General features: G+C 60.9%; 46 protein-coding genes and 1 tRNA gene (1 of these 47 cut by a window edge). 12 read left to right on the top strand and 35 right to left on the bottom strand.

The genetic code is table 11. The annotated features are described in order from the left end of the window. Nucleotides 1-513 precede the first annotated feature (513 nt). From Q362_RS0110155 to Q362_RS0110145, 3 genes are all read right to left on the bottom strand, one after another. A tRNA-His gene (locus Q362_RS0110155) sits at nt 514-590 on the bottom strand. Between the two features lie 53 nt (nt 591-643). Continuing rightward, nucleotides 644-1300 carry a zinc ribbon domain-containing protein gene (locus Q362_RS0110150; protein ID WP_028318602.1) on the bottom strand — a complete coding sequence of 219 codons (657 nt, stop codon included), beginning with the start codon at nt 1298-1300 and terminating at the stop codon, nt 644-646. A 239-nt stretch (nt 1301-1539) separates the two neighbouring features. Then, nucleotides 1540-3225, bottom strand: a complete 1686-nt coding sequence (locus Q362_RS0110145) for a prephenate dehydratase domain-containing protein (RefSeq protein ID WP_028318601.1) — start codon at nt 3223-3225, stop codon at nt 1540-1542. A 222-nt stretch (nt 3226-3447) separates the two neighbouring features. On the opposite strand from Q362_RS0110145, the gene Q362_RS0110140 reads away from it, so the two are divergent. Then, complete coding sequence (locus Q362_RS0110140) at nt 3448-6441, top strand: DEAD/DEAH box helicase (RefSeq protein ID WP_245590200.1); 2994 nt, start codon at nt 3448-3450, stop codon at nt 6439-6441. Here Q362_RS0110140 and Q362_RS0110135 read toward each other — a convergent pair. The 7 genes from Q362_RS0110135 to tolQ form a co-directional block, all read right to left on the bottom strand. Next, nucleotides 6389-6805, bottom strand: coding sequence for an SH3 domain-containing protein (locus Q362_RS0110135; protein ID WP_169737404.1), 417 nt, complete (start codon nt 6803-6805; stop codon nt 6389-6391). The genes Q362_RS0110140 and Q362_RS0110135 overlap by 53 nt on opposite strands. Before the next feature lie 29 nt (nt 6806-6834). After that, the gene (locus Q362_RS20130) at nt 6835-7629 is read right to left on the bottom strand and encodes a TlyA family RNA methyltransferase (protein WP_035216297.1); all 795 of its coding nucleotides are present in this window, start codon (nt 7627-7629) and stop codon (nt 6835-6837) included. Nucleotides 7630-7631: 2 nt separating this feature from the next. Then, nucleotides 7632-8729 carry a tol-pal system protein YbgF gene (gene ybgF / locus Q362_RS0110125; RefSeq protein WP_028318598.1) on the bottom strand — a complete coding sequence of 366 codons (1098 nt, stop codon included), beginning with the start codon at nt 8727-8729 and terminating at the stop codon, nt 7632-7634. A 97-nt stretch (nt 8730-8826) separates the two neighbouring features. Then, on the bottom strand, nt 8827-10080 hold the full coding sequence (gene tolB / locus Q362_RS0110120; protein WP_051554078.1) for a Tol-Pal system beta propeller repeat protein TolB: 1254 nt from the start codon (nt 10078-10080) through the stop codon (nt 8827-8829). A gap of 94 nt (nt 10081-10174) precedes the next feature. Continuing rightward, nucleotides 10175-11338, bottom strand: coding sequence for a cell envelope integrity protein TolA (gene tolA, locus Q362_RS0110115; RefSeq protein WP_084312545.1), 1164 nt, complete (start codon nt 11336-11338; stop codon nt 10175-10177). A gap of 20 nt (nt 11339-11358) precedes the next feature. Next, on the bottom strand, nt 11359-11781 hold the full coding sequence (gene tolR / locus Q362_RS0110110; RefSeq protein ID WP_028318595.1) for a protein TolR: 423 nt from the start codon (nt 11779-11781) through the stop codon (nt 11359-11361). 4 nt (nt 11782-11785) lie between these two features. After that, nucleotides 11786-12478, bottom strand: a complete 693-nt coding sequence (gene tolQ, locus Q362_RS0110105; protein WP_028318594.1) for a protein TolQ — start codon at nt 12476-12478, stop codon at nt 11786-11788. Nucleotides 12479-12852: 374 nt separating this feature from the next. On the opposite strand from tolQ, the gene Q362_RS0110100 reads away from it, so the two are divergent. Then, nucleotides 12853-13764 (top strand): NAD(P)/FAD-dependent oxidoreductase, encoded by a 912-nt coding sequence (locus tag Q362_RS0110100; protein ID WP_028318593.1) that lies wholly within the window; start codon nt 12853-12855, stop codon nt 13762-13764. Nucleotides 13765-13871: 107 nt separating this feature from the next. Here the strand turns inward: Q362_RS0110100 and Q362_RS0110095 are convergent, their stop codons facing one another. The 3 genes from Q362_RS0110095 to Q362_RS0110085 are packed head-to-tail and all read right to left on the bottom strand — an operon-like array spanning nt 13872 to nt 16143. After that, nucleotides 13872-14423, bottom strand: coding sequence for a DarP family protein (locus tag Q362_RS0110095; RefSeq protein ID WP_028318592.1), 552 nt, complete (start codon nt 14421-14423; stop codon nt 13872-13874). Nucleotides 14424-14441: 18 nt separating this feature from the next. Further along, complete coding sequence (coaBC, locus tag Q362_RS0110090) at nt 14442-15659, bottom strand: bifunctional phosphopantothenoylcysteine decarboxylase/phosphopantothenate--cysteine ligase CoaBC (protein WP_028318591.1); 1218 nt, start codon at nt 15657-15659, stop codon at nt 14442-14444. Between the two features lie 7 nt (nt 15660-15666). Continuing rightward, nucleotides 15667-16143 carry a hypothetical protein gene (locus Q362_RS0110085; protein ID WP_028318590.1) on the bottom strand — a complete coding sequence of 159 codons (477 nt, stop codon included), beginning with the start codon at nt 16141-16143 and terminating at the stop codon, nt 15667-15669. A gap of 379 nt (nt 16144-16522) precedes the next feature. On the opposite strand from Q362_RS0110085, the gene Q362_RS0110080 reads away from it, so the two are divergent. Together Q362_RS0110080 and Q362_RS0110075 are read left to right on the top strand one after the other, a co-directional pair. Next, entirely contained in the window at nt 16523-17362 is an 840-nt protein-coding gene (locus Q362_RS0110080) for a TatD family hydrolase (protein ID WP_028318589.1), read from the top strand. Then, nucleotides 17349-18038: a YggS family pyridoxal phosphate-dependent enzyme gene (locus tag Q362_RS0110075; protein WP_028318588.1), complete on the top strand. Its 690-nt coding sequence runs from the start codon at nt 17349-17351 to the stop codon at nt 18036-18038. The genes Q362_RS0110080 and Q362_RS0110075 overlap by 14 nt, the downstream gene beginning before the upstream one ends. Nucleotides 18039-18408: 370 nt before the next feature. Here Q362_RS0110075 and Q362_RS0110070 read toward each other — a convergent pair whose 3' ends face one another. Continuing rightward, entirely contained in the window at nt 18409-18786 is a 378-nt protein-coding gene (locus Q362_RS0110070) for a PxxKW family cysteine-rich protein (RefSeq protein ID WP_245590198.1), read from the bottom strand. A 56-nt stretch (nt 18787-18842) separates the two neighbouring features. On the opposite strand from Q362_RS0110070, the gene Q362_RS0110065 reads away from it, so the two are divergent. The 4 genes from Q362_RS0110065 (at nt 18843) to Q362_RS0110050 (ending at nt 22813) form a co-directional block, all read left to right on the top strand. Further along, nucleotides 18843-20048 (top strand): type II secretion system F family protein, encoded by a 1206-nt coding sequence (locus tag Q362_RS0110065; RefSeq protein WP_028318586.1) that lies wholly within the window; start codon nt 18843-18845, stop codon nt 20046-20048. A gap of 36 nt (nt 20049-20084) precedes the next feature. After that, complete coding sequence (gene eno, locus Q362_RS0110060; RefSeq protein ID WP_028318585.1) at nt 20085-21377, top strand: phosphopyruvate hydratase; 1293 nt, start codon at nt 20085-20087, stop codon at nt 21375-21377. 91 nt (nt 21378-21468) lie between these two features. Further along, the gene (locus Q362_RS0110055; RefSeq protein ID WP_028318584.1) at nt 21469-21756 is read left to right on the top strand and encodes an integration host factor subunit alpha; all 288 of its coding nucleotides are present in this window, start codon (nt 21469-21471) and stop codon (nt 21754-21756) included. Between the two features lie 124 nt (nt 21757-21880). Continuing rightward, nucleotides 21881-22813, top strand: coding sequence for a ParB N-terminal domain-containing protein (locus Q362_RS0110050; RefSeq protein ID WP_028318583.1), 933 nt, complete (start codon nt 21881-21883; stop codon nt 22811-22813). On the opposite strand, the gene ribD is transcribed toward Q362_RS0110050, so the two are convergent. The 21 genes from ribD to Q362_RS0109950 all read right to left on the bottom strand — a co-directional run bounded on the left by ribD (nt 22804) and on the right by Q362_RS0109950 (nt 39306). Then, nucleotides 22804-23919, bottom strand: coding sequence for a bifunctional diaminohydroxyphosphoribosylaminopyrimidine deaminase/5-amino-6-(5-phosphoribosylamino)uracil reductase RibD (gene ribD / locus Q362_RS0110045; protein WP_028318582.1), 1116 nt, complete (start codon nt 23917-23919; stop codon nt 22804-22806). The genes Q362_RS0110050 and ribD overlap by 10 nt on opposite strands. A gap of 13 nt (nt 23920-23932) precedes the next feature. Further along, the gene (gene nrdR, locus Q362_RS0110040) at nt 23933-24397 is read right to left on the bottom strand and encodes a transcriptional regulator NrdR (protein ID WP_028318581.1); all 465 of its coding nucleotides are present in this window, start codon (nt 24395-24397) and stop codon (nt 23933-23935) included. Between the two features lie 111 nt (nt 24398-24508). Then, nucleotides 24509-24934: a ribose 5-phosphate isomerase B gene (gene rpiB, locus Q362_RS0110035; protein ID WP_028318580.1), complete on the bottom strand. Its 426-nt coding sequence runs from the start codon at nt 24932-24934 to the stop codon at nt 24509-24511. Between the two features lie 19 nt (nt 24935-24953). Further along, entirely contained in the window at nt 24954-26192 is a 1239-nt protein-coding gene (gene fabF / locus Q362_RS0110030; protein WP_028318579.1) for a beta-ketoacyl-ACP synthase II, read from the bottom strand. A gap of 14 nt (nt 26193-26206) precedes the next feature. Then, nucleotides 26207-26440, bottom strand: a complete 234-nt coding sequence (gene acpP / locus Q362_RS0110025; RefSeq protein WP_028318578.1) for an acyl carrier protein — start codon at nt 26438-26440, stop codon at nt 26207-26209. Nucleotides 26441-26517: 77 nt separating this feature from the next. Next, on the bottom strand, nt 26518-27267 hold the full coding sequence (gene fabG / locus Q362_RS0110020) for a 3-oxoacyl-ACP reductase FabG (protein ID WP_028318577.1): 750 nt from the start codon (nt 27265-27267) through the stop codon (nt 26518-26520). Next, complete coding sequence (locus Q362_RS0110015; protein ID WP_028318576.1) at nt 27264-28454, bottom strand: electron transfer flavoprotein subunit alpha; 1191 nt, start codon at nt 28452-28454, stop codon at nt 27264-27266. The genes fabG and Q362_RS0110015 overlap by 4 nt, the downstream gene beginning before the upstream one ends. A 39-nt stretch (nt 28455-28493) precedes the next feature. Continuing rightward, a complete protein-coding gene (locus tag Q362_RS0110010) occupies nt 28494-29273 on the bottom strand; it encodes an electron transfer flavoprotein subunit beta/FixA family protein (protein ID WP_028318575.1) in 780 nt (259 codons plus the stop codon). A gap of 14 nt (nt 29274-29287) precedes the next feature. Continuing rightward, the gene (locus tag Q362_RS0110005) at nt 29288-30436 is read right to left on the bottom strand and encodes an acyl-CoA dehydrogenase family protein (protein ID WP_028318574.1); all 1149 of its coding nucleotides are present in this window, start codon (nt 30434-30436) and stop codon (nt 29288-29290) included. Between the two features lie 28 nt (nt 30437-30464). Further along, nucleotides 30465-31442 carry a beta-ketoacyl-ACP synthase III gene (locus Q362_RS0110000; protein WP_028318573.1) on the bottom strand — a complete coding sequence of 326 codons (978 nt, stop codon included), beginning with the start codon at nt 31440-31442 and terminating at the stop codon, nt 30465-30467. 15 nt (nt 31443-31457) lie between these two features. Continuing rightward, a complete protein-coding gene (plsX, locus tag Q362_RS20125) occupies nt 31458-32468 on the bottom strand; it encodes a phosphate acyltransferase PlsX (RefSeq protein WP_035216293.1) in 1011 nt (336 codons plus the stop codon). A gap of 8 nt (nt 32469-32476) precedes the next feature. After that, nucleotides 32477-32665, bottom strand: coding sequence for a 50S ribosomal protein L32 (gene rpmF, locus Q362_RS22815; protein ID WP_084312541.1), 189 nt, complete (start codon nt 32663-32665; stop codon nt 32477-32479). Between the two features lie 75 nt (nt 32666-32740). Further along, nucleotides 32741-33259, bottom strand: a complete 519-nt coding sequence (locus tag Q362_RS24075) for a YceD family protein (protein WP_028318572.1) — start codon at nt 33257-33259, stop codon at nt 32741-32743. Nucleotides 33260-33464: 205 nt separating this feature from the next. Next, nucleotides 33465-34100, bottom strand: a complete 636-nt coding sequence (locus Q362_RS20120) for an MlaC/ttg2D family ABC transporter substrate-binding protein (RefSeq protein WP_169737401.1) — start codon at nt 34098-34100, stop codon at nt 33465-33467. Between the two features lie 51 nt (nt 34101-34151). Further along, nucleotides 34152-34958, bottom strand: coding sequence for an MlaA family lipoprotein (locus Q362_RS20115; RefSeq protein ID WP_051554072.1), 807 nt, complete (start codon nt 34956-34958; stop codon nt 34152-34154). Between the two features lie 15 nt (nt 34959-34973). Further along, nucleotides 34974-35423, bottom strand: coding sequence for an outer membrane lipid asymmetry maintenance protein MlaD (mlaD, locus tag Q362_RS0109975; RefSeq protein ID WP_028318571.1), 450 nt, complete (start codon nt 35421-35423; stop codon nt 34974-34976). Nucleotides 35424-35435: 12 nt separating this feature from the next. After that, the gene (locus tag Q362_RS0109970) at nt 35436-36236 is read right to left on the bottom strand and encodes an ABC transporter ATP-binding protein (RefSeq protein WP_051554067.1); all 801 of its coding nucleotides are present in this window, start codon (nt 36234-36236) and stop codon (nt 35436-35438) included. Then, nucleotides 36233-37063 (bottom strand): MlaE family ABC transporter permease, encoded by an 831-nt coding sequence (locus tag Q362_RS0109965; RefSeq protein ID WP_051554082.1) that lies wholly within the window; start codon nt 37061-37063, stop codon nt 36233-36235. The genes Q362_RS0109970 and Q362_RS0109965 overlap by 4 nt, the downstream gene beginning before the upstream one ends. A 116-nt stretch (nt 37064-37179) precedes the next feature. Next, a complete protein-coding gene (locus Q362_RS24985; protein ID WP_028318568.1) occupies nt 37180-37545 on the bottom strand; it encodes a PilZ domain-containing protein in 366 nt (121 codons plus the stop codon). A gap of 385 nt (nt 37546-37930) precedes the next feature. After that, nucleotides 37931-38380: a GtrA family protein gene (locus Q362_RS24070; protein WP_051554065.1), complete on the bottom strand. Its 450-nt coding sequence runs from the start codon at nt 38378-38380 to the stop codon at nt 37931-37933. Continuing rightward, complete coding sequence (locus tag Q362_RS0109950) at nt 38377-39306, bottom strand: glycosyltransferase family 2 protein (protein ID WP_035216291.1); 930 nt, start codon at nt 39304-39306, stop codon at nt 38377-38379. The genes Q362_RS24070 and Q362_RS0109950 overlap by 4 nt, the downstream gene beginning before the upstream one ends. A 290-nt stretch (nt 39307-39596) precedes the next feature. Here Q362_RS0109950 and Q362_RS0109945 point away from each other — a divergent pair, with 290 nt between their 5' ends. The 4 genes from Q362_RS0109945 to Q362_RS0109930 all read left to right on the top strand — a co-directional run. Continuing rightward, nucleotides 39597-41021 (top strand): hypothetical protein, encoded by a 1425-nt coding sequence (locus Q362_RS0109945; RefSeq protein ID WP_028318566.1) that lies wholly within the window; start codon nt 39597-39599, stop codon nt 41019-41021. A 132-nt stretch (nt 41022-41153) separates the two neighbouring features. Continuing rightward, complete coding sequence (locus tag Q362_RS20105) at nt 41154-42242, top strand: lactate/malate family dehydrogenase (protein ID WP_051554063.1); 1089 nt, start codon at nt 41154-41156, stop codon at nt 42240-42242. Continuing rightward, nucleotides 42232-42558, top strand: a complete 327-nt coding sequence (locus tag Q362_RS0109935) for an ACT domain-containing protein (RefSeq protein WP_028318565.1) — start codon at nt 42232-42234, stop codon at nt 42556-42558. The genes Q362_RS20105 and Q362_RS0109935 overlap by 11 nt, the downstream gene beginning before the upstream one ends. Before the next feature lie 133 nt (nt 42559-42691). Next, nucleotides 42692-42854, top strand: partial view of a TOBE domain-containing protein gene (locus tag Q362_RS0109930; protein ID WP_028318564.1) — the 5' end (the start) only. Its footprint extends 929 nt past the window's final position; 163 of the gene's 1092 nt are visible here — the first part of the coding sequence; its start codon is at nt 42692-42694; its stop codon lies beyond the right edge, outside the window.

The following is a 42854-nucleotide window of genomic DNA, read 5'->3' as shown; positions in this document are numbered from 1 at the left end:
ACAGATCTCTCGTACATTGCACTCAACACATTGGCAGCCGCCATGATTGTCCTGAACAAGGTCATGATTATTTATAGATAATCACTAAAGAAAGTCCACCCCCATCCCGGAGAGTATAAATTTTTTCTTTCGGCTTAGCATTTCGGACCGCAGAGTCCGATAACAATTTCTCTCCTGTTATCGACATATTAACACCTCAATACGTTTAAATAACCCGGAACAGCGCGCTGCTACTGATTTTAAAACGATATTTCAATGCATTACTTCAAAAAAGCGTACAGAGGATCCGCTACGGGACAACTCTATATTTTTCTATTTTAGAACAGAAATTCAGAAATATAAATCAAAAAGACGTGTAGACCAACACCAGGTGCGACCTGCTACCCATGATCCTACACGTTTCTCTTTCGGACACCGATGGATTCCAACAGACTTTCCTGGACAACAAAAAACCCGCTTTCCTTGTCAGAAAGCGGGTTTATATACTTCTTTGGACTTCTTTAGACTATTGAATGGGGTGAGCGATGGGACTTGAACCCACGACCTCCGAGGCCACAACCCGGTGCTGCCACCAACTGAGCTACGCTCACCACGCAAACGTGCGCTTATATACTCGTATGCCCTCTTTTTCGCAAGCAGAAAGTCAGGTTGCCAGCTCCCGCTGGCAGTGCTTGCAGACCGTGGCCCTGGCCTTGATCAGCTCGGCGCAGTACGGGCATTCCTTGAGGAAATGGTTGGCCAGGATCTGGCCGATGGCCAGGTTGACCTCCTGCTCCAGATGAGGGTCCTTGAAGGCATGGTTGCGCAACGGCTCGACGCAGGCGGTATCGTTCAAGGGGACCAGCAGTTCGACGGCCCGCTTGCGGTCGTCGATCCGGACCGAATCATCAAGGAGAACCGTCAGCACCGGTGCGAGCTGCTTCTGCTCCACACATGCATCCAGGGCGGCCAGGGCCTCCTGTTGGCGCTGATAGCGCTCATTCTGGCGCTTGATCGCCTCGATGTCGACGACGCTGCCGGTAAAGGCCTCCCTGGTGACCACCATCATGTTGTAGGTCTCCTTGGAGTTGGGGAGTTCCATGTACCGATACGAGCCGACATGGCCGTAGTGGTTGGCGATATAATCCCACCCCTTGACAAAGAGCGGGCAGGTGTCGTTCAGGCAGATGAAAAGATATTCCGAGCCCCAGCCCAAGCCGTCCCCCACATGCACGGGCGGCGCGTGGCACAGGGTCAGGTCGCCGCTGCAATGCGGGCAGTAATGTTTTTCTTCGATGTATCGCAACAGGGTGGACAGCATGAATTTTCTGGCTCCTCAATGTGATTGAATGGGGCCCTCCGCCTGGGGCAGAGGGCATGGCGGACCGCCGACCGGCGGCGCGATCGAATCGGCTCAGCCGGGGCCGGAGCGCGTGGCGGACTGGAGCAGGACCACGGCGCACCACAGAACAAAAAGCACCAGCAACGCGAACGTTCTTTTCTTGGGATGATTCATGGCCGTAGGGTAACCATTGCCCCTGGGAGGGTCAACCGGCGCGATCAAATCATCCGTCCCAGCACGTCGTCGACCGCCTTGGCCTGCTCCATCCGGGCCTGGAGAAAGGCCTCGCTCAGATGCTCGGCATTGCTGTCGACCAGGGCGCAGAGGTCGGCAATAGAGGCGGCGTCGGCCATGCGGATCACCCGGTCCAGATTTCTGGCGAAATCGATGACGATCTTGCGGCTGTCGCCGGCGGTCGACATGATTTCGGCATAGGTGCGCGAATTCTGGGAATGCACCCGCGACATGGCGAGGATGGGATAGAGCGAGGTCAGGGTGCAATGGCTGGCGATATCCTCGCTGGTGATGTCGTTGTCGTGAAGGGTCATGGCCAGGGCCACCGAGATCAGCGTGGGCAGCTTCTGGCCGATGCCCATCAGCAGGTCGTGCTTGGAGGGAGAATCGTGGTAGATGTCCGCCCCGTGCTTGTAGAGAAACGCCTCGAATTCGCTGCAGAACATGCCGCTGCGCGGGGTGCGCACCACGATGGCGTTCTTGTCCTTCATGGTGGCGGCCTGAGGTCCCCAGAGGTTGTGCACCAGCATGACCTCGACCTCGCCGTTGGTCGCATCCAGGGCGGCCCTGATGGTTTCCTCCGACTCGCCGGCCAGCAGGATCAGGGCCTTGCCCGGCCCGATCAGCGGACCGTACTGGCGCACCGTCGCCGAGGTGACCGAGATCGGCACGCAGACCACCACCACATCGACCCGCTCCACCATCCGCTCCGGCCGCAGGGCAGTGGTGCGTCCGGTGAGCAGGACCTCGTAGCCCTCGCTCTCCAGCCGTTTGGTGAACCATCTGCTCATGGCGCCGGTGCCGATGAAGCCGAACGATTTTATGTATTTGGTCCGCATGTCGACCCTGGGGAAACTGCCCAGGACGCGGATCATGCCCTGCTGCTGGATGACCCGCGACTCGACGTGCGCCAGGGCGCTGGCCAGGATATCGGTCCGGATATGGCCTTCCGCTTCGAGATAGATGCGGAGTTTCTGGGTCTTGATATCGTTTTCCGTGCGCATGTCGGCGATGTTGATGCCGCGCCGGGAAAACTCGCTGAGAATGTCGACCAGGATGCCCACCCGGTCGTCCAGCGGCTCGGTGATCAGCGTGGTGGCGTCGTAGCCGGTCACGGGCGCAAGGTCGTGGCCGAGCACGGCGTAGCGGGTGCGGTTGTGCGGGGCGACCTCGCGCTCGACGATGCGCAGGCCGAGCGCGTTGAGAGCCTCGGCGCTGTCGATCACCGCCGTGCCCCGCACCTGCCCGCTCCGGCGGAGGTCGGCCACGGTCTGTTCGATATCCTGGACGCTCATCTCGGTGATGCCGGGCAGCCGGTTTTCGATGAACTCCTCGCACTGGTTGAACGCCTCGCGCTTGCCCACCAGCAGGCGCAGGTCTTCGCTGGCAGCCTCCTCGTCGAATACGCCCAAAGAAAGGCTGGAGTGCAGGATGACGTTGTCGATCCAGTACCCGGACTTGATCTGGTCGAAGAAACGGAAATACTGTTTCTTTTCCCCTTCGCGGGTATTATACACCGGCAGCACGGCGTACTCGACCTCGCGGCCGGCAAAGGCATCGAGCAGGGCCTTGACGTGCGGATAGAGGCGAATGTCTGCCCCGCTGTCGTACTGCACGGCGGCCTGCCATGATTGGGAATGTTCCGGGCCGAGGGTGGCGATCGTTTTCATTGCACACTGTTCCTGCGCGGGTTGAGGCATGGTTGCCGCACCGGCCGGGCCGGTCGCGGCGGGTGGCATCGGCGCGAAGAGCGGCGGCGACGCATTCAGCCGATGCTGCGCATGTAGGTATTCCAGGAAAGAAAAAGCGCGGAATGCGAGATAACTCCGGAAAAGAACTACAACGAGGTCAATTACATTTTCAACGGCGGATAGGCAAGATTTTTTTCTCCCATGATGCAAACAGATGGTAGCAAGCCCGCCCCGGATCGGGAAAACGGCACGGTAGCGGAATATATCGCCGCCCTGAAGGGTTCGGGCAAGTTCGGGCCGCAGGTCGTGGCCCATCGGACGGTCGCGGCTTCGGCACCGGTCATCGTCCCGCCCGATGGCCTGGCCGACGTACTTCAACGTCTCCTGCTGGATGCCGGCGTGCAGGGGCTCTACACCCATCAGCAGGAGGCCATCGCCCATGTCCTGGCCGGCCGCAACACAGTGGTGGCCACGCCCACTGCCTCGGGCAAGAGCCTGATCTACACCCTGCCGGTGCTGCACACCCTGCTCCGGGAGCCGGACGCCAAGGCGCTCTATCTTTTTCCCCTCAAGGCCCTGGCTCAGGATCAGCTCAAAACCGCCCGGCACCTCTGGCACCTTCTGCCGGAGACCATCCGGGGCGAGCGGCCCGTCGCCGCCATCTACGACGGCGACACCTCCGGTTACCAGCGCCGGAAAATCAGGGAGATGACACCTCCAGTGCTGATCACCAACCCGGACATGCTCCACCTGGCGATGCTCCCCTATCACGACCGCTGGGCCAGCTTCTGGAGCAACCTGCACCATGTGGTCATCGACGAGGTCCACACCTACCGGGGCATCTTCGGCTCGCACGTGGCCTGGGTGCTGCGGCGGCTGCAACGGATCTGCCGCCTGTACGGTGCCGACCCGGTCTTTGTCCTCGCCTCGGCCACCATCGGCAACCCCGGCGAACACGCGCGGCTGCTGCTCGACGCACCGGTCAGCGAAGTCGTCCGTTCCGGCGCAGGCCATGCCGCCCGCCATGTCCTGCTGCTCAATCCGCTCGATTCGGCGGCCACCAGCGCCACCCAGCTCCTCGAGGCCGCGATCAGCCGGGGCCTGCGGACCATCGTCTACTGCCAGTCGCGCAAGATGACCGAGCTGATCACCATGTGGACCGGGCATCGGCTCAAGGAGCGCAAGGGGCTGATCGCCTCCTACCGCTCCGGATTCCTGCCGGAAGAGCGCCGGGCCATCGAGGAAAAGCTGGCCAGCGGCAGCCTGCTCGGGGTCATTTCCACCTCGGCCCTGGAGTTGGGGATCGACATCGGCGACCTCGATATCTGCATCCTGGTCGGCTATCCCGGCTCGATGATGGCCACCTGGCAGCGGGCCGGTCGGGTCGGCCGCGGCGGCCGGGAATCACTGGTGGTGCTCATCGGGCACGAGGATGCTCTGGATCAGCATTTCATGCGCAGCCCCGAGGATTTTTTCTCCCGGCCGGTGGAGCCGGTGACCATGAACCCGGACAACCCGCATATCGCCGGCCCCCAAATGGTCTGCGCCGCCGCCGAACTGCCGCTCACCGCTGCCGATCCGCTGCTGCAATCCGGGCAGGCCGCAGGGTTGATCGACCGGCTCACCCAAAGCGGCCGCCTTCTCCAGTCGGCGGACGGGGCCACCTGGTTTTCGCCGCGGACCTATCCGCAGCGCCAGGTCAACCTCCGGGGCGGCGGAGTCACCCTGACTATATGGGAACAGCCCCACCGGCGGCCGCTGGGCGAAATCGACGCCCACCGGGCCCTGCGGGAATGCCATCCCGGCGCCATCTACCTGCACATGGCCCGGACCTACCACATCGACAGTCTGGACCTGGAAGGCCGGGAAATCCTGGCGACTCCGGTCACCCCGCCCTACTTCACCCGGGTCACGGCCGAGAAAAACACCGAGATCGTGGCGGTACGCGATACCCTGCACTTGGGGGCGACCCGCATCCATTTCGGCACCCTGCGCGTCACCGAGCGGATCACCGGCTACCACAGAATCGCCCAGCGCAGCCTGCGGATCATCGCCCGCATTCCGCTGGAGCTGCCGGCCCAATGCTTCGAGACCGAAGGATTCTGGATCGAGATTCCGGCCCCGCTCCAGGCACAGATGGAAGCGGCCCGCCTCCATTTCATGGGCGGCATCCATGCCATGGAGCACGCCCTCATCGGCATGATGCCGCTTTTTGTGCTGTGCGACCGCAACGACCTCGGCGGCATTTCGCACCCCTGGCACCACCAGGTGGAGGGACCGGCGGTGTTCGTCTACGACGGCTATGCCGGCGGCATGGGGTTGACCGCCAGGGCCTTTGCCCGCATGCCCGAACTGCTGGCGCAAACCCGCCGGGCCGTGGCCGGCTGTCCGTGCGAGTTCGGCTGCCCCTCCTGCGTCCACTCGCCGAAGTGCGGCTCCGGCAACCGTCCCATCGACAAAGGGGCCTGTCTCTTTCTCCTGGAACGGCTGCCGCAGGGACAGCCGACAATGGCGCGGGCGAGCGCGCCCATGCCGCGGCCCGAACCGGTCGACCGTCCGTTTACCCTGCCGGAGAACTACGGCGTTTTTGACGTGGAAACGCAAAAATCGGCGCAGGAAGTAGGCGGCTGGCACCGGGCCGACCTGATGCGGATCAGCGTGGCCGTGCTGTTCGAGGGGGCGACGCAACGCTTCACCGTCTTCACCGAAGACGATATCGAAAAACTGGTCGAGCGGCTGCAAGGGCTCGATCTGGTGGTGGGCTTCAACAACAAACGCTTCGACAACAAGGTGCTTTCGGCTTATACCCGCCACGATCTCGGCCTGCTGCCGTCCTTCGACCTGCTGGAGGCAATCACCGGACAACTGGGCTACAGGCTCAGCCTGGACAGGGTGGCGGCGACCACGCTGGGGATACGGAAAGAGGGCGACGGCCTGGATGCCTTGCGCTGGTTCAGGCAGGGCGAAATGGACAAACTGGCGGCGTATTGCCGGAAGGATGTGGAAATAACCCGCAATCTCTTCCTGTTCGGGCTCCGGCAGCGACACCTGCTGTTCCGCAACAAGGCGGGGCAGGAGGTGCGGTTGCCGGTCGATTTTGCCGGATCAATCCGAACGGTGCTCGATCGTCATCGGGCAACGCTCACGGCCAGACGGAATTTTTGTGGACCCAGCCGGTCAAGCTGGGATGCGTGACCTTGATCCAGTCGCCCTTTTGCTCCACTTTCTGCAAAATGACATCCCGCACCCCGTTGCCGACTACTTTTTCCTTCGTTCCGGGGCCACTGTAGATCTTGCATTCCTTGGTCTTGACGATGACATGGGGGGTCTTGCCGACCAGCGACTCCTGAATATAACCTTTGTCGCCTTCGTAGTCGCTCACCTTGAGCCATTGCCCTTCCTTGCCGAGTACCTCCAGGGGATAGCCGAGCGGCAGTTGAAACAGGATCTCGGCATCGGTGCCGGGAGCCGAACGCAGATTGACTCCGTCCTTCACCACGCTCACATATTCGGTGGCGCAGGCACTGCTTACGGCAAAGACCGTTGCCAGCACTGCCATCGAAACGCTTTTTCCCCACGACCGAACCATCACTCCTCTCCTTTTTCTTTCACGGGTTTTATTTCTTCTTGCGCAGGACCGGCGGGGCCGGTCAACAGCATGAAAAATTCCTGATTGCCTTTCGTTCCCCGGACCGGGGATGCCACCATAGCCGCGCAACGCAGACCGAGCGATTCGCCGAATCGCTGCACCATGGCGAGCGCCTGTCGGTGCAGGTCAGGATCGCTGACGATCCCTCCCGGCCCCACCGCTTCGCGCGGCAGTTGAAACTGCGGTTTGACCAGGACGAAAAGACGGACGAAATCGCCAAACAGCGGCAACAGGGGGGCAAGGAGCGGTTCAAGGGAGATGAACGAGGCGTCGATAACGGCCAGATCAAGGGGATCGGCTACCTGCTCGCAGGTCAGATAGCGGGCATTGGTGCGCTCGAGCACAACCACCCGGCCGTCCTGCCGCAGCCTCCAATCGAGCAGGCCGTAGCCGACGTCGACGCTGTACACCCGGCGCGCCCCGTGCTGCAGCAGGCAGTCGGTAAAACCGCCGGTCGAACAGCCGATATCGGCACATACCCAACCCTGGGGGTCGATGCCGGCGGCACGCAGTCCACCGTCAAGCTTTTCCCCGCCCCGGCTGACGAACCTTGATGTCACCTTGACCGTGAGCGGACTGTCCGGTGCCACAAGCTGGCCGGCCTTGTCGCAGACCCGGGTGTCGACCAGAACGATACCGGCGCCGATCAATCGGCGGGCCGTGGCGATGTCGGTCGCCAGTCCCCGGACAACGAGCAGGTTATCGAGCCGTTGTTTCGTCTTTCCCGATGCCAATCTTACAGCTTGCCGAGCCGCTCCTTGGCCTGGGCGGCTTCGGAACTGCTGCCATAGTCGCTGATCAGTTTTTTGTAGATGATCTTGGCCGTCTCGTGGTCGGTCAGTTTCTCGAAGGACATCCCCTGCTTGAGCAGGGCACTCGGAGCCAGGGCATCTTTGCCGTGGTTGGAAATCACCTTCTGATAATCGAGAATGGCAAGATCGTACTCGCCCTGATTATAGAGACTTTCCCCCATGTAATAAAGCGACTTGGCGGCCTGGCTGCCATTGGGGTTGGCGGCAAGGGATTGCTCGAACGATTTATAAGCCTCTTTGTATTTCTTGTCCTTGAACTGGCCCATGCCGCTGGAGAAGGGGTCCGAGGACGAAGCGGCGGCCGGGGCGGCAGCTTTTTCCGGGGCGGGTTTCTCCGGCGCGGGAGCGGTCGTTGTTTTGGACGAAGCGGCGGCGGCCTGCTTCGCAGGAGGCGGTTCCGGAGTGGCCGAGGTCGTTGCCGCAGAAGCGACCTTGGTCTTCTTGCTGTCCGGACTCACCTTGACGACACCGGTCGCCGGAGCGGCCGGGGACGAAGAAGACGCCGGAGACTGCGAAGCGGCGGTGCTCGCCTGCGCCGCCTTCTGCCTAGCCGCTTCGGCCCTCTGTGCAGCGGCCTGCGCCCGTTTCTCGGCTTCCGTGATCCTCTCCTGCTGGGCCTTGCTGAAATTTTCACTGACCAAGGCCAGTTTTTCCTCAAGTACCGCCACCTTCTGGGTCAGCTCGGCGATCCTGGCATCCTGACCGGATTTCGTGTTGTCGAGCGAAGACTGCAATCTGGCGAGTTCCTGATTGATCTGATCGCGGAACTGCATGTTCTGACTCGTATTTTCTTCAATACTCGATCTGATGCGTGACGTTTCGTCCTCGACCTGATCGAGTTTGCTCACCGAACTGGCCTGCCGGCGCTGCATCTGGTCGACCGCGTTGGTCCTCACATCTTCAAGTCTTTGATTCATCGAGCGAAGCTGCCGTTGCAGGCTCTGCACCTCATCCTGGGTCGCGCACTGCGTCAACAGAAGCAGCGAACAACCGGCCATTGCGATATGTTTCAGGCTTTTCATTGCAGTCAAGCTCCCTTTCTTCGAGGAAACAACCACCATTCTGCTTACCTATGAAGACAGTAGTGTGTCATACTGTTGGGTTCGGGCCAGTCGCCGGTCACGGCAGTCGGCCGGACCATTGAGGATAGGATTGGTTGCCCTTCATGGTGAAGAGCACCCGGATATCCTTGCCGTTCTTGCTGACCACACAGATCTCCGACCGGCTGCCGCTCTTGCGGCTGACAGCGATCAACCGACCGTCCGGCGACCAGGTGGGCGATTCATAGCTCCCGCCGCCACTGCTCAATTGACGAACATTGCCGCCGTTACGGTCCATGACGAACAGTTGATAAACGCCGCCCTGCCCACCGGTAAAGGCGATTTCATCCCCTTTGGGCGACCATACCGGTTCGCTGTTTTCGGAATATTTGAAAGTCAGCCGTTTCGCCTGTCCGCCCACGGGACTCATCACGTACACATTGGGTCTGCCGCTGCGGTCGGAGACAAAGGCCATCGATTGCCCGTCGGGCGAGAAGGAGGGGGAAACGTTGATGCCGGCGCCGGACGTCAGTTGCTTGAGAATCTCGCCCTGGCGGTTCATGAGGTACAAATCGGGGTTGCCGTTCTGACTCAAAGTCACCACCATGCTGCGACCATCGGGTGTGAACGCGGGCGCCAGGTTCAGCCCCTTGCGCCGGGAAAGGGACGTGGTGGTGCTGCTCTGCCGCAGGTCGGTGATGTAGAGATCCTGGTTGCCGCGGTGATAGGTCGAATAGGTGAGGAAATTGCCGTCCGGGGTGAATCGGGGGGAAACGCACAGGGCACGGTGGCTGGTCACCTGCCGGGGATGGCGTCCCAGGATGTCGCTGACATACACCTCCTTCCGGCCGGTGGCATCGGAGATATAGGCCATGCGGGTTCGGGCGACGCCCATTTCGCCCGTGAAATCCTCGATCAGGGCATCGCACAGCCTCAGGGTCATCTCTTCGAGTTGATCGGCGCTCCCCTTGTAGCGGCGGCCAGCCAGCAGCTTGTTGCTGGCCACATCGAGGATCTGCCCCTCGATCATCATACCGGCGGGATCAGGCCCCACCTTGCCCATGACGACGAAATCAGCTCCCAGGCTTTTCCAGTCCGCATCCCTGCCGCCGCCGTAGCGGCTCGAATCGATGACGCTGACAAAACTGTGCAGGGCCAATCCCTTACTCAAAAGCTGCGTCACCGCCGGTCCCTGGCCGTCGCCTGAGAAGGCGGGAACCGCCACCATGATTTTCCGCAACTCCGAGGCGGTGATGTCGAAGTAGGCCCGCTCGGCCTTGCCTTCCCCGGCCAGCAGACAAAAAAAGGAACAGACGACAAGCGTCAGAATCATCGCAACATGTCGTTTAAACGTCATAACCGTTCACCGAAAGAAAAAAGGGGAAGGGAAAAAATCGGGCAAAGTATTTCCAGATATACACGATCTCTCACATATTGCCAAGTTCACCGGGTCTGAATTTAAACCCGACTTCAGTCGTTTCTTGCTGCATCAGCGCCGGAAAACGCGGCATTGGCGCAGCGCTCCTGATCGTCTTTTCCACGAGTTGATCAAAAAGCGGATCCTTTGAGCGCTGGTCGAACTGGATCTGGGTGACCTCGCCGTTCTTGTTGATGGTGATCGACACCAGGGCAAGCAGGCTCGCATCCCATTTGCGCATCTCCGGCAGCACCCAACGTTCCCTGACCCGCTGAGCCACCGCTCCCCAATAGGTTTGCTCGACGATCGACTGGGCCTGCTGCCGCCCCGAGGAGCCACCGGTGACGGCACTCTGCATGGCCTGCGTCCTGCGGCCCGCATCGGCACGCACCGCAGCGGCGGCGGCGGCAGCGGCGTTTGCCTGGGCCGCCAACTCGCGGGCTTCGGCAGCGGCGGCACGCGCCTCGTTTTCGGCCCTGATCTGTTCGAGTCGGGCCTGGGCAAGGGCTTTCTTCCGCTCTTCCTCGCGCCGCAGGGCTTCCTTGCGTTCGGCCTCCCGCTTGCGCTCCTCGATCTTTTTCTGGAGTTCGCGTTCCTCCTGCTTGCGCTGCTCGGCCTCCCGCTTGCGTTCTTCGATCTTTTTCTGCAGTTCGCGCTCCTCCTGCTTGCGCTGCTCCAGTTCGCGCTCCCTGACCTTCTCCTCCTCCAGCCTGGTATCCTGCACCTTCTTGATCTTGCGTTTTTCGGGTGCCAACGAGATCGGGTCTTTCAACTCCACGGGTTCGGGAGCCACGGGTTCGGGTTGAACCGCGACCTTTTCCTTGGGCGTGGGCGCAAGCGGTTCGGGAGGGGCCACCGGTTCCGGTGGTGCCGCCGGTTCCGGCGGTGGTGGCGGGGGAGGAGGCGGAGGCTCCATCTTTTCGGCGGCCGGCTTGGCGGGATTGGAGGCAGCCGCAGGAGCCGATGCCGCCGGAGTTCCTCCGGTATCGGGCATGGCAACCAGGCTGACGGAAACGACCTCCTCAACGATCGCCCGGCTCTCAAACAGCGGGGGCATGAACGCGACCGTCAGCACAACGGCGACATGCACACAAACGGCCAACGAACACGCCAGCCACCAGCGTCGGTCAGCCTCCTGCTGCAGAAGGTAAAATTCCGTCTCTCTATACTGCACGGATGTCCAGCCAGTCGCTCTTACTTGTCTTTTTCGGCCGGGACGGTAATCATTCCCAGTTTATCGAAACCGGCGGCGTGGATGTCGGCCATGGTCGAGGTGACCACGCCATACGGGACGTTCTTGTCGGCACGAAGATAAATGCCCTCTTTTTTCGTTTCGGGTGGCATGGCCCGCAGCTGCTGCTGTAACGAGGCGGGGGTCATTCTTTCCTTTTTGAGGTAGACATCGCCTTCCTTCTTGATGGTCACCACCAGGGGTTCCTCCTGCTGCCGGAGCGCCTTGGTTGTCGCCTCGGGCAGATCGACCTCCAGCCCCTGGGTCATCATGGGCGCCGTGACCATGAAAATGATCAGCAACACCAGCATGACGTCGACCAACGGCGTCACGTTGATGTCGGCGACCAGCCCACGCTTTCCCCTGTTGTTTCCTAACGGTCCCATACGATCACGTCCTGGTGAGGATATCTCGCTCGATCAGGTTGATGAAATCAGTGCTGAAGCTCTCCACGTTGGAGTCGAACTCGGCGACCCTGTTGGCAAAATAATTGTAGAAGATGACGGCGGGGATGGCAACGGCGAGACCGGCGGCCGTGGCGACGAGCGCTTCCGAGATACCGGGGGCGACAACGGCCAGCGAAGCCGATCCCCGCTCGCCGATCCCTTGAAAGGAGGCCATGATCCCCCAGACAGTGCCGAACAGACCGATAAACGGTGTGGCGCTGCCGGTGGTGGCGAGAATCGAAATCGAACTGGACAGGCGGTCGGATTCAAGGAACTGCGCCTTGCGGACGGCCCGTTTGAGATTGTCCATGGTGGCCAGTTGCATCTCCAGGGTGGCCGGCACCTGCCCGCTGCTGCGCGCGGCACTGATTTTTTTCAACTCGTTGTAGCCGGCGACAAAAACGGTGGCCTCGGGGCTGAGGGGGAATTCGCGCGCCGCCTCGTAGGCTTCGTTCAGTGTTTTGCTCTCCCAGAATGCATCGAGAAAATCCAGGGAAGCATTGCGGGCCTTTCTGAGAACGAGAAATTTCATAATGACGATGGACCATGAAATCACCGAAAAAATGAGCAGGATGAACATGATCAGCTTGCCCATCATTCCGGCGTGTTTCATAATTTCAAAAATAGAAAACTCCACGACGTTCCTTGTTGTTGATGTTCATCTCGCGCGGCACCCGTGAGCGGAAAGCGACCTCCGCCTGGGGCCGCAGCACCAGCCGTGCCGCGATGCAAAAAACGCGACCCGCTCTGCAGCCTATACCCCGCCGTAAGCGGCACATTCTGCAAGCGGGCCAAAGGAGAACGTTGCACCACTGTTGGTCTGCCTTCGATGCAGGGGCCGCACCGACCGGAAAAGCTGATTACAATAACCTTAAATCATATACGAAATCAATAAATCTGTCGACCTCGATCTGGAGATGGGGTACACATCTCCAAGTATTCTTTGATCGCCGACAGTCACGACGGCTCGCCCGAGTCCTTTTCCCACTTTTCAATCTTGAGGAACTGCACATGTCCGTTCAGACATACGATGTTGTCATCATTGGCACGGGGCCTGCCGGTGTTCAGGCCGCCATTCACGCCTCCAGAAAGAAGACCCGGGTCCTGATGCTGGGACGCGTTGAAAACTCGGCCCTGCACGGTGCCCATATCGAAAATTACGCCTTTGTTCCCGGCGTCTCTTCCGGAGGCGACCTCCTGCGGCTCGGCGTGGAGCAGGCCCAACGGTTCGGTACCGAGATCTCCGCCGAAGACGTACTGAGCATCGCCCAGGCAGAGGATCTCTTCCATCTCGAACTGGAAGGCGGCGGCGCCATTGCCGCCCGCTCCCTCATTTTCTGCATGGGTGTCGCGAAGAAGAAGCTCAATGTTCCCGGCGAGAAGGAATTGTCCGGCCGGGGCGTTTCCTATTGCGTGGATTGCGACGCCAATTTCTACCGGGGAGCGGTCGTCACCGTCACCGGCGACCGTAGCGCCGCCGTGGACGGCGCCCTGACGCTCCTCGACTACGCCGCCAAGGTCTATCTGGTTGCGGAAGAACTCAATGTCTCCAAGGAATTGCTCAACCGGCTGGAAAAAAGCAAGGTGGAACGCATCCACAGCTCGATCAAGCAGATCATCGGCGAGCGGATGGTTCATTCCCTCCTGTTGGCAAGCGGCCAAACGCTGGAGACCGAAGGGGTCTTCATCGAGTTGGGTTCCAAGGGTGCTCTGGAACTGGCCACCCAGATCGGCGTTCAGCTCGATACGGAATCGTTCAAATACATTGCGGTCAACCGGCACATGGCCACCAATGTCCCCGGCATCTATGCGGCGGGCGATATTGTCGGTCCTCCGTATCAGATGGCCAAGGCGGTGGGCGAAGGATGCATCGCCGGCATGGAGGCCGCCACCTACGCCCGCAAGATACGGAAGGAAGACTGACCGACAGTGATCGGCCCCGGAGGGAAGAAAGCGGGAATCGCCGATGTCAGAAAAAAGCGGCCCGGAGGTCGGCGGCAAATACACCGGCCGCCGCACGGCACTCCGGCCTATTCCTTTCCGGAGCGGTTGCCCTGCCGTTGCCGCATCTCCTGGATCGATCGGAGATAGCGAAAAATTTCTCGACTGTAGCGGGGGTTTCGGGTGCGGGCAAAGAGGGCGGCGAGCCGTGCAAGGGCGAGCGGGTCTATTTCCGGCATCTCGGCCTGGAGGGCGGACAGGGTCTCGCCCGTCCACTGTTCCTCCCAATCGTTGCCGCTTTGCCGGCAGCGTTCCTGTTGTTCCAGGGCCTCGTTGATCAGGGCGTCGCGGTAGAACTCCAGGGCGTGCATCTGTTTCCGCGCCGCCAGCGCGTTGCCGCGATGCCGGCCGATCAGGTCGTACAACCCTTCAAGCGGATACTGTTGCACCATCTTGGTCAGATATTTAATCTGGCGTTGCCGGACGCCCCCCCGCAACGCGGCCGCCTCGAGGAGCAGCTGCCTGAATTCATCCGGAACCTGTGCCTGCCTCAGGGTCTGCGGCGGCAGGCGTACCAGTTCGGCGACGAGTTGCTCGATTTCCTTGACCCTTCTCTTCTGCTCGGACCGGCTTATCTGCATGGGCGCACCGGTATCCGCCTATTCTCCATCGCCGGACCGTCCGTCTCGCAGCCGCACGACCGCATCCCAGATCCTGTCGGCGGTTTCCTCCTTGGAGAGCAGCGGCAGGGTCGTTGTCCCCCGACAATCGATCAAGCTCACCTGGTTGGTTTCCACGTCGAATCCGGTTCTCGCCCCCAGGATGTCGTTGACGATCATCAGGTCCACGTTTTTTCCCCGCAGCTTTCTCTGGCCCTCGCCGGCATGGTCCCGGCTTTCGGCGGCAAAGCCGACCAAAATCTGGCCGGGAGAGCGATTTGCGCCCAATTCCGCCAGGATGTCGGGGTTCCTGACCAGTTCGAGCCGCAGGTCCTGCTGCGTCTTCTTGATTTTATGGGCCGCATAGGCCGAGGGCCTGAAATCGGCCACCGCAGCGGATTTGACCACGATATCCGCTGCCCGCGCCCGCCCGGCAACCGTCTGCCGCATTTCCTCGGCCGTAGTCACCCGAATGACCTCCATCCCGGGCGGATCGGGCAGATGGACCGGGCCGGCAACCAGGACCACCTCGGCGCCCCTGCGCCGGGCCGTGCGCGCCAGGGCGAACCCCATCCTGCCGCTGGAGCGGTTGCTGAGAAAACGAGCCGGGTCCAGCGCCTCCCTCGTCGGGCCGGCGGTGATCAGGATCGTCTTCCCCCTGAGGTCGTCGGGCTGAAATAGCGAGAGCAGCGTTTCCCTGGCCGCATCCCAATCGGCCAGCCGGCCGTCGCCGATCTCACCGCAGGCGAGTTCGCCGCTGCCCGGCTGCACGATATGGTAGCCGAAGGATTCCAGGCGGCGGATGTTGTCCTGCGTGGCGGGATGGTTCAGCATGAACGAATTCATCGCCGGACAGATGACCACGGGAATGCGAGCGGCCAGGACAACCGTCGCCAGCAGATTGTCCGCCATGCCATGGGCGAGTCGGGCAAGGGTCTGGGCCGTGGCCGGCGCCACCAGGATGACGTCCGCCTCCCGCGACAGATTGATGTGCGCCATGACCCGGTCCGGCGCCGCGTCGAACATGTCGCGATGCACGGCCTGGCCGCTTAAGGCGGCAAAGGTGAGCGGCGCCACAAACCGTTCGGCCGCCTCGGTCATGGCAACCGTGACCACGGCCTCCTCCTTGACCAGCTCCCGCACCCATTCCGCCGCCTTGTAGGCGGCAATGGACCCGGTGACGCCGAGGAGGATCCGTTTCCCGTGCAAACCTATCATGCGGCCATCATTGCATGAAGGAATCGTGCGTCGCGTTGGCGCCACCGGTCTTGTCGATGGCCACGTACAGCCTGAGTTCGGTTCTGCCGAGGACGCCTTCGGCGATCACCATCATGCAGGTCTTGTTGGGCTTGACAAAGGCCAGCATGATATCTTTGGAAGCGGTCTCGCCCACCAGCCGCCATTTGTTGTCCTGCATCGAGGCAACCATGTAGTCTTTGAGCGACATGAGTTCCGCCCGCCCCTTGTAGGTGAAAATGCCGCCCCGGAACGATTCGGTCTTGATGACCATCGAATTCTTCCGATCCCACTCAAGTTCGGTCGGGAGCGTTATATCTCTGATATCATCAGCAAAATTGCTCAGTTGGGGCAGCCCGGAGGTATCGGAGCCCACCACGGTCCTATTTGCAGCACAGCCGGTGAGCGCAAGCACCAACGCCATGCCAATAAAAAGCATCCATTGCATACCATTACGTTTCTGCATCTGACATCTCCCTTCGGTTCAAGGAAACAACATCGGCCTCTTGCCGGGATTGCCCCTGGAAACAGGAACATCCAGCGGCCGCCTGTTTTTCTTCCCGCCTTTTCATCTGCCCATCATGCGCGATCCTGGCAGCCGTCCCCTCCGCCAGAGGGGGGAAATGGTCCGTATCCGGCAGACAGCGCCCCCGGCTTCAACGGGGAAAAGGCGAAAAAGAAAACCATGACAACCAGTTGTAAAAAATAAAGGTTTTAATGTCAACAAACATTCATCTATGATACATTGCCACTGTTCGCCGCCGGGACACGCGGCCCTGTTGCCCGAGCGGTCCGGCTCCGTTTTATTCAGACATCGACAAGCAGAACACCCCCTTACATTCCCCATGCAACCAGTCCCACGCACCGCACCGCTTCCCGAACTTTCAGCGCAATCGGAACTCGTCGACACTCATTGCCATCTCGACATGAGCGACTATGGGCCCGACCTGGACGGCGTGCTCCTATCGGCAGCCGAACACGGCGTCAGGCGCATCGTCACCATCGGCATCGACCTGCCCAGTTCCCAGGCGGCCGTGTCCCTTGCCGAGCGCGTTCCCTCCATTTTCGCCACCGTGGGCGTTCATCCCCACGACGCTCACCAGGCCACCCCCGAAACCCTGCGCCGGCTAGCCGACCTGGCCGCGCACCGGCATGTGGTCGGGTACGGGGAAATCGGGCTTGATTACGTCAAGAATTATGCCCCGCGCGAGGTACAGCTGCGGACCTTTTCCGACCAGCTCCATCTTGCCGGGGAACTTGGCCTGCCGGTCGTCATCCACGACCGCGAGGCCCACGAGGACGTGTGCCGCCTGATCAAGGAGGCCGGCCCCTTTCCCAGGGGAGGCGTCATGCATTGCTTCTCGGGTGACCTGCGGCTGGCCGAGGAAATGATCGATTTCGGCTTTTTGATCTCGATCCCCGGGGTGGTCACCTTTGCCAATGCCCATACCCTGCAGGAGGTTGTGCGCACCATCGATCTCCGGCACCTGCTTTTGGAAACCGATGGCCCCTATCTGGCGCCGGTGCCCTACCGCGGCAAACGCAACGAACCGAAACTGGTCCTGCTGACGGCGCAGAAAGTGGCCGATCTCAAAGCGGTTTCCCTCGACGACGTGGCCAGAGCCACCACTGCAAACGCTGTTCGGCTCTTTCAACTCACCCGCGACGACCATGATTCGAGATAATCTTGCCCGCATCCTTGCCACCATCGCCCGGTCGGCCAAGAAGGCCGGCAGACGCCCGGAGGAAGTCAAACTGGTGGCCGTCAGCAAGACGGTCGGCGTCGAGCCGATCCTGGCAGCCGTCCACAGCGGCCAGATGGTCTTCGGCGAAAATTATCTCCAGGAGGCCGCCAGTAAAATTCCGCTCCTGCCGGCCGCTCTCCAATGGCATTTCATCGGACACCTCCAGAGCAACAAGGCGAGGCAGGCCGCGGAACTCTTCGAGGTCATCGAAACGGTCGACCGGTGGAAACTGGCGGTCGCTCTGGACAGCCACGCCCGTTCCCTGCACAAAAACCTGTCGATCCTCGTTCAGGTCAACATCGGCCGGGAACCGCAGAAATCAGGCGTGCTTCCCGAAGAGGCCGAGGCGCTGCTCAGTCGGGTTGCCGGCGAAACCAGCCTCCGCGTTCTCGGCCTGATGGCGATGCCCCCCTATTTTCCCGATCCGGAAAAAAGCCGGCCCTATTTCAGGGAATTGCGGCAACTGGCCCAACGGCTCGCCACTCTCAACCTCTTCACGGACAATACCCGCGTCGATCTGTCCATGGGCATGTCCAACGATTACTCGATCGCGATCGAGGAAGGAGCGACGCTTGTCCGAGTGGGGACGGCCCTGTTCGGTTCGCGGCAACCGTAGGCAGGCAGGAGAGAATGCGGCACACGGAACGCCCGCCGGGGGGGCTTTTCCCGATTCTTGCGCGATCTGGACATGCGGAGAAGGACATCTGATCCGAGCCAGGAAACGGCGGCGAACAGAAACGATCACCCAGCCGGCACAACCGTTCGGCAACCGCTACAACGCCCCCCCCCCCGCATCTCAAGCGGCAGATACGCCATCACATTGATGTGGCCCGAGAAAAAAACTCCCCGATTTCTTTGCGCTCCGGATCGGAGGGAAATCGGGGAGAAGACGATGGCACGAATGGAAACAATGCCGCAGTGGGCGTAACGGTCAGATAGCAGAGACCGTCCAGACAACATTCCCCGCTGCGGAAAACGGGCAGCGCTTATTTCCGGCGGGAAGCCCGTTTTGCGGCCTTCAACGGATTGACGCGAATCTTGACCACCTTCACTTCCGGTTTTGCATGGGTGGCAAAATTGCAGATGCCTAACCGCCATTTCGCCGCCGGATTCGTATAGGCATCGCAAAACCGCCCTCCTTCCGCCTCGACGATCCGTTCACAACCGTTGCACTGCTCAATAACCGGCAGAAACGATCCCTCGGCGAATTTAGCCGCATTGCTCGCTTGCATAGTGCCAACTCCTGAAAAAAAATAAACTTTTTCTTGAACCAGAAAAAAATCTTCCATACAATTGATAGTACATGCACCATCATCATGGTGCTTGAGGGCGATATTTATAAAAACTATCCCGGTATCTGTCAACAGCTTATCCGAGATACTTCTTGCAAACCTTCAGGAATGTGCCCGGAGATTTCTTCATGCCGATCTATGTTTGGAAGGGAAAGAACAGTTTTGGCGAAAAACGCAAGGGTGAAATCGAAGCCGTCGACGAAGCGGGCGCACGCGCCCAACTCAGACGGATGCGGATCGACAATCCGACCATCAAGCCCAAGCCCAAGGATCTCCTCGAAAACGTCAAGCTCTTCAAGCCCAAGGTCACCGGCAAGGACATCGTCATCTTCACCCGCCAGCTCTCCACCATGATCGATGCGGGTCTGCCGCTCGTGCAGTGTCTGCAGATCCTGGGGAAACAGCAGAGCAATCCCACCTTCAAAACCGTCATCACTTCCATCCAGGGCGATGTCGAAACAGGTACGACCCTCGCCGATTCCATGCGCAAGCACCCGAAAGTGTTCGACAGCTTATATGCAAATATGATCGAAGCGGGCGAACTGGGCGGTATTCTCGACACGATCCTGTCGAGATTGGCCGCTTTCAAGGAAAAATCCATGGCCCTGCAGAAAAAAATCAAGGGAGCCATGACCTACCCTTCGATCTGCCTCGGCATCTCGATGCTCATCCTGGCGGTCATCCTGATCTTTGTAGTTCCCGTTTTCGACAAGATGTTCAAGGATTTCGGCTCGACGCTGCCGGCGCCGACCCAGTTGGTCATCAATTTGAGCAACTTCTTCAAATCAAACATCATCTTCATCATCCTCGCGATCGTTGCGCTGGTCTGGGTTGTCAAAAAAATATACAGTACTGAGAAGGGCCGTCTGAAAATGGACCATATGATCCTCTGGTCGCCGGTCATCGGCCCCTTGGTGCGCAAGGTCGCGGTCGCCAAGTTCACCAGAACCTTGAGCACCCTGCTGCAAAGCGGGGTGCCGATTCTCGATTCGTTGCAAGTGGTTGCCCGGACCTCGGGCAACAAAGTCATCGAGCGGTCAGTCATCCGGGTTGCCGAAAGCATCGCCGAAGGACGGGCCATCGCTGAACCGCTCGAAGAATCGGGTGTGTTTCCCAACATGGTTGTCCAGATGATCAATGTCGGCGAATCGGTGGGCGCCCTGGATGCCATGCTGGAAAAAATCGCGGATTTTTACGACGAGGAGGTCGATCAGGCCGTTGAAAACTTGACCGCCATGATCGAGCCCTTTATGATGGTTTTCCTCGGCGGCATGATCGGCGGGCTGGTCGTTGCTATGTACCTGCCGATATTCAAGATCGCCAGCGTGGTGTAATGACCGCGAAACGTCCACACGTTCGGAGATACTATCATGAGTGAAATCATTGGCATCCATGCCAGAGAAATTCTCGACTCTCGGGGAAACCCGACCGTCGAGGTCGAAGCCCATCTCGAAACCGGCGCCATGGGCCGGGCGGCCGTTCCTTCGGGTGCCTCCACCGGCACGCGCGAGGCCCTGGAGCTGCGCGACACCGGCGACAAACGCTATAACGGCAAGGGCGTGCTCAAAGCGGTCGAGAACGTCAACGAGCGCATTGCCCCGGCCCTGCTCGGTTTCGAATCGTCGCAGCAGGTGGTGATCGACAGCACCATGCTGACGCTTGACGGAACCGCGAACAAGGAGAATCTGGGGGCGAACGCCATTCTCGGGGTTTCCATGGCGGTTGCCAAGGCCACCGCCACCGAACTCGAGTTGCCGCTGTACAACTATCTCGGCGGTGTCAACGCCAAGGTCCTCCCTGTGCCTATGATGAATATCCTCAACGGCGGGGCTCATGCCGACAACAACGTCGACATCCAGGAATTCATGATCCTTCCCGCCGGCGCTAGTTCCTTTGCCGAGGCTCTGCGCATGGGCGCCGAAACCTTTCACGCCCTCAAAGCCGTCCTGAAGAAAAAAGGGCTACAAACCGCCGGCGGCGACGAGGGCGGCTTCGCCCCCAACCTGCGCTCCAACGAAGAAGCGATGGAAGCGATCCTCGAAGGGATCGTGCAGGCGGGCTATGTCCCAGGCAAGGATGTCTTCATCGGCATCGATGCCGCTGCCAGCGAATTTTATTCCGCCGACGACAAGGTCTATGTCCTGGGGGCGGAGGCCACTCCCAGGAAGACATCTGAGCAGTTGATCGACTTCTATGCCGATTGGGTGAACAAATACCCCCTCATCACCATTGAAGACGGCCTCGATGAGTCGGACTGGGACGGATGGCAGCAGCTGACCAAGGTGCTGGGCGATAAAATTCAATTGGTCGGCGACGATATCTTTGTCACCAACACCAGTATCCTCAAGCAGGGCATTGCCCGGAACATCGCCAACTCCATTCTGATCAAGCTCAATCAGATCGGCTCGGTGACCGAAACCATCGATGCCGTTGCCATGGCGCACCGGGCCTCGTACACGGCCGTCATTTCCCATCGCTCGGGCGAGACGGAAGACGCCACCATCGCCGATCTGGCGGTGGCCCTGAACGCCGGACAAATCAAAACCGGCGCACCGTCACGCAGTGATCGGGTGGCAAAATACAACCAGCTCCTGCGCATTGAGGAGGAACTGGGGGCGGCCGCTCAGTTCGCCGGCCGGGCCGCCTTTTCTTTTCTTGTATAAACTATGTTGACAACCTGCTGTATTACTTCCTATTATATGAACGACTGTACGACATGGTTCGTTCACTGCGAGTTCTCCTGGAGGTAAGAACATGACCCTGACAAAGGCTGATCTGGTGCAGCAGGTGTACAAGACCCATCCCAACCTGACCAAATCGCAATCCACGGATTCCGTTGAGACGTTCCTTTCCCTCTCCAAATCGTCACTGATCACCGGCGAAGATCTTCTGTTGAGCGGATTCGGCAAATTCAACATCAAGGACAAAAAATCCCGTCGGGGCCGCAATCCGCAAACCGGTAGCGAATTGACCCTGGAAGCGCGAAGGGTGGTCACCTTCAAACCGTCGGGCATATTGCGATCCCGCATCAATTCCAAATAACGCCAGCTTTTTTCCAGCTGCCTTGCCAAGGCGCCCGCGCACAGCAGGCGCCTTTTTTATTTTCTCGTTGCCGGCCGCCAGCTCTCCCCCGGGCCGGCCCCGGAATTTTTTGTTTCCAGTTGCGATGCCACCCGAACCCAACTTCCAGACGATCAAGCGTGAGCAGATTGAGTGCACCGCCCCCTTCCTTCCGTCCCTCGCCGATGGGCCGGTCGGGGTGGTGCTGCTTGAGCGCATCCGGCAATTCGGCCAGACAACCCCTTTGCTGGTCCGGGAAGAGCAGCCGCAGCGCTACCAGCTTCTGGCGGATTACCCGACATACCGGGCACTCGCCGCCCTGGGCAGCGACCAAGTCCTCTGCCGCGTTTTGCCCCGGACGGTGTCATCGCTTTCCCGCTTTTCCCTGCAAATTCACTACGAGCAGGCGGCATCTCCCCCTGCCAGCCCGATCGTGCAGGCGCATCTGCTCCGGCAGGCGTGTCAGCAACTAAGCCACGACGAACTGTTGTCCCTTCTTCCCCTGATGGGCTACAAACCGCAGCGCTACCTGCTCGATGAGTTGCTCGCCCTGCTCGACCTCTCTCCTGCCGCTGTTCGTGCCCTGCATCAGGGGATTCTCGCGCCCAAAACCGGCAAGCTGCTCAGGTTGCTCGCCCCTGAAGATCAGATCGCCCTAGTCGACCTGATCGAGGCCTATCGTCCCGGCGGATCGAAACAGTTCAAACTGGTCGAGATGGTGACCGAACTGTGCCTGCGGCACGAGAGGTCAGTGCACGAACTGCTTGGCGGATGGGAACAAACGGAACCAAGGCAGGACAATGCCCCTCAACGGTTGCAGGGGCTGCTCCAGCACCTGGCCGCATCGGTCTCGCCGCAACGGACAGACATGGAAACGCGTTTTCAACGCTTCGTTGATGCCATGCAGCTGCCGGAAGGGGTGACGCTGGCGCCGAGCCCTTCCTTTGAAGACGAGAGCGTGGAGTTGCGCCTTCGTTTCGACAATAGCGATGTTCTGCGGCAGAAATGGGAGAAGATCAGGAAACTTCTTCAATCCTGACCGGGCGCCGCGGTCAGCGCCCTGAGAAGGATATCGTCGCCGAGCCGGTGCAGGGAGATATCGCGCAGAACCGGCGCCTGCGCCCGGCTCTCCAAGCAATGGCCCTGCACCAGCGGCGTGCCGTTGTCGCCGATAATGAACGGCGCATAGACCAACACCACCTCGTCGACCAGATGCCGGCCGTAAAAGGCACCATGCACGCGGGCGCCGCCTTCGACAAGCAGTGAGGTGACGTTGCCGGCCCCCAAAAAGGAAAGCACGGCCGCGAGCTCGACCCGGCCGACACTGTCGACCGGAACGCGGCATATTCGTGCCCCTCTGTCGGCCAGGCGGGCTTCCCGCTCCCGCTCCGCGCCTTCGCCGCAAAAAATCCAGGTTTCGGCGGCGGACGCCTGGTGCAGCATCCGCGCCTCCGGCGGCAGGCGCAACGAGGAGTCGAGGACGATGCGCAGCGGATCGCGGCCTTCCCCCCGGGCAAGCCGGGTGGTCAGGCTGGGGTCATCGATGATCGCCGTTTCCACCCCGACCAGGATGGCGTCGACCTCGTTGCGGAGCCGATGCACGTATCGTCCGGCTTCAGGACCGGTGATCGCCTCTCCCTGCCGGTGCCGGAAGGTGATTTTACCGTCGAGGCTCAGCCCCGCCTTCATGATCACCCACGGCAATCCCGTGATGCTGTGTTTAATGAACGGATGATTCAGGGCCCGGCACTGCCGTTCAAGCACTCCGCTGTATACCTCGATGCCCTGGGAGACCAGATAGCTGGCCCCGCCGCCGGCCACCCGCGGATTGGGATCAGCCATGCCGATGACCACCTTGGCGATGCCGCTGCGGATAATGGCCTGGGTGCAGGGAGGGGTGCGGCCGGTATGGTTGCAGGGCTCCAGGGTCACATACAGGGTGGCTCCGGCCGCCTGGGCACCGGCATCCATGAGGGCATTGACTTCGGCATGGGGCGTTCCGGCTTTCCTATGGTAACCGCGGCCGACGACCACGCCGTTGTTGACAATCACCGCGCCGACCGCCGGGTTCGGCGAGGTCCGCCCCAGGCCCTTGCGGGCCTCGTCCAGGGCCAATTCCATGTATGTGTGCTGTTCGTCCTGCATGGGATGCGCGATTTCAGTGCTTGCCCTTCTCGCCGAGGAAGATCTTCAATTCATCCATGAATTCATTGACATCCTTGAACTGGCGGTAAACCGAGGCAAAGCGGACATAGGCCACCTCGTCCAGGGCCGGCAGGGCCTCCATCACCCACTCCCCGATCTGGCTGGTGGGAATCTCCTTGCCGCCGTAGTCCTGGAGCTTCTGCTCGATGGCGTCGACAAAGGCATCGATGTCGGTCATGCTCACCGCCAGCTTCTCGCACGCCTTCTCCAGACCGGCGACGATCTTGCCGCGGTCCCAGGGTTCCCGCCGGCCGTCCTTCTTGATGAGCATGGGCAGGGTCAGTTCGATGCGCTCGTAAGTGGTGAACCGCCGCTGGCAGGCGTCGCACTCCCGGCGGCGCCGGGTAATAGTCTTGTCTCTGTTGATCCGGGAATCGATGACCCGGCTGTCCAGATGGCCGCAGTATGGACACTTCATGACACTCCCCACAATGGGTTCAACGGGAGAACAAAGGCGCTCAAACAAAAAAACCGGCAGCTTTCGCGAAAAAGCATGCCGGTTGGGACGTCTCTCGGAACCAATGACCGCCTACCCCATCATCTCGATCCTGCGAAGATGGCGGCCGCCGGCAAATTCCGTTGCCAGCCAGACCCTGACGATATCCTGGGCAAGAGCACTTCCCAGAATCCTGGCACCGAGGCAAAGCACATTGGCATCGTTATGTTCCCGGCTCATGCGGGCGGTAAAGGCCTCGTGACACAGGGCAGCCCGGATGTGGCGGTATCGGTTCGCGGCGATCGACATGCCGATGCCCGTGCCGCAGATCAGAATGCCGCGCTCGCACCGCCCGTCGCCGATGGCCGTGCAGACTCGGTCGGCGAATTCGGGATAATCGACCGATTCCTCTGAAAAACAGCCCAGATCGACAATCGTGTGCCCCGCCTGTTCGATGAGCGGGACGATCGCCTTTTTCAACTCGAAGCCGCCATGGTCACAACCGATCGCAATGTGCATGCCCGCTCCTCCTGCCTAATCAGGCAAAACGCCGGAAAACCACCACGCCGTTGGTGCCGCCGAAGCCGAACGAATTGGACATGGCGGTGGTTATCTTCTGCTCCCGGGCGACCAGGGGGACATAGTTCAGATCGCAATCGGGATCGGGCGTATGCAGGTTGGCGGTCGGCGGCAACAGGCCGTGATACAGGCTCAAGACAGTAAAGGCCGCCTCAATGCCGCCGGCGGCGCCCAGCATGTGGCCGGTCATCGATTTGGTGGAACTGATTGCCAATTTGTACGCATGATCGCCGAACACGTTCTTGATCGCCAGAGTCTCGCATTTGTCATTGAGCGGCGTGGACGTACCGTGCGCGTTGATGTAATCGATCTCTTCGGGATTGAGGCCGGCATCCCGCAGCGCCGCCGCCATGCAGCGGGCAGCGCCTTCGCCGTCCTCGGGCGGCGCCGCGATATGGTAGGCATCGCTACTCTGGCCGTAACCGATGATCTCGGCGTAGATGGTGGCGCCGCGCCGCTTGGCCGCCTCCAACTCTTCCAGCACCATCATGCCTGCTCCCTCGGAGATGACAAAGCCGTCCCGATCGCGGTCAAAGGGCCGGGAGGCGGCGGTCGGATCGTCGTTGCGGGTTGAAAGCGCCTTCATGGCGCTGAACCCGCCCACGGCCAGCGGGCAGATGACCGACTCGGCCCCGCCGGTGACCGCCGCGTCGCAATCGCCGTAGGCAATGTGACGGAAGGCCTCGCCCACCGCGTGCGTGCCGGCCGCGCAGGCCGTGGTCATGCACAGGTTGGGGCCCTTGCATCCCAGCCGCATAGAAATGTGTCCCGAGGGCATGTTGGGAATGACCCTCGGGATGAAAAACGGCGTGATTTTGCGGGGCCCTTTGTTGAGCAGCACACCATGGTATTCTTCAATGGTGGGCAGGCCGCCCATGCCGCAACCGGTGATAACCCCAACCCGGTTGATGTTGTCGTCGGTGATCGACAGGCCGCTGCTCTTCCAGGCAAGGTCCGCGGCGGCGACCGCGTATTGCACGAAAAGATCGAGATTTTTGACTTGTTTCTTCTCGAACCATGCCTCGGGATCGAACCCCTTCACCTCGGCGGCTATCTGCGAGGCCTGATCGGAGGCGTCAAAGCGGCTAATCGGTCCGATTCCGCTCTGCCCCCTGATCAGCGCCTGCCACGTCTGCTCGGTTCCGATGCCGAGCGGCGTGACCAAGCCGATTCCTGTTACAACGACCCGTCGTTTCACGCTCTTGCCTCGTTTCAGCCCTGGATTTTGTTGACGAAATCGATGGCGTTCTGCACGGTGACGATCTTCTCCGCCTCTTCGTCGGGAATCTCGACATCGAATTCCTCTTCCATGGCCATGATCAGTTCGACCAGGTCCAGCGAATCGGCGCCGAGATCGTCGACAAACGAGGCACCCGGCACGACCTTGTCGCGATCAACACTGAGTTGCTCGACGATGATATCAATCATTTTATCTTCAACAGCCATTGTTCTTCTCCTCATGTAGTCTTGTTGTTTTTTGGACAAAACAATGCCCGAATATGTAGATACTCGGGCATCCTTTGTCAATGGCCCATGTACATGCCGCCATTGACATGCAGGGTCTGACCGGTAACGTAGTTGCCGTCAGACGACGCCAGAAAGGCCACCGCAGCGGCCACATCCTCCGGCGTGCCCAGGGTCCCCAAGGGGATCTGCGCCTTGAGCGCCTCCTGGACGTCTTCGCTGAGGCCATCGGTCATGTCGGTGACGATATATCCGGGAGCGACGCAGTTGACGGTAATGTTCCGTCCGGCCAGCTCCCGCGCCAGCGACTTGGTCAGGCCGGTCAGACCTGCTTTGGCCGCGGCGTAGTTGACCTGGCCGCTGTTCCCGACAAAACCGACCACCGACGAGATGCTGATGATCCGGCCCCACCGTTTCTTCATCATGGTGCGCATCACGGCCTTGCTGCAGAGGAACGCGCCCTTCAAATTGGTATCGAGGACGCTGTCCCATTCCTCGTCTTTCATGCGCGCCACCAGGCCGTCGCGGGTGATGCCCGCGTTGTTGACGAGAATGTCGATCTGGCCGTGGGTAGCGATGATTTCCTTGATGCCCTCTTGGACAGCTTCGGCGTCGGCCACGTTGAACCGGACGGTGAACCCCTTGCCGCCGGCGGCTTCGATCTGGCGCAGGGTTTCCTCGGCTGCGGCCGGATTGGCCACATAATTCACGCCGACCGTGGCGCCCATGGCGGCCAGCCGCACGCAGATGGCCCGGCCGATCCCCCGGCTGCCGCCGGTGACCATGGCAATTTTCCCGTCCATCGTCATTTCTTGATCTCCTGCAAACGTTGAATCAAACGGGGCACCACCTCGTACAGGTCGCCGACCACGCCATAGGTGGCGATATCGAAAATGGGCGCATCCTTGTCGCGGTTGATGGCCACCACGATCTCGGCCGACTGCATGCCCACCGCATGCTGCACCGCCCCGGAGATGCCGCAGGCGATGTACAACTTGGGGCTGACCGTCTTGCCGGTCTGGCCGACCTGGTGGGGATAGGGAATCCAGCCGGAATCGACGGCCGCCCTGGAGGCGGCCACCGCGCCGCCCAATTCAGCAGCGAGCTCCCGGATCAACTCGAACCCTTTGGCCGAATCCAGGCCGCGCCCGCCGGCGACCAGGGTCTCGAACTCCTGGATATTGACCTGATCCTCGGTGTTGACCACGGTTTCGAGCACCTCGGTCCGGGACCGGAGCAGTTCCGGAGGCATCTGGATATGGATGACCTCGCCCGTCCGGGAAGGATCGGGCTCGGCGGGCGCCATGACCTTGGGCCGGACCGTGGCCATCTGCGGCCGGGTCTGCGGACATTCGATGGTGGCCATGATGTTGCCGCCGAAGGCCGGCCGGGTCTGCAACAGCATGCCGTCCTCCGCACGGATTTCCAGGCGAGTGCAGTCGGCGGTCAGACCGGCGCCGATGGCGGTGGCCACGTACGGGATGACCGAACGGCCGATGGCGGTGGCACCGGCCAGCACCACCTCCGGCTTGCGTTCCCGGATAACCTGCTCCAGCACCCCGGCATACAGGTCTTCGCGAAACTGCTCCAGCAGCGGATCTTCGGCCAGGAGCACGGTATCGGCGCCGGCGGCGATCAGGTTCTGGGCCAGGTCGGTCACCGAGCCGCCGGGCAGGACGGCGCTGAGCCCGACGCCGCGCTGGTCGGCCAGCTTGCGGCCGATGCCCAACAGCTCGTAACTGACCGGCGCGATCGCACCGTGGCGGTATTCGGCAAAGACCATGATGCCCGCATATTCACCCAGATCGGTCTGTGCTCGTTTTTCCGCGGTTTCAATCCGCAGGGCCTGCTCGGGACAATTCTCCACGCAGGCGCCGCACAAGGTGCACGAGTCGTTGACCACGGCGCATTCCGCCTGGACGCTGATGGCTCCGAAGGCGCAACTGCTCTCGCACACGCCGCAGGCGGTACATTTGTCGCTGTCGATTATCAGCATGGACACACTCCGGTAAAGAGAGGAAAAACGCTTTGCCGCCTAGAGATGCGCCTTGAGACAGGCCACCAGCTGATCGACCTGCTCGTCGACACTGCCGGAGAAGATCTTGCGGTCGCCCCGAGGTTCCGGCGAGAAGACCCGCACCACCTGGGTCGGCGATCCGGCTAGGCCGATGCACTGCGGGTCGGCACCGATATCGGCGGCGGAGAACTGCTGGATTTCCGCCTTCTTCGCCTTCATCTTGCCCTTGAGGGAAGCGACCCGCGGCTCGTTGATGTCCTTGACCACGGTCAGCAGGGCCGGCAGCGGCAGCCGGAGAACATCATAGCCGTCGTCCATCATCCGCTCCACCTCGATGGTTTCGGCGGTCACCTGACGGGTTTTCTGGACGCAGGCGGCGTACGGCAGGCGCAGCCGGCAGGCCAGACCGGGGCCGACCTGAGCGGTGTCGCCATCGATGGCCTGTTTGCCGCACAAAATCAGGTCAAAGCCGCCCAGGGTCTCCACGGCCCGGGCCAGAGTGTAGGAGGTGGCCCAGGTATCGGCGCCGGCAAAGGCGCGGTCTGAAATCAGCACCCCTTCATCGGCGCCGCAGGCGATGGCCTCGCGAAGCACCGCCTCGGCCTGAGGCGGCCCCATGGTGACCACCGTCACCGTGCCGCCCTGCTTTTCCTTGATCGCCACCGCCTCTTCCAGGGCATGACGATCATAGGGATTCATGATCGACTCCACCCCTTCGCGCGCCAGGGTGTTGGTCTTGGGGTCGAGCCGGACATCCTTGGCGTCCGGGACCTGCTTGACGCAGACAAATATTTTCATGATCGGCCCAGCTTTCAGGAGTATTCTTTGTTCAATTCCTGACCGACGACGTTGCGCTGAATCTGGTTCGTGCCCTCGTAGATCTGAAGGATCTTGGCGTCGCGCATCATTTTTTCCACCGGGTACTCTTTCATGTAGCCGTAGCCGCCCAGCACCTGGACCGCATCGGTGGTCACCTTCATGGCCATGTCGGTGGCGAAGACCTTGCACATGGAGGAGGCCTTGGACATATCCTTGGGATGTTTGTCGATGTGTTTGGCGGCGGCATAGACCAAGGCGCGGCCGGCTTCGAGTTGGATGGCCATGTCGGCCAGCATGTGCTGCACGGCCTGAAAGGAGATGATCGGCCTGCCGAACTGGACCCGCTGCTTGGCGTAGGTGACCGCCTCGTCCAGGGCGGCCTGGGCCAGACCGATGCCCAGGGAGGCGATGCCGGGCCGGGACATGTCGAGGGTTTTCATCACCGTGATGAAACCGGTTCCCCGCCGCCCCACCAGCCTGTCCTTAGGGATGCGGCAATCCTTCATGACCAGTTCCCGGGTGGCGGATGAGCGGATGCCCATCTTGTCTTCCTTCTTGCCATAGGAAAAACCGGGATCGCCGTCCTCGACCACGAAAATGGAGGCGCCGCGCGGGCCCTTGCTGGGATCGGTCAGGGCGACGATGCTGTAGATCTGCGACTCGCCGCCGTTGGTGATCCATTGCTTGGTGCCGTTCAGCACCCAGAAATCGCCGTCCTCCACGGCGGTGGTCCGGATGCCCGACGCGTCGCTGCCGGCGTTGGCCTCGGTCAAGCCGAAGGCGGCCCAGCGGCTGCCACTGGCGATATCCGGCAGGTATTTCTCTTTCTGCTCGTCGCTGCCGGCGATCATCACCGGAAAGATGCCCAGGGCGCTGGCGGCGAAACTGGTGGCCACGCCGACACAGCCGCGGGCCAACTCTTCCATGGCCAGCACGATCTCGAAACAGCCGCCGCCCAAGCCGCCGTATTCCTCGGGCACGAAAATACTGAACAGATCGGCCTTGGCGATATCCTCGAGGATCTCCCGGGGAAACTGATTTTTTTCGTCAAGTTCGGCCCGCACCGGAATGATCTTCTCATTGGTGATCTCCCGGGCGGTGTCGATGATCATCTGTTGTTGCTCAGTGAAAAAATAATCCACAAGTATGCTCCTTCGTCTCTTCCGTCTCTTACCAACGCATGAGCAGCGAACCCCAGGTGAGGCCACCGCCAAAGGTACACAACAGCACAATATCCCCGCGGGCCATCCGTCCCTGCCTGTGCGCCTCGTCCAGGGCAATGGGAATGCTGGCGGCAGAGGTGTTGCCGTACTGGCTGAGATTGACGAACACCCGCTCCTCGGGGATCCCCAGCCGTTCGCGCAAATTTTTGAGGATACGGATATTGGCCTGATGGGGAATCATCAGGTCGACGTCGTCGATGGTGAGATCGTGCTGCCGCAACAGGCTGGTCACTGCGTCTTCCATCAGTCGCACCGCATGCTTGAAGATGTCGCTGCCGTTCATGCGGATAAACGGCCCCTGCCATTCGTCCCGCCGCAGGTCCGGATTGTAGCTCTCCGGACTGTCCATGTAGAGCAGGTTCCACAGCTTGCCGTCGGCGCGCAGATTGCTGCCGAACACCCCTCTGCCGTCGTTGCTGCCGGCAACGATCACCGCGCCCGCTCCATCGCCGAACAGCACGCAGGTGTTCCGGTCCTCCCAGTTCACCCGGGCGGAAAGCGTTTCCGCGCCGATCAGCAGGATCTTCATGTCCGGGCGGTTCCGGATATAGTTGCTCGCCAGGTCGAGGCCATAGGTGAACCCCGCGCAGGCGGCACTGATATCGTAGGCAAAGGCGTTGACCGCGCCCAGTTCGGCCTGCACGAAACAGGCGGTGGACGGCATGATCATGTGCGGCGAAATGGTCGCGACCACGATCAGATCCAGCTCTTCCGGTTCGATGCCGGTCACCGCCAGGGCGCGACGCGCCGCCTTGGTCGCCAGCTGATAGTTCTGTTCATCGCGACCGGCGACTCTCCGGTTGCGGATGCCGGTGCGCGAGGTGATCCATTCATCGGAGGTTTCGACTATCCGTTCCAGGTCGGCATTGGAGAGTGTTTTCTCCGGCAGACAGGATCCGGTGCCGAGAATAACTGCTTTTATCATGAAAACAACCTGTTGTCAGGCGGCGTATTCGCCGAGGGTCTGTACGATGGCCTCGTTGACACGGTTGCGCACCATGCTGGCGGCAACCTCGATGGCGTTGCGAATGGCGGTGGCATTGGAGGCGCCGTGGCAGATAATGCCTGTGCCGTCGATGCCCAGAAGCGGGGCACCGCCGTATTCGGCGTAATCCACCTGTTTCTTGAATCCGGCAAAGGCTTCGCGGATCAGCAGATACCCGATTTTGGCGCGCCAGGTCTTCATGATCTCGCGCTTCAGCATCTGCATGGCCGCCTCGGCCAGCCCTTCACTGATCTTCAGGGAGATATTGCCGACGAAGCCGTCGCAGACAATGACATCGACGTCGCCCTTGTACACATCCCGGCCTTCGACATTGCCGATGAAATTGAGCGGACTCCGCTTCAGCAGGTCATAGGTTTCCTTGACCAGGGCATTGCCTTTGCCGGTTTCCTCGCCAATGCTCAGCAAGCCGACGCGGGGGCGATCGTAATTGAGCAGCAAACGGGAACAGGAGGAGGCCATGACGGCAAACTGATAGAGATGCTGGGGCCGGCAATCGACATTGGCCCCGATATCCATCAGCATCACCGGTCTCTTCACCGTTGGGAAAAAACTGGCGATGCCCGGCCGGGAGATCCCGGGCAGGCGACCGAGTTTTCTGATCGCCGCGGCCATGGTGGCGCCGGAATTGCCGGCCGAAACCACGGCGGCGGCTTCCCCGCTTTTCACGAGATCGAAACCGACCATGATGGTCGCTTCCTTCTTTTTGCGGACCGCCTCGACCGGAGAGTCGTCCATGGTGATGACTTCCGGGGCGTGGTGAATGGTTACCCGCTCCAGAAGGCCACCCTGGCCTGACGAATGGTCAGCAACTTGTTGTTCCAACAGAGTACGGGGTCCCAGCAAGATGACGTGGAGATCGCTTCTCTCCCGAACCGCGGCAAGGGCGCCTTGGATCGCCATCTCCGGCCCCCGGTCGCCACCCATGGCGTCAAGGGCTATCCTCACAACGGCGCCTAATTCAGATCTTCCTCAAGACTGAGGACGCTCCGCCCTTTGTACATACCGCAGCCACCGCACAGTTGATGGCGCATCTTGGGTTCCCCGCATTCGGGGCATCGTCCGACGCTCGGCTTGGTCAGGGCATCGTGTGCCCGGCGAAGTCTGGTTCGTGAATGGGAATGTCTGCGTTTCGGTAGAGCCATTGTATTCCTCCATTGATCCGGGGACGCCCACAACCGGTTTTCCCTTGATGAAAACGGGCATCCGTCGGAGATCTTTTACTCTTTTTTTAATTGCGCAAGAACCGCAAAGGGCGAATTCTCGTGCTCGTCGGCACATCCGCATGGACCATGGTTGCGGTTTGCGCCGCAACGGGAACAGATACCCCTGCACTGGTCCGAACAGAGGCTTTTCATGGGAAGCGCAAGATACAACTGCTGCCGGATGACATCATCGAGATCGATGACCGGTGCATCCAATACGATTGTATCCAGATCGGGTATTCTGTAGTCCAGATCCTTCACTTGCCAAGAAGCGCCGGTTTCCACCTCGAACAGCATCTGCAGGGCCGTATCCACCTCGCGTCGATACGACGCCAGACAGCGGTCACACTCCAGGAGCAGAGTAGCTTTCAGCCAGCCTTGCAGCTCGACCTTGGCGTCGCCCTTACGGGTAAGGGAACAACGGACGTCCAGCGAGCCACACAGGACCAAGCCGGCCGAGCCTTCGATTCCATCGATCTTCCGGATGTCATACTGACTGCCGTGGGGAGATATTTCATTGAATCGAACCAGCATCGCCACCAAGCCTCGCCAACCAAACCCAGCTTTTCCGAGCAAGCGGAAAAATATACAAAAAAAAATACCATCCGCCAAGCAAAAAGAAAAACAGGGAGTATCCGGGAAAAACCAGCGGACACACCCTGCGTCAATTCGGTATAACAGGCGAAAATAGCGAGAAAAAAATAATGAGGGGAAGAACGCCGGCAGACGGGGCGTACCGTCAGCTCTTGTTGATATTCTTCTCCAGGTCGGCGATCTTTTCCTTGAGCTGCGCAACAAGGCCGGGGTAGCCATCCTTGCGCAGAATTTCACTGAACTGTTCCATATAGTTGCGAACGAGGCTCACGCCTTCGACCACAATGTCATAGGCCATCCACTGATCGTTCCGCAGCAGCATGATGTAGGAGATGGGAATGGATTTGTTTTCGTCAACCAGCAAGGTCTGCACTTCGGCCCGCTCTCCCCTGATTCTTTGCTGGAGATATTGGATGCGCTGCCCTGAATAGTCCTCGATCTTGCCGACATAGGCATACTGCAACAGTTGGGTGAACAGGGCCTCGAATTCCGCCTGCTCCTTCTCCGAAAGACTCCGCCACTGCTGACCGATCACGCGCTTGCTCATCTCCCGGAAGTCGAACCGTTCCCGGATCACGCCGATCATCCGGTTGCTCTGTTCCTGCCTAGGCATGTGCTTCAGTCCCGGATCAGACAGGGTTGTGGTCACCTTGTCGAGGAAAGGACGGAGTTGCTCGGTGGGATCGGGTGCCGCCGAAACGGTCGTCTGGCTGCATACCACCGCCCCAAAAACCATGAAACAGGAGAAGAGAAACGAGATGATTGAATTTCTGCGTCGCATACTGCACCACGCACCCAACCGGATGCACATGTTTATTTTTTGATATATCGACTATTTTGAATGATTGGAGTGATCGTACTGCTTGCTGCGCATCTGATAATAGCCATTGCGGAACGCCACATAGGAGTCAAAACTCATGGATTTGATCTCCACATACTCGCCAAGATGCAGGGAGGTGCGGTTGATCGTTCTGGTCCCCTGGGCGGTAGCCGTGGTGAGCGTGTCGTCGTTCCAGGGAGAATAGGAAGCCGAAGCGATTCCATCAACCACCACACCGGAAAAATCCCGCACGGTCGAAGGGCCGATCAGGGGGACAACCAGATAAAAACCGTCTCCCACCCCCCAAACCGACAGGGTTTCGCCAAAGCTGGCATAAATAGGCGCGATCCTGAATTCGTCACCGGCAGGATCAGCCAAGCCGAACACCCCGAAAATACTGTTGATGAGAAAACGTCCCAGGGTCAGACCGGCATCACGGAATCTTCCCTGCAAAAGGCAATTGGCCGACCGAACCGGCTCGCCGAGATTGTAAAAAAAGTTCCCGATGCATCCCCGGATATCAACGGGCAACAGCTTGCTGTACCCCGTAGCCACCGGCTCCAGCACCCAGAGATACAGCCTGTCGTTCACCGTGAACATCGCCCGGTTGAAAGGCTCGATGGGATCGGCCACCTGCACGTCGCCCGTCGGCTTCTCGTAGCTTTCATCGCTGAGAAAATCAACCGAGCCGGCAACCTCGCCATAGCCCACTTCACCGCCGAGTTCTGCGGCCTCGGCCAAACTGGTCCCGGAAAGCACCATGCCGACCACGGCAAGCAACAGGCAGAGGCGCCTGAGATGGCCTTTCATGCACTCCATGTCACTCATCCTTTGCTATTTGACCTGGCCGAAGGCAAATTTCGAGATCAGGGATTCCAGATCCACGGCCGATTCGGTATCGACAATGGTCTCTCCGGGTTTGTAGTTCGACTCATCCCCGCCCAGGGTGATCAGGATATATTTGTCGCCGATGATCCCCTGCGATTTGACCGAGGCCACCGAATCCACCGGCACGGCAACGGCACGATCGATCTGCATGTTGACCACCGCCAGTTTCTCGTCGTTCAGGGAAAGCCCGCGGACCTTGCCCACGACCACGCCGGCGATCTGTACGTCCGCACCGGCCTTGACACCCGAGATGTTGTTGAATTCCGCATTGATCGCATAGGTTGACGATTCGGTCACCCACGGCACCTCGCCCAATCGCAGGGCCAGCCACCCCAGGGCGAGGAAACCGCCGATCAGAAAAAAACCGACTACTATCTCCATACGGGAATTGCCCATATTGCTCCTCCTCTATCCCTCCCGGGCCTCCTGCCCCATGACCTGCCGGGCAAACTCGCGAATCTTGGGTTTGGTCGAATAGGGGATCCGGGAGGCCTCGGAGAAAACATCCAGTTCGCCCTTATTCAACAAAATGATCTGATCGGCAAGGGTAAAGATCTGGGGGATGTCATGACTGACGATCACCGCCGTATATCCCAACCGTTGCTGGGTCCGGGTAAAGAGTTCGTAGATTTCCCTGGTCATGACCGGATCGAGACCGGTCGTGGGTTCATCGAACAGAACGATCTCCGGGTCCAGTTGCAAGGCTCTGGCCAAGCCGACCCGTTTTTTCATGCCGCCGCTCAATTGGGCCGGAAATTTTTCCTCATGACCGGTCAGTTCGAGCTGGTCGAGGGTGGCGGCGACCCGCTGCCGTATCTCCTCGCTGGAAAGCTTTGTTCGTTCCCGCAGGGGCAAGGCGATATTTTCAAAGACGGTCAGCGAATCGAACAGTGCCACCCCCTGAAAGAGGACACCGAACAGCATGCGCACCTCCTGCAGAGCCCGGTAGCCCATGGCGGCGATATCACGATCACCGACCAGCACCTGGCCGGCGTCCGGCTTGAGCAGGCCGAGGATCAGCTTGAGGATCACGCTCTTTCCCTGACCGCTCCCGCCGGCAATGACCGTTGTCCTGCCCTTGGGCACCGAAAAACTCACCCGGTCGAGGACGAGATGCCGCCGCTTGCGCTCGCCAAACGACTTACTCACCTCGACAAAGCGGATGGCGGCCGGTTCGGCATCCAGAGGAGCGTTCTCCACGCCGCTCATAGCAGGACCGCCGTGAGGAGGTAATCAAAGACCAGGACCGCTATCGACGACATGACCACTGCCTGGGTCGTGACAGTGCTGACGCTCTCGGCGCCAAAACCTGCGCCGCGAATTTTCTGGACGAAATAGCCGCGGCCGGTGCAGATCCACACCAGCAGCAGGGCGAATACAAAGGATTTGACCACCCCCAGCCTGAGATCGTGATTGGTCACGCTTTGCTGCATGCCGGCAAAAAAGGCACCGCCGTTGACGCCCATCAGCTTGACGCCAGCCAGATACCCGCCCAGGATACCGACCACGTCAAAGACCGCCGTCAGCAACGGCACCGAAATCAGAGCCGCCAGGAATTTCGGGGAGATAAGATAGCGGAAAGGATCGATGGCCATGCATTCCAGGGCATCGATCTGTTCCGAAATCCGCATGATGCCGATTTCGGCGCACATCGCCGACCCGGCCCGGCCGGCCACCATCAGCGCGGTGAGCACCGGCCCCAATTCCATGATCAGGGTCAGGGAAACCGCGGATCCCAGCATTCCCTCGGCGCCGAACTTGTGCAGGGAGTAATATCCCTGCAATCCCAGCACCATGCCCGAGGAAAGCGCGGTGAAGAAAATAACGGTGATCGATCCCGCCCCGATGAACCCAACCTGCTTGACCAGTTCTCTGAAGCGAAAGGGATGCTTGCACAACCCCACCAGGGAGAAATACAAAAAAATGCCCATCCGGCCGAGATCGGTCAGGACATAGAGAACCTGGTCGCCGATCCCGCCAACAAAGCGGAGAATTGCCGAAGGCTGTCGTTGTTGTTCTTGGTTCTCTTGGTTCATCACAATACAGTGACCGCTCCGGTCGATCATCTCCGCCAAACCGACCCTTCCATACGTACAAGAAGCGCCTTCCCGCAACCGAACGGGAACGCTTTGCGCTTTTTCTCGTGTCGAATTCAGCAGGCGGAAAAGGATTTCGGGACAAAGTGCTCAAGAAAATGTTCGGCCACACCCATCGGATCGTCGGAAGAGTAGAGAATCATGGTTTGAAGAAACATGAAACTGTCGTCTTCCATGCCCGTGAAACAGATCCCGACGCCATCCTCCTCCCTCCTGCGGACCATGCCGGAGAAGGTGAGAATGAGACTGGAACGGCGTCCGGTTTCATGGAGTTCCAAACGGCAGTCCTGGCCCACGGGAAGATCGGGCGCACCCTCGACGAAAAGGCCCCCCAAACTGAGATTTCTTACCGGAAACTGCCCTTGCAGTTTCCCCTGGCTGTACACCTTGACGCTTCGGGTAAAAATCACCCGGATATCCATTCGTTTTTCTGGGGTGAAGACCAATGGTCCCGCTATCGTCATGCCCGACCCTGTACGGAAATTTTTCCTTTTTTGCCGTTCAGTATCGCATCCATGCGAACATCTGGCAAGCAGAATTCACTTTTTGTAAGTCATTTCACCGCCTCCTCGTTCCGATTCGCCCCGGTTTCTCACGAAAAACGCTTGTCAGGCGCCGCATAGGTCCCTAGGTCCGGCGCGTTGGTTCCGGCCAACAGGCCGCCTGTATCGGTGGGGGCATGCTCCAGTCGCGCAGGGAAAAGAGGGGTGTGCCGCACACCGGGTGGCCCGGCATGCGGCACGGGGAAGGACATGCATGGGCCGGGAGAGGGCCGGCCGGGGATCCGGCCGTCGTCGTAGGCTCGCTTCAAGTTGGCTGGTCCGCGTCCCCGGTTTTCCTGAAGACCATCCGCCGGGAAAGGACGAAATTGGCGGACAGGCCGGCAAGCGATCCACCCGCCACCGCGAGTGCGGGATGAACGGCGGCGGCGGGGAAGATGAAGACGAGGAGGAGGTAGGTGCCGTTGTTGAGCAGCCAGCCGAGGGAATTGGCCAGCACGTAGCGGAGCCACTCGCGATGGACGGCCAGATTGCTGGCGCCGAAGGTATACCGCCGGTTCATCCACCAGGTGGCGGTGGCGGCGGCGGGAAAGGCGATCCCCTGCGCCCAGACCGGGCCGACGAAGCCCACCAGGATCTCGACCAGGCCGGCGTTGACGACAAACCCCGCCACGCCCACCAGGCTGAAGCGCCCCAACTGGCGCAGCAGGGCGCGGTCGCCCGCTGAAACAGCCGCGTGCCGTGTCCGGCCGCTCACCCTTCGATCACCGGAATGTTGAGGTAGCGCATCCGCTTGATCTCGCAGCGGCCGCGGGTGACGGTATCGAGAATGAGGCCGCAGGCCAGGCTGAGGAACCCCAGAATCATCATGCCCATCGACAACACCGCCGTCGGCAGGCGGGGCACCAGGCCGGTGGCGAGGAATTCGGCCAGGATGGGCAGCATCAGGATCACCGACGATCCGGCGAACAGGCCGGCGATCACCGAAAAGAACGGAATCGGTTTTTCGTTCTTGATCAGCTTGAGGATCATCCACAGGATGCGCAAACCGTCCTTGAAGGTGGAGAGCTTGCTGGCCGAACCTTCGGGCCGGTCCCGATAGGGGGTCTCGATTTCGGTGGTCGGCATGCGCAGGTGGAGGGCATGGACCGTCAGTTCGGTCTCGATCTCGAAGCCGTTGGCCAACGAGGGGAAACTCTTGACGTAGCGCCGCGAAAAGACCCGGTAGCCGGAAAGCATGTCTTTGAACCGGTCGCCGAAAATCCAGCGGACGATGCCGGTGAGCAGCCAGTTGCCGAACCGGTGCCCCGGCCGGTAGGCCTCGCGGATGGCGGTCACCCGGGCGCCGTTGACCATGTCCAATTGCTGGTCGAGCAGGCAGCGGATCATCGCCGGCGCGGTGCCGGCGTCATAGGTGGCGTCGCCGTCCACCAGCACGTAGATGTCGGCCTCGATGTCGGCGAACATGCGGCGGACCACGTTGCCCTTGCCCTGGAGGGGTTCGGACCGGACAAGGGCGCCGGCCGCCCGGGCCACCGCGATGGTGTTGTCGCGCGAATTGTTGTCGTAGACGTAGATCCTGGCATCGGGCAGCACGCGCTGAAAATCGCGGACCACCTGGCCCACGGCGGCCTCTTCGTTGTAGCAGGGGATCAGGACGGCGGTTCTCAGGGATTTGTTCATGCGGCCTGGCGGTCGGACCGGGCATACGGCCAAAAGGAGGGCCGGACGCACGCCGTCGTCCAAGATTGTTGCTCCGAAATGGAGGCGCGGTACCGTCGGCGGCAGCGCCTTCCCTCGTTCTTTAACGGAGAATTACCAGCCATCGGTTTGGATCCGGTTAAAAAACGGTTACAATTCTCCGGGCCGTTTCCTCATCGTTTCCTGACCGTCCGCTAACCGATTACTCATCCGTACCTGTTCCTGTTGCCGGATCCCGATCAACATCCATGGCATCCCGAGACGAGCGCCCCATGCCCCCCACCGACACCGTGCCCCACCCCACCGCTCCGGCCCCGTCAATCGGCCGTAGCGCCGCTTTCCGCCTCCTTGTCCGATCGCTGTGCCTGGCCGCCGGCCTGGCCGTCCTCCTCGCCCCGGCCCTGTGGAACGGTTTCGCCCTCATCTTCCACGATACCGGCGGCTATGTCCGGGCGGCCATGGAAATGCGGCTCATTCCCGGCCGGTCCCTGGTCTACGGCCTCTTTCTCCAGGCCACTTCCCTGGACTGGCGGACCCTGTGGGGACCGGTGTTGGTGCAGTCGGCGGCGACCCTCTGGCTCATCCATCTCCTCCTTCGCTGCCACGGCCTGCCCGCCGGGCCGCCGGCCCTGACCCTCGTCGGCATCGGCCTGGCCGGCTTGACCGGCATTTCCTGGTACAGCGCCCAGTTGATGCCCGACATCTTGGCCCCCCTGACGGTGCTGGCCCTGTGGCTCCTTGCCGTTCATCGGTCCCGGCTGCGTCGTCCGGAACAGGCCGGCCTTGTCGGTCTCGCCCTGTTGGGGGTGCTCGCGCACATGTCCTGCCTGGCCCTGGGGCTGGGATTGACCATGGTCATCCTGGCGGCGCGGCTGCTCACCCGCCAGTGGCCGCTCCGGGTATGGGTGACGCCCCCCGTTGCCGTGATGCTCGCAGGTCTCGTGCTCATGCCGCTGCTGCATTTCTCCCTCACCGGCAAGGCCGGTTACACCCCCGGCGGATCAATTTTTCTCTTCGGCCGGCTGGTACAGGACGGTCTTGTCCAACGCTGGCTGGCCGAGCACTGTCCGGCTCCGAACATTCACCTCTGCGGTCTGCAACATCGCCTGCCGGCCACTGCCGACGAATTTCTCTGGACCAATGAATCGGCCTTCCAGGATCTCGGCGGCTGGCTGGGCGAATCCGAACCCGAACTCAAACGGTTGACCGCAGCGGCCGTGACCGCCTATCCGGGCATGACCGCCTGGACGACCCTGCGCTCCACCGCCCAACAGATGATCAAGGTCGCCACCGGCGATGCCCTGGACGAAGGCCATTACGACAGCCGTGGCTATCTCCTCTCCCATCTCTCCCACCTCGCCCCTTCCTTCACCGCCGCCCGCCAACAGCGGGACGCCATCAGCCGCGCCCTGTTCGACAGCCTGAACCTCGTCCACGAACCGGTCGCCCTGGCCTCGCTGTGCGCATTGCCGTTGCTTGCTTTCCGGACCATGCGCCGGCGTCGCCACGATCTCGCGGGACTGGCCCTGTTCGTACTCCTGGCCTTGCTGGGCAACGCCTTCATCTGCGGCGCCCTGTCCAATCCCCATGACCGCTACCAGAGTCGTCTGGTCTGGCTGGCGCCCCTGGTGGCGGGCATGGCGATGACGGCAACCTGGCGCCCACGTTGCCGCCGATGCTCCCAAACCTCCCTTTAATGCACATCTTTACGCGGCCCATCTCAAAAAAGACCTTGCCGCGCCGGTCCGTCCCGGTACAATAGCTTTCTGTTGTTTGCCGGAAAACGATCGCCCCGGGCGCTTCTTTTCCACCGAAACAGGAGAGACTGCATGGATGTCAGCATTGTCGGGGCCAGCGGCGGATGCGGCCGGGAAATCGTCACCCAGATCGTGCAGCAGCGGTTGCTGGAAAACCGGGAAATCCTGCAACTGGTGGGCAGCAACCCCCGTTCCAGGCGGCCGCACCTGCTCCACGGTTTCCGGGCCGATCTCCAGGACGCCTACGCCGAAATCGTTCCCGAACTCAATGTCACCGACGATCCGGAACGGATCATCGGCGACGTGGTGGTGATCACCGGCGGCCGGACCTTTTCCACCGCTCCCGCCGAAATCGGGTCCGCCTCGCGCGACATGCTCGCCAGGGCCAATGTCGAGGTGTTCGAGCGGTTCGCCCGCTCCCTGGCCCGCACCCGCAGCGCAGACCCGCCGGTGGTGATCGTCGTCACCAATCCGGTCGAGTTGGGCGTGGCCATCTTTGCCCGCTTCCTGCCCCGAACCCATGTGATCGGCATGGGCGCCTTCTCGGATTCGTCCCGCTTCCGCTGGGAGATCGCCTCGGATCTGGGCATCCGGAGGCAGCGGGTGCGCGGCTTCATGCTCGGCGAGCACGGCAACGGCATGGTGCCGGTGTGGAGTTCGGTCCGGGTCCAGGGCATGACCGAGGCCGAATGGCGCCTGGTCGAACCGGGCCTGCGCCGGGGATTGCGCACCGAGGAATATCCGGAGGCCCTGCTCCGCCACCAGCGCGCCCTGATCGGGATGATCGGCTCGGACCCCGAGCACGGCGCGGTCCGGGCCCTGCGCTATGTCCGGGATCTGCCGCCCGACCTGCGGGTGCCGCTCAAGCCCTTTGCCATCCATTACACCGATGCCAAAACCCAAACCGCCACCGCCGCGGCCACGGTTGAACTGGTCAAGGCGGTGCTCGAGGGGCGCCGGGTCGAAATCTCGGCCCAGTTCATGCATGAAGGCGAAAACGGCCTCTTCGGTCCCTGCGGCGGCCGCCTGCTCCTGGCCGGCACGGTCCTGCGGGTGATGCCGGACCGGGACGAGATGACGTCCGCCGAACGCGCCCTGATCGAGCGGTCCGCCCGGGCGATCCGGGAAAAAATCAACGAATGGTGGCCCCATGACGAATGAACCCTCTCTGTGGCTGGTGGTGCTGACCACCAGGGATCATGCCGGCGACACCGCGGCCATTGCCTCGGTCTTTTCCGGCCGGGGCATCCAGATCGACAGCTTCATCGGCTTCGGTTCCAATCCCCAGGCCAGCGGCGAACCCCGGGGAAGGATCATGCTCACCTTTCATGCCTTCGCCGACCGCTGCCGTGCCCTCTGTCGGGTTTTGGCCAGCCTGGAAGCCGTGGCCGAGGTCCGCTGCCTCGCCGGGGAAGAAATCCCGGCGGAACTGTCAACGCAGGCGGCGGCGGTGAAACAACTGCTGGCAACGATGTGACTGTCCCTGCACCGCGCCTCCCGAAAACGGCCATGCCCAACACACCAAAAAGCTTCGGAAAGAATGCGGCGATCACCAGCCGGGTCGCCGGCAGCGGTCCATCATATCCTCATCGTCTTCCGGGGAGTGTTCGATGAGCACGTCCACGGCCGACAACTCCCCGCACCATCCGGCGGCAGTCTCCCCGGATCAGGTGGACACGTCCCTGCCGACCGAGGACGGCCCCTGCCTCGACACCGTCCAGCTCGCCCAACTGGAGCACTCCTTCCGCCGCTGGGTCGACGACACGCCCCGGC

The organism is Desulfobulbus elongatus DSM 2908, assembly GCF_000621145.1.
GTDB classification, from domain to species: domain Bacteria; phylum Desulfobacterota; class Desulfobulbia; order Desulfobulbales; family Desulfobulbaceae; genus Desulfobulbus; species Desulfobulbus elongatus.
Note: the sequence above shows the minus strand (reverse complement) of the source record. Positions and strands in the feature narration are given on the sequence as shown.

What these genes read in the sequence shown, in the direction of transcription:
- Q362_RS0110150 (WP_028318602.1), bottom strand. Translation starts at nt 1,300, where the DNA reads ATGCTGTCCACCCTGTTGCGATACATCGAAGAAAAACATTACTGCCCG.
- Q362_RS20120 (WP_169737401.1), bottom strand. Translation starts at nt 34,100, where the DNA reads ATGCGACGCAGAAATTCAATCATCTCGTTTCTCTTCTCCTGTTTCATG.
- Q362_RS0110010 (WP_028318575.1), bottom strand. Translation starts at nt 29,273, where the DNA reads ATGAAAATATTTGTCTGCGTCAAGCAGGTCCCGGACGCCAAGGATGTC.
- Q362_RS24985 (WP_028318568.1), bottom strand. Translation starts at nt 37,545, where the DNA reads ATGGATATCCGGGTGATTTTTACCCGAAGCGTCAAGGTGTACAGCCAG.
- Q362_RS0109950 (WP_035216291.1), bottom strand. Translation starts at nt 39,306, where the DNA reads ATGAACAAATCCCTGAGAACCGCCGTCCTGATCCCCTGCTACAACGAA.
- eno (WP_028318585.1), top strand. Translation starts at nt 20,085, where the DNA reads ATGAGTGAAATCATTGGCATCCATGCCAGAGAAATTCTCGACTCTCGG.
- Q362_RS0110000 (WP_028318573.1), bottom strand. Translation starts at nt 31,442, where the DNA reads ATGATAAAAGCAGTTATTCTCGGCACCGGATCCTGTCTGCCGGAGAAA.
- Q362_RS24075 (WP_028318572.1), bottom strand. Translation starts at nt 33,259, where the DNA reads ATGCTGGTTCGATTCAATGAAATATCTCCCCACGGCAGTCAGTATGAC.
- Q362_RS0110055 (WP_028318584.1), top strand. Translation starts at nt 21,469, where the DNA reads ATGACCCTGACAAAGGCTGATCTGGTGCAGCAGGTGTACAAGACCCAT.
- acpP (WP_028318578.1), bottom strand. Translation starts at nt 26,440, where the DNA reads ATGGCTGTTGAAGATAAAATGATTGATATCATCGTCGAGCAACTCAGT.
- nrdR (WP_028318581.1), bottom strand. Translation starts at nt 24,397, where the DNA reads ATGAAGTGTCCATACTGCGGCCATCTGGACAGCCGGGTCATCGATTCC.
- ybgF (WP_028318598.1), bottom strand. Translation starts at nt 8,729, where the DNA reads ATGAAAAGCCTGAAACATATCGCAATGGCCGGTTGTTCGCTGCTTCTG.
- ribD (WP_028318582.1), bottom strand. Translation starts at nt 23,919, where the DNA reads ATGCAGGACGAACAGCACACATACATGGAATTGGCCCTGGACGAGGCC.
- tolR (WP_028318595.1), bottom strand. Translation starts at nt 11,781, where the DNA reads ATGGGACCGTTAGGAAACAACAGGGGAAAGCGTGGGCTGGTCGCCGAC.
- Q362_RS0110135 (WP_169737404.1), bottom strand. Translation starts at nt 6,805, where the DNA reads ATGGCAGTGCTGGCAACGGTCTTTGCCGTAAGCAGTGCCTGCGCCACC.
- Q362_RS0110065 (WP_028318586.1), top strand. Translation starts at nt 18,843, where the DNA reads ATGCCGATCTATGTTTGGAAGGGAAAGAACAGTTTTGGCGAAAAACGC.
- Q362_RS0110100 (WP_028318593.1), top strand. Translation starts at nt 12,853, where the DNA reads ATGTCCGTTCAGACATACGATGTTGTCATCATTGGCACGGGGCCTGCC.
- Q362_RS20115 (WP_051554072.1), bottom strand. Translation starts at nt 34,958, where the DNA reads ATGGAGTGCATGAAAGGCCATCTCAGGCGCCTCTGCCTGTTGCTTGCC.
- Q362_RS0110145 (WP_028318601.1), bottom strand. Translation starts at nt 3,225, where the DNA reads ATGAAAACGATCGCCACCCTCGGCCCGGAACATTCCCAATCATGGCAG.
- Q362_RS0109970 (WP_051554067.1), bottom strand. Translation starts at nt 36,236, where the DNA reads ATGAGCGGCGTGGAGAACGCTCCTCTGGATGCCGAACCGGCCGCCATC.
- Q362_RS0110080 (WP_028318589.1), top strand. Translation starts at nt 16,523, where the DNA reads ATGCAACCAGTCCCACGCACCGCACCGCTTCCCGAACTTTCAGCGCAA.
- Q362_RS0109935 (WP_028318565.1), top strand. Translation starts at nt 42,232, where the DNA reads ATGACGAATGAACCCTCTCTGTGGCTGGTGGTGCTGACCACCAGGGAT.
- Q362_RS0110140 (WP_245590200.1), top strand. Translation starts at nt 3,448, where the DNA reads ATGATGCAAACAGATGGTAGCAAGCCCGCCCCGGATCGGGAAAACGGC.
- rpmF (WP_084312541.1), bottom strand. Translation starts at nt 32,665, where the DNA reads ATGGCTCTACCGAAACGCAGACATTCCCATTCACGAACCAGACTTCGC.
- Q362_RS20105 (WP_051554063.1), top strand. Translation starts at nt 41,154, where the DNA reads ATGGATGTCAGCATTGTCGGGGCCAGCGGCGGATGCGGCCGGGAAATC.
- tolB (WP_051554078.1), bottom strand. Translation starts at nt 10,080, where the DNA reads ATGATTCTGACGCTTGTCGTCTGTTCCTTTTTTTGTCTGCTGGCCGGG.
- Q362_RS0110085 (WP_028318590.1), bottom strand. Translation starts at nt 16,143, where the DNA reads ATGCAGAAACGTAATGGTATGCAATGGATGCTTTTTATTGGCATGGCG.
- coaBC (WP_028318591.1), bottom strand. Translation starts at nt 15,659, where the DNA reads ATGATAGGTTTGCACGGGAAACGGATCCTCCTCGGCGTCACCGGGTCC.
- Q362_RS0110095 (WP_028318592.1), bottom strand. Translation starts at nt 14,423, where the DNA reads ATGCAGATAAGCCGGTCCGAGCAGAAGAGAAGGGTCAAGGAAATCGAG.
- fabG (WP_028318577.1), bottom strand. Translation starts at nt 27,267, where the DNA reads ATGACGATGGACGGGAAAATTGCCATGGTCACCGGCGGCAGCCGGGGG.
- Q362_RS0110015 (WP_028318576.1), bottom strand. Translation starts at nt 28,454, where the DNA reads ATGCTGATAATCGACAGCGACAAATGTACCGCCTGCGGCGTGTGCGAG.
- Q362_RS0109965 (WP_051554082.1), bottom strand. Translation starts at nt 37,063, where the DNA reads ATGAACCAAGAGAACCAAGAACAACAACGACAGCCTTCGGCAATTCTC.
- Q362_RS0110050 (WP_028318583.1), top strand. Translation starts at nt 21,881, where the DNA reads ATGCCACCCGAACCCAACTTCCAGACGATCAAGCGTGAGCAGATTGAG.
- mlaD (WP_028318571.1), bottom strand. Translation starts at nt 35,423, where the DNA reads ATGGGCAATTCCCGTATGGAGATAGTAGTCGGTTTTTTTCTGATCGGC.
- Q362_RS0109945 (WP_028318566.1), top strand. Translation starts at nt 39,597, where the DNA reads ATGCCCCCCACCGACACCGTGCCCCACCCCACCGCTCCGGCCCCGTCA.
- Q362_RS0110075 (WP_028318588.1), top strand. Translation starts at nt 17,349, where the DNA reads ATGATTCGAGATAATCTTGCCCGCATCCTTGCCACCATCGCCCGGTCG.
- rpiB (WP_028318580.1), bottom strand. Translation starts at nt 24,934, where the DNA reads ATGCACATTGCGATCGGTTGTGACCATGGCGGCTTCGAGTTGAAAAAG.